This window comes from Streptomyces sp. KM273126, from assembly GCF_004337435.2.
GTDB classification, from domain to species: domain Bacteria; phylum Actinomycetota; class Actinomycetes; order Streptomycetales; family Streptomycetaceae; genus Streptomyces; species Streptomyces acidicola.
The window spans coordinates 1,204,229-1,261,366 of record NZ_SJXB02000002.1 but is presented as its reverse complement, the minus strand read 5'-3'; the positions used below and the strand labels follow the sequence as shown (position 1 = coordinate 1,261,366).

The window sequence follows — 57,138 nt, the reverse complement described above, 5'->3', positions numbered from 1 at the left end:
GCAGTCCTTGTCCTCGTGCGGGTGCGGGGCGTGGTCGGTGGCCACGATGTCGATCGTGCCGTCGGCGAGCGCCTCGCGCAGCGCGTGCACGTCGCGCTCGGTGCGCAGCGGCGGGTTGACCTTGTAGACCGGGTTGTACGTCCGCACCAGCTCGTCGGTGAGGAGGAGGTGGTGCGGGGTGACCTCGGCGGTGACGTCGATGCCGCGGGACTTGGCCCAGCGCACGATCTCGACGGAGCCGGCGGTCGACAGGTGGCAGATGTGCACCCGGGACCCGACGTGCTCGGCGAGCAGGACATCCCGGGCGATGATCGATTCTTCGGCCACCGCCGGCCAGCCGCCGAGGCCCAGCTCGGCGGAGACGACGCCCTCGTTCATCTGGGCGCCCTCAGTGAGCCGCGGCTCCTGCGCGTGCTGGGCGACGACTCCGCCGAAGGCCTTCACGTACTCCAGCGCCCGGCGCATGATCACGGCGTCGTCCACGCACTTGCCGTCGTCCGAGAACACGGTCACGCCCGCCGCCGACTCGTGCATGGCGCCCAGTTCGGCGAGCTTCCTGCCTTCCAGGCCGACGGTGACGGCGCCGATGGGCTGCACGTCGCAGTACCCGTGCTGCTGGCCGAGCCGGTAGACCTGCTCGACGACACCGGCGGTGTCGGCCACCGGGAAGGTGTTGGCCATGGCGAACACGGCCGTGTAACCGCCGCTCGCCGCCGCTCGCGTACCGGTCAGCACGGTCTCGGAGTCCTCGCGGCCGGGCTCGCGCAGATGGGTGTGCAGGTCGACCAGGCCCGGCAGCAGCACCTTGCCGTCGGCCTCGACGACCTCAGCGCCCTCGGCGGACAGCCCGGAACCGCTCCAGTCGATTTCGCCCTGCCGGGCGGTGGCGGCGATGGTCCGGCCGTCGATCAGCACGTCCTGCGGCTCGCCACCGAGCACCTTCGCACCACGGATCAGGATCTTGCTCATCTGTCTTACTTCTCCTCGGTACGGGTCTGGAGGGTGACGGGCGCGTTCTTGGACTCGAAGACGGCGCCGCCGAGCAGCAGGTACAGCACGGCCATGCGGATGGAGACCCCGTTGGCGACCTGCTCGATCGCGGTGCACCGGTCGGAGTCGGCGACCTCGGCGGTGATCTCCATGCCGCGCACCATCGGGCCGGGGTGCATCACGATGGCGTGCTCGGGCATCCGCGCCATGCGCTCGCCGTCGAGGCCGTAGCGCCGGGAGTACTCGCGCTCGGTCGGGAAGAACGCGGCGTTCATGCGCTCACTCTGCACGCGCAGCATCATCACCGCGTCCGACTTCGGCAGGGTGGCGTCGAGGTCGTAGGAGATCTCGCAGGGCCAGGACTCGATGCCGACCGGCAGCAGCGTGGGCGGCGCGACGAGCGTGACCTCGGCGCCGAGGGTGTGCAGCAGGTCGACGTTGGAGCGGGCGACGCGGCTGTGCAGGATGTCGCCGACGATCGTGATGCGCCGGCCGCCGAGGTCCTGGCCGAGCCCGGCGTCCCGGCCGACGAGGCGGCGGCGCATGGTGAAGGCGTCCAGCAGGGCCTGGGTGGGGTGCTGGTGGGTACCGTCGCCCGCGTTGACGACGGCGGCGTCGATCCAGCCGGAGTTCGCCAGGCGGTACGGGGCCCCCGAGGCGCCGTGCCGGATGACGACGGCGTCGACGCCCATGGCCTCCAGGGTCTGGGCGGTGTCCTTGAGGGACTCGCCCTTGGACACGCTCGATCCCTTGGCGGAGAAGTTGATCACGTCCGCGGAGAGGCGCTTCTCGGCGGCTTCGAAGGAGATCCGGGTCCGGGTGGAGTCCTCGAAGAAGAGGTTGACGATGGTACGGCCGCGCAGGGTCGGCAGTTTCTTGATCGGCCGGTCGGCGACGCGGGCCATCTCCTCGGCGGTGTCGAGGATGCGGATGGCGTCGTCGCGGGTGAGGTCGGCGGCCGAGATGAGATGGCGCTGCATCTTTCAGGCTCCGTAAGGCAGTTCAGGTCGGGAGGCGAGGCCCCGCCACAGTGGCGCGGCCGGGCAGGCGGGCGCGCACGAGCGCACTGTTCGGGCGTACGGCAGCGCCGTACGCCGCAGCGCTACTGCTGCGCGCCCGGGGCGGTCCGCTTCGCACCGAGCAGGACGGTGTCCCGACCGTCCTCCTCGGCAAGCTGGACCTTGACCGTCTCCCGCAGCGACGTGGGGAGGTTCTTGCCGACGTAGTCGGCGCGGATGGGCAGTTCGCGGTGGCCGCGGTCGACGAGGACCGCGAGTTGCACCGCGCGCGGGCGCCCGATGTCGTTCAGCGCGTCGAGCGCGGCGCGGATGGTGCGGCCGGAGAAGAGCACGTCGTCGACGAGGACGACCAGGCGGCCATCTACGCCGTCACCGGGGATCTCCGTACGGGCCAGCGCGCGCGGGGGCTGCATGCGCAGGTCGTCGCGGTACATGGTGATGTCGAGCGAGCCGACCGGGATCTTGCGGTCGGTGATCGCCCCGAGCTTGGCGGCGATCCGCTGGGCGAGGAAGACGCCCCGGGTCGGAATGCCGAGGAGCACCACGTCGTCGGCGCCCTTGGCGCGCTCGACGATCTCGTGGGCGATGCGGGTCAGTACCCGCGCGATGTCGGGGCCCTCGAGTACGGGCCTCGGATCTGGCGCTTGCGTGTCCATATGAAACGGACCTCCTTCTCCGCCTCACGGGACGGACCTTAAAGGACGTCGGATTTGCGCCATCAACGGTAGCAGGCCGGAATAACGGCCCTGATCACACCCCTGGAGTAACGGATGGGGGGTTACCACGGAAGAGTCGGTCCGGACCATTCGGCTTGACGGGGCAGAGTAACGCTGCGTAACCTCACAGTGAGTCACCAGCCGTGCGGCACCACCGCACGTCGACACAGCGTCCGGGAGCTATATGTCCAGCGAATACGCCAAACAGCTCGGGGCCAAGCTCCGGGCCATCCGCACCCAGCAGGGCCTTTCCCTCCACGGTGTCGAGGAGAAGTCCCAGGGACGCTGGAAGGCGGTCGTGGTCGGTTCGTACGAGCGCGGCGACCGCGCCGTCACCGTGCAGCGCCTTGCCGAACTGGCCGATTTCTACGGGGTTCCGGTGCAGGAGCTGCTGCCGGGCAGCACTCCCGGTGGGGCCGCCGAGCCGCCGCCGAAGCTCGTGCTGGACCTGGAGCGCCTGGCCCACGTGCCGGTCGAGAAAGCGGGCCCTCTCCAGCGCTACGCGGCGACGATCCAGTCCCAGCGCGGTGACTACAACGGCAAGGTGCTGTCGATCCGCCAGGACGACCTGCGCACACTCGCCGTCATCTACGACCAGTCGCCCTCGGTCCTCACCGAGCAGCTGATCAGCTGGGGCGTCCTCGACTCGGACGCGCGCCGCGCGGTGTCCCACGACGAGAGCTGAGAGCCTCGGGCTCCCAGCAGAAACGTGCCGCCGGGGTGGCCGGAACCTCATGGTTCCAGCCACCCCGGCGGCTTTTCCGTCCACGCGCTGAGTGGGGCGCGGGGAGCTGCACGAGCGATCACAGACGGCCGACAGCTGCCCCGCACAGGTCCCCTACGGCGCTACTCCCTGCGGAGCGACGGCTTCAGATCCTTCAGACGCCCCAGCAGACCGTTCACGAACGCGGGCGACTCGTCCGTCGAGAACTCCTTCGCCAGCTGCACCATTTCATCCAGCACAACAGCATCGGGAGTCTCGTCGACCCAGATCAGTTCGTACGCGCCAAGACGCAGGATGTTGCGGTCGACCACCGGCATCCGGTCCAGCGTCCAGCCCACCGAGTACTGCGCGATCAGCTCGTCGATCCGCTGCGCACGCTTCGCATACCCCTCGACCAGCTGCATGGTGTACTCACTCACCGGCGGCTGCCGGGTGTCGGACCGGGAGTGCCGGATCCAGTCCGCGAGGACCGTCAGGACGTCGGCCCCGCGCTGGTCGCCCTCGAAGAGGATCTGGAAGGCACGCTTACGGGCCGTGTTACGGGCAGCCACGGTTAGCTGTTCACCCGGCCGAGGTAGTCGCTCGTGCGGGTGTCGACCTTGATCTTCTCACCGGTGGTGATGAAGAGCGGGACCTGGATCTGGTGACCGGTCTCCAGCGTGGCAGGCTTGGTGCCGCCCGTGGAGCGGTCGCCCTGGACGCCCGGCTCGGTCTCCTGGACCACGAGCTCGACGGCGGCCGGCAGCTCGACGAAGAGCACCTCGCCCTCGTGCTGCGCGACGGTGGCGGTGAAGCCCTCGATGAGGAAGTTGGCGGCGTCGCCGACGGCCTTGCGGTCGACCATGAGCTGGTCGTAGGTCTCCATGTCCATGAAGACGAAGTACTCGCCGTCCATGTACGAGAACTGCATGTCGCGCTTGTCGACGGTGGCCGTTTCGACCTTGACGCCGGCGTTGAAGGTCTTGTCGACGACCTTGCCGGAGAGCACGTTCTTGAGCTTGGTGCGCACGAAGGCCGGGCCCTTGCCGGGCTTGACGTGCTGGAACTCGACGACGGACCAGAGCTGGCCGCCGTCGAGCTTGAGCACCAGGCCGTTCTTGAGGTCGTTCGTGGAAGCCACGGTTGCGGAATCTCCTGGACTGACGTGGACGACCCCGGGGCACGCGCTGAGCGGCGCCGGGGAGGTGCGGGTGCGTTCCCGTGCCCGCCGCGGCAGCGGCTTGTGTCAACAGCCGGTGTGTGCCGGGCGGCGTGGGGACGTGCCTGAACTTCCCTGGTGTCGCTAGAGCGCGAGCAGCTCCTTGGTCGTGATGGTGAGTAGCTCGGGTCCGCCGTCCGCCTCGGGGCGGACGACGAGCGTGTCATCGATCCGGACGCCGCCCCGGCCCGGGAGGTGGACCCCCGGTTCGACGGTGACCGGCACGCAAGCGTCCAGTTTACCCATGGCCGCGGGAGCCAACTGCGGGTCCTCGTCGATTTCGAGTCCGACACCGTGTCCCATCAGTGGTGGGATGCCTTCCGCATACCCGGCGGAGTCCAGCACCTGGCGGGCCACGCGGTCCACGTCACGGTATGCCGCGCCGGGTGCCAGCGACTCGCGGCCGGCGCGCTGGGCGGCGAAGACCAGGTCGTACAGGTCGATCTGCCAGTCGGCCGGGGAGGTGCCGATGACGAAGGTACGGCCGATCTCGCAGCGGTAGCCGCGGTACGCCGCGCCCAGGCAGACGGACAGGAAGTCGCCCTCCTCGACGCGGCGGTCGGTGGGGCGGTGCAGACGACGGCCGGCGTTGGGGCCGGTGGCGACGGAGGTCGCGAAGGCCGGGCCATCGGCGCCGTGGTCGACGAGCCGGCGCTCCAGTTCAAGGGCGAGATGACGTTCGGTACGGCCGACGAGGATCGACTCCAGCAGCTCGCTCAGCGCCTGGTCGGCGATCTCCGCGCCGATCCGCAGGCAGGAGATCTCCTCCTCGTCCTTGACGACGCGCAGCTGCTCGACCGTGCCGGCGAGGTCGTCGAGGCGCAGCCGGGGGGCCACCGAGGCGATGGCGCGGTGCCGGGTGACGGTGAGGTGGTGCTCCTCGACCGCGAGTGACTCGGCACCGTCGGCTGCGGCGAGGTCGGCGGCGGCGACCGCGGGATCACCGCCCGCGCCGGGCAGCGGGTGCACCCGCAGCGCCTCGTCGGGGCGTGCGTCGTGGTCACGCCCGCCACCTGGTGCGTCGCCGCACAGCAGCAGGTCGTCCTCCGGGCCCAGCAGCAGGACGGCGCCCTGTGGCGCGGCCCCCGCGAGATAGCGCACGTTGGCCGGGCGGGTGACGAGCGCGGTCGCGGTGCCGCCCGCGTTGCAGTGCTCCCGTAGCCGGGCCCGGCGGGCCGCGTACACCTCTGACATGTGCCGAGCCTACGAGCGGTTGCCGCATACCGCCGGTTCAGGAGGGCCGGTCGGGCGGCGACCCCACTGATGAGGGCACAGCACACGGCGCTCAGGCGTGCGCGTACCCACCAGGGGCGCACGCCCCGGCGATCACGCGCCCTCGGGCCGCTCGCCTACCACTTCGGCGGGCTCGCGATCGACCGGGCCAGTACGTCGTCCAGAAGCTGTGCCGTCGCGGGCACGTCAAGCTGGGAGTTGTCGATGATGGGCAGCCCGGAGCCGTACCAGCCGGCCATGCGGCCGTGGATGCGCGCGACCTCCTCGTCGGTGAGGCGGCGGTTGCCGGTGCGCTCGGCGTTGCGCTCCAGGACTATCTCCAGGCCGGGCAGCAGCACGACCGGCAGCAGCCCGGGCCCGACGTGCCGCTTCCAGCCGCCGAGCCCGACGACCGGGCGGTCCGGGAAGACGGCGTCGTCGAGGATGCAGGAGATGCCGTTCGCCAGGAAGTTACGGGCGGCGAAACCGCAGGTGCGGCGGGCGAGACGATACTGCGCCTCCGAGTGGTCGTTCCACCCCGACTGCGGGTCGGCGAAGCCCGAGCGCACCCATTCGCGGACGTCGTCGAGGCTGATGTGGGCCGTGGGCACCCGACGGTGGTCCGCCCAGTACTTGGCCACGCTCGTCTTGCCCGCGCCCGCCGGGCCGATGAGCAGGACCGCGAGCGTGGTGGCCGTGGGATCGGGCACGCCCGCGGCGGGCGGTGCGCTCGGTATGCCGACGGGGCCGCCCGGCGGCAGTTGCACATGTCCGGTCGTCTCCCGCGAGGGTGGGGCGGAGGCGGGTTGCGGCGGCGCGTGGTGCGGGACCTGCGGGGCACCCGGCGGGACCGGTGCTCCGGCGAACCCCGGCGGGGGCGGGGGCGACGGTACGGGCCCCGGGTGTCCCGGGTTGTGGTGTCCGGCCGACGACCAACCGGTCGACGGTCCCTGCCCCGGCTGGTGGGGCGGCGGCAGCGGAGCCCCCACTGCGTGCTGCATCCGGTGCCACTCCGTCTCGTACAGTCACATTGGCGCTGGCAGGCGGGGCGCTGGCACCCCGGTCCCTCCCGAACGGTACCGCCCCCGGCCGTCGTTTGGTGAACGGCCGGGGGCGGTCCGAAGTGCCCATGCTCACAAGGCGAATCGGGCCTACGGCGTCCGAGTGGGCGTTACTGCCCCACTTCGCCGTAGGCGGCGAGCAGGACGGCCGGGTCGGGGCCCTCCAGGACGGTGGGCTTGGCCAGTCCGTCGAGGACGATGAAGCGCAGCAGATCGCCGCGGGACTTCTTGTCGACCTTCATCGTCTCCAGCAGCTTGGGCCACTGGTCGTGACGGTAGTGCAGCGGCAGGCCCACCGACTCCAGGACGGTGCGGTGGCGGTCGGCGGTCGCATCGTCCAACCGGCCTGCCAGACGCCCGAGTTCGGCGGCGAAGTGCATACCCACGGAGACGGCCGCACCATGCCGCCACTTGTAGCGCTCGTTCTTCTCGATCGCGTGCCCGAGGGTGTGCCCGTAGTTGAGGATCTCGCGCAGCCCGGATTCCTTCAGGTCGGACGAGACGACCTCGGCCTTGACCTTGATGGACCGCTCGATCAGCTCGGCGGTGTGCGGACCGGCCGGGGTGCGGGCAGCCTGTGGGTCGGACTCGATCAGCTCCAGGATCACCGGATCGGCGATGAACCCGGCCTTGATGACCTCGGCGAGCCCGGACACGTAGTCGTTGACCGGCAGCGAGTCCAGCGCGGCCAGGTCGCACAGCACACCGGCCGGCGGGTGGAAGGCGCCGACGAGGTTCTTGCCCTCGGCCGTGTTGATACCGGTCTTGCCGCCGACGGCCGCGTCCACCATGGCCAGCACGGTGGTGGGGATGGCGATCCAGCGGACTCCGCGCAGCCAGGTCGCGGCCACGAACCCGGTCAGGTCCGTGGTGGCGCCACCGCCCACGCCCACGATGACGTCGGTACGGGTGAACCCGGACTGGCCCAGCGCCTTCCAGCAGTAGGCGGCGACCTCGGCGGTCTTGGCCTCCTCCGCGTTCGGCACCTGGATCGCGACGGCCTCGTAGCCCTGCTCGGCCAGGTCGGCTCGCAGCGCCTCCCCGGTGTCGGCCAGCGCCTCGGGGTGGATGACGGCCACCCGCTTGGCCGTGCTCCCGATCAACCCGCCCAGCTCGCCGAGGAGTTGCCGGCCGACCAGGACCTCGTACGGGTCGGTGCCCGCTGTGCCGCCGACCTGGATCCGGGTGACTGCCTCGCTCATGCTTCCTTCAACTCCGTTGCGTCCAGGACGGCTTGGGTGACTTCTTCGGGCGTGCGGTGGTCGGTGGGTACGACCGCGTGGGCGATCTCGGTGTACAGATGGCGGCGGGCCTCCATCAGCTCCCGCCACTGCCGGCGCGGGTTGACCGCGAGCAGCGGGCGGGCCGTGTTCAGGCCGGTGCGCCGGACCGCCTCCTCCACGTCCATCGACAGGTAGACCACCTGCAGGCCGGCCAGCGCCGCGCGGGTGTCGGCGTCGAGGATGGAGCCGCCGCCCAGCGCCAGGACACCGGCGTGCTCGGCGAGAGCGGTGCGCACCGCCCGCTTCTCGATGGCCCGGAAGGCGGGCTCGCCCTCGTCGACGAAGATGTCCGCGATCGTGCGGCCCTGCTCCGCGACGATGTCGTCGTCGGTGTCCCGGTAGCCCACGCCGAGCCGCTCGGCCAGCAGCTGCCCGACGGTGGACTTGCCCACGCCCATCGGACCGACCAGGACGATCAGTGGGGCGCTCATCGAATCGCCAGGTTCTCAAGGTACGAGCGCACGTTGCGGCGGGTCTCCACCACACTGTCGCCACCGAACTTCTCCGCCACCGCGTCCGCGAGCACCAGCGCGACCATGGCCTCGGCGACGATACCGGCGGCCGGGACCGCGCAGACGTCGGAGCGCTGGTGATGGGCCTTGGCCTCCTCGCCGGTGGCCACGTCGATCGTGGCCAGGGCCCGCGGCACGGTCGCGATCGGCTTCATCGCCGCCCGCACCCTCAGCAGCTCGCCCGTGGTCAGACCGCCCTCGGTGCCGCCCGAGCGGCCCGTGGCGCGCCGGACGCCTTCGTCCGTCTGCACGATCTCGTCATGAGCCTGCGAGCCGGGCACGCGGGCCAGCTCGAAGCCGTCTCCGACCTCGACGCCCTTGATGGCCTGGATGCCCATCAGCGCACCCGCGAGGCGTGCGTCCAGGCGCCGGTCCCAGTGCACGTGCGAGCCGAGACCGACCGGCACCCCGTACGCCAGCACCTCCACCACACCGCCGAGCGTGTCACCGTCCTTGTGGGCCTGGTCGATCTCCGCGACCATCGCCTTCGACGCGTCGGCGTCCAGGCAGCGCACCGGGTCGGCGTCCAGCTTCTCGACGTCCGAGGGCGTGGGGTAGACGCCGTAGGGCGCCTTCGCCGCCGCCAGCTCCACCACGTGCGAGAGGATCTCGATCCCGGCGGTCTCCTTCAGGTACGACCGCGCCACCGCACCCAGGGCCACCCGGGCGGCGGTCTCCCGCGCACTGGCCCGCTCCAGCACCGGACGCGCCTCGTCGAACCCGTACTTCTGCATGCCCGCGAGGTCCGCGTGGCCGGGCCGGGGACGGGTCAGGGGCGCGTTACGGGCCAGACCGGCGAGCACCTCCGGGTCCACCGGGTCGGCCGCCATCACCTGCTCCCACTTCGGCCACTCGGTGTTGCCCACCATGATCGCCACCGGGGAGCCCAGCGTCAGGCCGTGCCGTACACCGCCGATGAAGGTGATCTCGTCCCGCTCGAACTTCATGCGCGCACCGCGTCCGTAGCCGAGCCGCCGCCGAGCCAGGTGGTCCGCCACCATCTCCGTGGTGATCGGCACGCCGGCGGGAAGGCCCTCCAGCGTCGCGACGAGTGCGGGACCGTGGGACTCCCCCGCGGTCAGCCAGCGCAACCTGCTCAACGGTGCTCCTCAGTGCTCGCGCCCTGGTACTGCGTACTGCCCTTGCGTACGCGCGTCCTCGCGTACGGCGACGGCGCCACCGGGTGCGCGGCCCGGGCCCGCCACCTCCGATCCTCCCACGTCCGGTCCCGGGGCTGGTCGCAGGTCCATCAGGCGGACGCGAGGAGACCGCAGCCGCGGGCTCCGCCCCCGTCACGCCACCTCCCCTGTCACGCCCCCGGTCCGGTCACGCCATCCGGTCCGCCGCGCTCTTGATCGCCTCGCGGATGCGGAAGTACGTCCCGCAGCGGCAGACGTTCGCGATCTCGTCGATGTCGGCGTCGGTGGGGTTCCTCGTGCGCTTGAGGAGTGCGACGGCGGCCATGATCTGGCCGGGCTGGCAGTAGCCGCACTGGGCGACGTCCTGTTCCAGCCATGCCTCCTGGACGGGGTGGAGCCGGTCGCCGTCGGCGAGCCCTTCGATGGTGGTGACCTCGCGGCCCGCGGCCTCGGAGACCGGGACTACGCAGGGCCGGACGGCCTCACCGTCGAGATGGCTGGTGCACGCCTTGCAGACGTCGATGCCGCAGCCGTACTTGGGGCCGCGGACACCGAGCAGATCGCGCAGTGCCCACAGGAGGGGCAGGTCGTCCGGGGCGTCGACGGTGACGGTCTCCCCGTTGACGGTGAAGGTGTGGGACGGCATGGGTGCTCCTGGAACCAGGCGTGGGTGGTCCGCGGGTCAGCGCGGGAAGGGGGTGAAGTCGATGTCGAAGTTGACGGGAAAGCTGCGCGGCCTGATGCCGGTGGCCCGGGCGTAGGCGTTGGCGACGGCGCCGACGGCCGCGGGGACACCGAGTTCGCCCGCGCCGCCGGGTTCGTCGGCGCCCTCGATGACGAAGATCTTCACGTCCCTCGGGGAGTCCTTCTGGCGTGCGTAGTGGAACTGCGAGTAGCTGCCCTCCAGCGGGAGCCCCTTGTCGATGTGGAGCCCGGCCCGCAGGGTGGTGGAGATGGCGTCCGTGAGGCCGCCGAGCAGCTGCGCCTCCAGGCCGCGCGGGTTGATCACACGGCCCACGTCGGCGGCGATCACCGCCTTGGTCACCCGGGGCTTCTTCGGGTCGGTGGCGTCGATCTCGACCAGACACGCGGTACAGGACTTGTACTCCTCGTGGAAGCCGACGCCCTGGGCCCAGCCGCCGGGCAATCTCCGGCCCCAGTCTCCTGCCGCGGCAACCTGGTCGAGGACGGCTCGCTGCCGGGCGGTCTTGAGGAACGCGCGCCGGAAGGCGACGGGATCCTTGCCGAGCTTCGCCGCCAGCTCGTCCACGACGATCTCCTCGGCCCCGCGGGTGTTGGCCGAGTACACGGACCGCCACGATCCGGTGTGCATCCTGAACGGCACCTCGGTGAGCGCCTGTGTCGTCACGCCGAAGTTGTAGGGGGACTTCACGGTGGTGAGGAACAGGGTCTGCGCGAAGGTCGCGTTGCCGATGCCGGTGGGCAGATCGGCCGCTGCGGCGCTGACCGCGTCGCCGAGCCCGTGCCGGAAGTCGGTCTCCACCGCCGCCACCTGGTGCTGGAAGGTGAGCACCTGCCCGGCCGCGTAGGTGGCGCGGACGCGGTGGTGGGTGGCGGGCCGCATCCGCCCTTGCCGCATGTCGTCGATGCGCGACCACATCAGTCGTACGGGACGGCCGCTCTTCTTCGACACGACGGCGGCCTCCAGAGCCGCGTCGTGGAAGAGGCGCCGTCCGAAGGAGCCGCCCGACTGCACCACGTGCACCGTCACTTCGGAGACCGGCAGGCCGACGGCCTTCGCGATCGCCGCCTGGGCCGCGATCGGCGACTTCAGCCCGGACCAGATCTCCGCGCGGTCCGCCCGTACGTCCGCGACGGCCGAGTTGGTCTCCATCGGCGCGTGACTGGCGAACGCGAAGTCGAACTCGGCCTCCACCTTCTTCACCAGGACTCCGAGCACGTCCAGCGCCGGTGTCGCCGCCTTCAGTCCGGCCCTGATGTCGTCGTCCGAGAGCGCGTCGACGGTGCCGGTGCCCCAGGTGACGTCCAGTGCCTCCTTGGCGTCGAGGGCCTGCCCGAACGTCTCGGCGACCACGGCGACGCCCGTGTCGAGGGTGACCACGTCGAGGACGCCCGGCATGGCCCGTACGGCGGACTCGTTGTTGACGGCCTTCACGGTGCCGTTGACGGTCGGCGGGCGGCGCACCATGCAGGGCTTGGCGCCGGGGACATCGAGGTCGAGGGTGTACGCGTGCTTGCCGGTGACCAGGGCGCGGGCGTCGATGCGCGAGGTGGGGGTGCCGACGAGGGTGTGCTCGGACTCCTTCTTCGGCGTGACCGTCAGCGCGACCGGTTCGAGGGAGGCGGCGGCCGCCGACAGCGAGCCGTACGAGGCGGTTCGGCCGTCCGGTGCGACCACCACGCCCGCGCGTACCGTCAGTTCGCTCGCCTTCAGTCCCCATCTGTCCGCGGCGGCTCCGACCATCCGGGCCCGCGCGGCCGCCGCGGTGTGACGCACCGGGTCGTACAGCGAACGGATCGAGTTGGAGCTGCCGGTGAGCTGGTTGAAGAGCAACTCGGGCCGGGCGTCGTCCAGTTGGATGTGGACCCGGTCCAGCGGGGTGTCCAGTTCCTCGGCGACCAGCATGGCCACGGCGGTGGTGAGCCCCTGGCCCACCTCCTCGCGCGGCAGCCGGAAGTGGACGTCGCCGTCCTCGTCGATGCTCAGCACGAGCATGTTCGCGGTGGGCTTCCCGGCCAGGATCAGCAGGTCACCCAGGTCGACCAGATCGGCCGGTGCGGGTGGCGTGGGAATCGCCGCGTCGGCGTTGCCGGGCGCGTAGGCGTCCAGGCCGATCTTCGTCGCGACGGCGAGGGTGGGCGCGGCCACGAGATAGGTGAGAAACCTGCGCCGGGCGTGACGTGTCATGGTGGCTCCGTTCGGCGGCCCGCCGATGCGGCCCGGGCAGCCCGGAGATCATGACCTGCGGTTACTCCTCGGTACCGGAATTTCACAGGATCACCACGCGCCGCTCCCCCGGTTCCCCCCGGCGGAACTGAGCGGACCTACCGGCCGGCCAGAGCGTGTTCCCCGGCTTTTCGCATGATGTCCAGCGGGGCCGGGGCATGCCCCGTCATCTGCTCGACCTGGAGCACCGCCTGGTGCACGAGCAGGTCGAGTCCGCTGACGACAGCGCCGCCGTACGCGGACCAGCGCGCCGCGAGCGCGGTCGGCCACGGGTCGTACAGCACGTCGAAGAGGGTCGCGGGCCGTTCCGGGAGGGCCGCGGCCAGTGCGTCGGTCGTGCCGGCCGGGGTGGTGGCGATGACGAGCGGTGCGCGCAGCGCCTGTGCCGCGTCCGCCCAGTCCGCCGTACGCACGTCGACGTCGAGCCGCTCGCCCCACTGCCGCATCTCTGCGGCGCGCGCCTCGCTCCGTACGTACGCGACGACCTCGCCGGTGCAGATCCGGGCGAGTGCCGCCAGCGCGGAGGACGCGGTGGCGCCCGCGCCGAGGATCGCGGCCGAGTCGACCTGCTCGATGCCCCGCTCACGCAGGGCGGCGATCATGCCGGGGATGTCGGTGTTGTCACCGAGGCTCCGCCCGTCCTCGGTGAACACGACGGTGTTGACGGCCTCGACGGAGGCGGCCGTCTCGCTGATCTCGTCGAGCAGCGGGATGACGACCCGCTTCAGCGGCATGGTCAGCGACAGCCCGGCCCACTCGGGACCCAGCTTTCCGAAGAACTCCGCCAGCGTCTCCTCGTCGACCTCGAAGCGGTCGTACGACCAGTCGTCGAGCCCCAACGCCGTGTATGCGGCCCGGTGCAGCACCGGGGAGAGCGAGTGGGCGATCGGGGAGCCGAGGACGGCGGCTCGGCGCTTGGTGTCGCTGCGGGTCATTGTCCGTTCTTCTGTGCTTCGAGGTACTTTTCGCGATTGCGGTTCTGTTCTTCGTTGGTCTCGGCGAAGAGTGTCTCGTCCTCGCTGATCGAGACGAAGTAATACCAGTTGCCCTTGGCCGGCTTGAGGGCCGCCTGGATCGCCACCTCGCCCGGATTGCTGATCGGTCCGGGCGGCAGGCCCTTGATCTTGTAGGTGTTGTACGGGTCGTCGATCTGCCTCAGTTGGTCGACCGATCCCGTGGCCAGCTTGGACTCGCCGCGCAGGTAGTTCACCGTGGAGTCGAAGTCGAGCAGGCCGTATGTCTCGGTGTTGTCCGGCTTCAGCCGGTTGTACACGACCCTGGCGACCTTTTCGAAGTCGCTCTTGGACTTGCCCTCCGCCTGGACGAGACTCGCCACGGTGAGGACCTGGAGCGGGCTGTCGAGGTCGAGCGACTTCGCCTTCTGCTCCAGCCCGAGGTCGGCGTACTTCTGCTTGGAGAAATCGACCATTTCCTTCAGGACGTCCTTGGGCTTCATGCCCTTGGACACGGGATAACTGGACGGGTAGAGGAATCCCTCCAGCGGCTCCTTGATGTCCTCGTTGTCGTTGGCCCAGTCCGGAAGGCCGAGGGACTTCCATTCCTTCTTGGCGACTTCCTCGGTCGTGCCCGACTTGACTCCCAGACGTTTGTCGATCAGCTCGTAGATCTGGGTGTTGCGCCGTCCCTCGGCGATGACCAGGTTGTTGCGGCTCTCGTCGCTGAGCATCAGCGAGACGGCGCTCGCGGCGGACATCTCCTTCTTCAGTACGTAGACGCCCGCCTGGATCGTGGCGCCCTTGGCGTTGTTCGCCTGCGCGGTCACGAAGGCGTCGACGCTCTTGACGACGCCGGCCTTCTTCAGCTCCTGCCCGATCGCATAACCGCCCGCACCCTTCGGAATGGTGACGGTCACCGTCTCGGCCGTGCCGTCCCCCGCGTAGTCGGGAGCCGCGCCGAAACGATTTTGGTAGAACTGATAGCCGAAATAACCGACTCCGCCGACACCGCCGCCGAGTACGAGAACGACCACCAGGCAGGCACAGCCGCTGCGGCGTTTCTTGCCGCCCTTGCCGCCCTTGGCGCCTTTGCCCTTCCGGTCGCCACGTCCCCCGCGGCCGCCCGGCTCGTCGGAGTCGTCGTCATCGTCGTCGCCCGCGCCCGCGAAGAAGGCGTGCTCGCCCTGGTCCGGGCCGGGATCCCAGTCGGTCCCCGGCGGCTCGGGCTCGGTCCGGCGGCTCACCGGGGGCTCCGGCCCCTGCTGCGGGTACGCGTCGGGTGCGCCGTAGTGGTCGTGCTGTCCGCCGCCGTACGCGGCGTTCTGCCCCCCGTAGGAGTCCCCCGGGCCGGCGGGGTAGGCGGCTTGGGCGTGCTCGTGGGTGCCGGTGTCCCAGCCCCCGCCCTGGTACTGCTGCTGTCCCTGATCGGGGTACTGCTGGTGACCCTGGCCGGGGTGCTGCGGTTGGGCCTGGCCGGGATACTGCTGGTGACCTTGTCCCTCGTAGTACGGGTACTGATGCTGCGCCTGGCCGTAGCCGGGCTGCTGGCCGCTGCCCCAGTCGCCGTACTGCGGCTGCTGCGGCTGCTCCGGGTACTGCTGCGGCTGGCCGCCGTAGGGGGCCTGCTGACCCGCGTGGGCCTGCTGTCCTCCCCATCCGCCGTCCCCGTACAACGGGTCCTCGGGATGCCACGGTTCGGAGCCTGGGCTCCGGCCATACTCAGTCATCGATCCCCTAGAGCCGCGAGGCGGCGGTCGCGCGGCTCCGCTCCCGTCCCGCCTCGATCTGTGCGGCAGCTGTTCGAATACTGCCGCATCGCGCCGGAACGTTACCGTATCGCGATCAGATGACCACTTCGACGGGGTCGCCGGGTGCTGTACCTGACACCCGCTCCGATTCGAGCGCCTGTTGCAGGATGATCACGGCTGCCGCCTGGTCGATCACCGATCTGCCCTTCTTGGACTTCACACCGGAGGCGCGCAGCCCCTGGCTGGCCGTCACCGTGGTCATCCGCTCGTCCACGAGCCTCACCGGCACGGGGACGATGGTGCGGGCCAACTCCTGTGCGAAGCCCCTCACTTTGACCGCCGCCGGTCCCTCGCCGCCCTTCAGGGAGCGAGGGAGGCCGACGATCACCTCGATGGGCTCGTACTCCTCGACGAGCTGCTTCAACCGGCGCTGCGCAGCCGGGACATCACGTCCCGGAACCGTTTCGACGGGTGTCGCGAGGATCCCGTCGGGGTCGCACGAGGCGACCCCGATCCGGGCGTCCCCTACATCGATCGCGAGCCGACGTCCCTTGCGCATGTTCACCGTCGATTCCTGCGTGGTCCCATCGAGCGTTACTTGGCCGTCTCTCCGACCAGGCGCTCGACCGCGTCGACGGCCTCGCCGACGGCGGTCGGGTTCTGGCCGCCGCCCTGAGCGACGTCCGGCTTGCCGCCACCGCCGCCGCCGAGGGTCTTGGCGGCCGTACGGACCAGGTCGCCGGCCTTCAGACCGCGCTCGCGGGCGGCCTCGTTGGTGGCGATGACCGTCAGCGGCTTTCCGTTGTTCACCGTGAACAGGGCGACCACGGCGGCCCGGCCGCCCTGCATGCGGCCGCGCACATCGAGGACCAGCTTGCGCAGGTCGTCCGGAGTCGTGCCGTCCGGGACCTGGCCGGTGACCACGGCGACACCGCGGACGTCCTTGGCGGACTCGGCGAGCCCGGCGGCGGCCTGGAGGACCTTCTCGGCGCGGAACTTCTCGATCTCCTTCTCGGCGTCCTTCAGCTTGCCGAGCATGGCGGAGACCTTCTCCGGGAGCTCCTCGGGGCGCCCCTTGATCAGTTCCTGGAGCTGGGCCACGACCGTGTGCTCACGGGCCAGGAAGTTGTAGGCGTCGACGCCGACCAGGGCCTCGATACGGCGCACTCCGGAGCCGATCGAGGACTCACCGAGGAGCTTGACCAGGCCCAGCTGGGCGGTGTTGTGGACGTGCGTGCCGCCGCACAGCTCCTTGGAGAAGTCGCCGATGGTCACGACGCGGACGCTGTCGCCGTACTTCTCGCCGAACTCGGCGATGGCGCCCTGCTTCTTGGCCTCGTCGATGCCCATGATCTCGGCGTGCACGTCGAGATCGCGGGCGAGGACCTCGTTGATCTTCTGCTCGACATCGGTCATCACGGCCGTCGGCACGGCGGACGGCGAACCGAAGTCGAAGCGGAACCGGCCCGGCTGGTTCTCGGAACCGGCCTGGGCGGCCGTCGGGCCGAGGGCGTCGCGCAGGGCCTGGTGGGTGAGGTGGGTGGCCGAGTGGGCGCGGGCGATGGCCTTGCGGCGGCGGGAGTCGATCGAGGCGTGGGCCGTGGCGCCGACGGTGACCTCGCCGACCTGGACGACGCCCTTGTGAACGTACACACCCGGGACCGGCTTCTGGCAGTCGCGGACCTCGATGACGGCGCCGGAGTCCACCTTGATCCGGCCGGTGTCGCCGATCTGGCCGCCGCCCTCGGCGTAGAACGGGGTGCGGTCGAGGACGATCTCGACCTCGTCGCCCTCAGTGGCGGCGGGCGAGGACACCCCGTCGACGAGGATGCCGACGACCCTGGACTCGCCCTCGGTCTGCGAGTAGCCGATGAAGTCGGTCTCGCCGGAGGAGTCGGCGATCTCGCGGTAGGCGCCGAGGTCGGCGTGGCCGGTCTTCTTGGCCCGGGCGTCGGCCTTGGCGCGCTCCCGCTGCTCCTTCATCAGGCGGCGGAAGCCGTCCTCGTCCACGGACAGGCCCTGTTCGGCGGCCATTTCGAGGGTGAGGTCGATCGGGAAGCCCCAGGTGTCGTGGAGCAGGAAGGCCTTGTCGCCGGGCAGGACAGTGGAGCCGGCGGCCTTGGTCTCGGTCACGGCGGTGTCGAGGACGTTGGTGCCGGAGTTCAGCGTCTTGAGGAAGCGGGCCTCCTCGGCGAGGGCGACCTTCTCGATGCGCTCGCGGTCGGTGATGAGCTCGGGGTACTGCTGGCCCATCATCTCGATGACGGTGTCGATCAGGTCCTTCACGACCGGTCCCGTGGCCCCGAGGAGCCGCATGTTGCGGATGGCGCGGCGCATGATGCGGCGCAGGACGTAGCCGCGGCCCTCGTTGCCGGGGGTGACGCCGTCGCCGATGAGCATCACGGAGGTGCGCATGTGGTCGGTGACCACGCGCAGGGAGACGTCGGAGGTGTGGGCCTCGCCGTAGCGGACACCGGTGAGCTCCGTGGCCTTGTCGATGACGGCCATGGAGGTGTCGATCTCGTACATGTTCTGCACGCCCTGCAGAATCATGGCGAGACGCTCCAGGCCGAGGCCCGTGTCGATGTTCTTGGCGGGCAGTTCACCGAGGATCGGGAAGTCCTCCTTGCCGGTGCCCTCGCCGCGCTCGTACTGCATGAAGACCAGGTTCCAGATCTCCACGTACCGCTCGTCGTTGACGGCGGGGCCGCCCTCCTCACCGAACTCCGGACCGCGGTCGTAGTTGATCTCGGAACACGGACCGCAGGGGCCGGGGACGCCCATGGACCAGAAGTTGGGGCCCATGCCCAGGCGCTGGATGCGCTCGGCGGGGACGCCGACGACGTCGCGCCAGATGCGCTCGGCCTCGTCGTCCTCCTTGTAGACGGTGATCCAGAGCTTCTCCGGGTCCAGGCCGTAGCCGCCCTTGTCCTGGGAGGCGGTGAGCAGCTCCCAGGCGTAGGTGATGGCGCCTTCCTTGAAGTAGTCGCCGAAGGAGAAGTTGCCGCACATCTGGAAGAACGTGCCGTGCCGGGTGGTCTTGCCGACCTCCTCGATGTCCGGCGTGCGCACGCACTTCTGCACGCTGGTGGCGCGCGGGTACGGCGGCGTGGTCTCGCCCAGGAAGTAGGGCTTGAAGGGCACCATGCCGGCGTTGACGAGGAGCAGAGTCGGGTCGTCCGCGATGAGCGACGCCGAAGGGACGACGGTGTGACCGCGCTCCTCGAAGAAGCTCAACCAGCGGCGGCGGATTTCAGCCGACTCCATCAGTGGTCCTCATTCCGGTTGTACGAGTACGACGTCCCCTCGACGACGTACGTCTTCGGCTTGTTGCGGTTCTCGATCGCGGCGTGACGCCGGGGGGCCGGGAGTTCGTGGTCGACGGACGTGTTCAGGCCGAGCGCGTCGCCGAGTTCGGCCTCGCGCTGGGCCATGCCGTCGCGGACGTCGACTGCGAAGCCGACCGCGCGGTCCTTGAGTCGCTGGCCCGTCTCGATCGCCTTGTTCGCCGCCGTCGCGGCGAGGCTCTCGGGGGTCAGCTGCCTCAGCTTGCGGTTGACCTTGGTGGTGGCCCACACGCCCGCGGCTGCGCCGGCGGTGAACCAGAAGGTACGGCGGAACATCGGTCAGTCCTTCTTGTCCCGGGTGTTCCGCTTCGCCCGCCGCGCGGACGGGACGGTGCGGCCCACGATCACGGTGCGTCGGGGCGCCTTGCCGGCGGGCTCGTCCTCACGACGGCCCATGGCGCGGCGCACGCCGTAGCCGAACGCCGCCACCTTCACCAGGGGGCCGCCGAAGGTGGACGCGACGGTGGTGGAGAGTGCCGACGCGTTCGACGTGACCTCCTGGACGTCCGAGGCGATCGCGTCGACCCGGTCGATCTGGGTCTGCGCGGAGCGAACCGCCTCGGAGGCGTCGGCGAGGAGCGGGACGGCCTGGTCGGTCACGTCCGCGACGAGCTTGGTGGTCGCCTTGAGCGTCTGGGCCAGCCTCGCCAGTGCGACGGCGAGGAAGGAGACCAGGATCGCCCAGAAGACGGCCACCAGGATCCCGGCCACCTCTCCACCGGACACTTGTGCACCCGCTCCCTGCAACACGTCGGAACATGCCTGAACGTCGAAAAGTCGTGCCCCCGAGCCTATCGCGCCGGGGGTACCACTCCGTACCGCATTACCTGGCTCCGGAACCTCCAGATACGAGAGCCCGCCGTCCCGTCCGCCACGGTGGGCGGGGAGACGACGGGCTGACGCGCGGAAAGTACTACGTCCGCTCGCGCTGTGGGGCGATCAGCGGGCGTAGTACTCGACGACGAGCTGCTCGTCGCAGATCACCGGGATCTCCTTGCGGTTCGGCTCGCGGTCCAGGCGGAACGCCAGGGCCTTGAGGTTCACCTGGAGGTAGCGCGGGGTCTCGCCGTCGGCGGCGAAGCCACCCTCGCGGGCGACCTCGAACAGCGGCTTCTGGCGGCTGCGCTCACGGACCATGACGACGTCGTCCGGCTTGACGCGGAAGGACGGCTTGTCGACCTTGTGGCCGTTGACCTCGATGTGGCCGTGGGTGACCATCTGGCGGGCCTGGTAGATCGTGCGGGCGATGCCCGAACGCAGGACCAGGGCGTCAAGGCGACGCTCCAGCTCGATGATCAGGGCCTCACCGGTCTTGCCCTGGACCTTGGAGGCACGCTCGTAGGCGCGGACGAGCTGGCGCTCGGACACGTCGTACTGCGCACGCAGACGCTGCTTCTCCAGCAGACGGACCTTGTAGTCCGAGTTCTGCTTGCGGCCGCGACCGTGCTCGCCCGGCGGGTAGGGGCGGGCCTCGAAGTACTTGACGGCCTTCGGGGTCAGCGCGATGCCGAGGGCACGCGACTTCTTGACCTTGGGGCGGGACTGGTTCGCCATGAACCAAACACCTCGTGTTTCTCTTTTGAAATCGGCTTCACCAGGGTTAGGGGAGGTCGCATCCGCAGCCCGGGAAACCCGTGAGGCCGGTTGACGGGCCTGACGGGCAGCCGCTCCCAGGTCTGGGCACATACGTGCAGCACGCGAGTGGCCCACCGACCGTTCCCGGGATTCGGGAGGGTGGTGGGCTGCCCGCGACACCTTCGACGGTGCGCGACGCTCCTGGATCCTCGGGGCCTCGCGGCCTCGGGGTTCCGGCTGGATGTCCCGCTCTGGTGGTGCCGGCCCCTCTTGCGAGGTGCCGGACGCGGGACTCAGCGCTTCGACCAAGTCTACAGGGTGGTCAGGACCGCTTCCGACCGAGGTGTTTCCGGGTCCACTCGACGGCGTCCGCGTAGCGCGCCTCGGCTCCGTGCCTGGTCGGGGCGTAGTACTCGCGGTCCTGGAGGGCGTCAGGGGCGTACTGCTGGGCGGCGATCCCCTCGGGCAGGTCGTGTGGGTAGACGTACCCCTGCGCGTGCCCCAGCTTGGCGGCACCCTTGTAGTGCCCGTCCCGCAGGTGCGGGGGCACCGGACCGGCCAGCCCCTTGCGTACGTCCTCCATCGCGGCGCCGATCGCCATGGTCGCGGAGTTGGACTTGGGGGCGAGGGCCAGGGCGATAGTGGCGTGGCTGAGGGTGAGCGCGGCCTCGGGGAAGCCGATCATGGCGACCGCCTGGGCGGCGGCGACGGCTATGGGCAGTGCGTTCGGATCGGCGAGGCCGATGTCCTCGCTGGCGGAGATCATCAGGCGGCGGGCGATGAACCGGGGATCCTCGCCGGCCTCGATCATGCGGGCCAGGTAGTGCAGGGCCGCGTCGACGTCGGAGCCGCGGATGGACTTGATGAGGGCGCTCGCCACGTCGTAGTGCTGGTCGCCGGAGCGGTCGTACTTCACGGCGGCACGGTCGACGGTCTCCTCCAGGGTCGTGAGGCCGATCTCCGTCCCGCCCTTGTCGAGGGCGGCTCCGGCGGCGGCCTCGAGAGCGGTGAGCGCGCGGCGGGCGTCGCCGCCGGCGATCCGCAGCAGGTGCTCCTCGGTGTCCTCGGGGAGGGTGACGGCGCCTGACAGGCCGCGCTCGTCGGTGAGGGCGCGGCGCAGAAGCCCGCGCACGTCGTCGTCGGTGAGCGGTTCGAGGGTGAGGAGGAGGGAGCGGGACAGGAGGGGGGAGATCACCGAGAAGTACGGGTTCTCCGTTGTCGCCGCGATCAGGGTCACCCAGCGGTTCTCGACGGCCGGGAGCAGGGAGTCCTGCTGGGCCTTGCTGAAGCGGTGGATCTCGTCGAGGAAGAGGACGGTCTCCTTGCCGAAGCCGCCGGTGGCGCGGCGCGCGCCGTCGATGACCGCGCGGACCTCCTTCACACCGGCGGTGATCGCGGAGAGCTCGACGAAGCGCTTGTTGGTGGCCTTGGAGACGACGTACGCGAGGGTGGTCTTGCCGGTGCCGGGCGGGCCCCAGAGGATCACGGAGGACGGACCGGCCGGGCCGCCTCCGGACTCGCCGACCAGTCTGCGCAGGGGTGAGCCGGGCTTGAGCAGGTGCTGCTGGCCCACGACCTCGTCGAGGGTGCGCGGGCGCATGCGCACGGCCAGGGGACTGCCGGACGGGTCCTTCTCCTGGCGTTCTTCGGCGGCTGCGGTGAACAGGTCGGGCTCCACGTCCGAAACCCTATGTCACCCCACTGACAACGCCCTCGGGTGCCCGATCGCCGTCAGCTGGTCCAGAAGTCCCACCAGCGGGTCAGGATCAGCATGCCGATGATGCCGACGTGCATCACGGGCAGGACCCAGGTGAACTCGCCGAAGAAGCCCTTCAGCCAGTTCGGCGCGGGCAGGAAGCCGTGGCGGACGTTGAACGACGTCACATACCAGAACATGACGATCGTGGCGACCCAGGCCAGGGAGCACCACAGGCACAGCGAGTTGATGTTGTACAGCGACTGGTACTGCAGCCAGGTGCAGAAGCCGACGCCGAAGACGGTGCCGGCGTTGAAGGTGAGCCAGTACCAGCGCGGGAACGTGGCGCGGGCGAGGAGGCTCATGCCGACGCAGATCACGATGCCGTACGCGACGAGGCCGAGCATCGGGTTGGGGAACCCGAAGGCCGACGCCTGCTCGCTCTTCATGATGTTGCCGCAGGAGACGACGGGGTTCAGGCTGCACCCGGGCGTGAAGCCGGGGTCCTCCAGGAGCTTGAACTTGTCGATCGTGATGACCCAGGAGGCCAGCAGCCCGGCCGCGCCGGTGATCAGCAGGAGGACCGCGAAGGCGCGGCTGCCGCCCACGCCGTGCGAGGCGTCGGCTCGTTCCCGCTCGATGGAGACGTCCTTGACTGTCGTCTTGCTCATCTCGTCGTATCCGTAGCTTCCGTAGCGTCGATGGAGGGCTTCCGGGCATGGTCATTGTGCCGCACACGCGCGCGTGTCCACCGTTCGATGGACATAAGGAAGTACGCCCGGTCGTCCCGGAGCGTTCGGTTCAAGGCGACGCTCGACGGCATGACAGCACACGCGAACGATCTCGCGGTGGACGTACGGGGGCTGCGCAAGCAGTACGGGGACGTGACCGCGGTCGACGGTATCCATCTCGGCATCCGCCGGGGTGAGGTGTTCGGCCTGCTCGGCCCCAACGGCGCGGGCAAGAGCACCACGGTGGAGATCCTCCAGGGCAATCGGGCACGGGACGCGGGCGAGGTGTCCGTGCTCGGGGCGGACCCGGAACACGGCACGCGCGCGTGGCGCTCGCGCGTCGGAATCGTCTGGCAGGACGAATCCGCGCCCGCCGAGTTGACGGTGCGAGAAACCGTTCGACATTTCGCCCGATACTACCCAAAACCGAGAAACCCAGATGAGGTCCTCGCTCTGGTGGGTCTCCGGGAGAAGGCGGGCAGTCGTGTCAAGGCCCTCTCCGGCGGCCAGCGGCGGCGGCTCGACGTGGCACTCGGGGTGATCGGCGGGCCGGAGCTGCTGCTTCTGGATGAGCCGACGACCGGGTTCGACCCGGCCGCCCGCCGCCAGTTCTGGGAGCTGATCCGTACGCTGGCCGACGAGGGCACGACGATCCTGCTGACCACGCACTATCTGGAGGAGGCCGAGGCGCTGGCCGACCGGCTCGCCGTCGTCACCAACGGCCGCGTGGTCGCCGAGGGCGAACCGGCCGCGCTGCGCGACCGCCACGGTACCGAGGCCACCGTCGAGTGGACGGAACCGGACGGCACCCCGCGCGCCGAGCGCACCGGGACGCCCACGCGCACGGTCGCCGAGCTCATGCGCCGCTTCGACGGGGAGATCCCGGGGCTTCGGGTGAGCCGCCCGACCCTGGAGGACGTCTATCTCCAGCTGACGGAACAGAGCGACCATGCCGGACAGGTCACGGAGGAGGACGAACGATGACAACGACTGCTGTACGGCCCCCGGAAGAGGCGCTCACCGAACGGCTGCCCGGCGCGTGGAGCATCGGCCTCAGCCGGGGCGCGCTGGAGATCAAGCAGTTCTTCCGGATGCGCGAACAGGTGGTCTTCACGTTCGCCTTCCCCGTGGTCTTCCTGTTCCTGTTCGCGTCGATCTTCAGCGACGACGTGGAGGGAGCGGGCGTCACCGCCTCACAGCTGTACGTGCCCGCGATGATCGCCGCCGGGATCATGTCCACCAGCTTCCAGTCCCTCGGGGTCTCCATCGCCGTCGAGCGGGACGAGCGGGTGCTGCGCCGGCTGCGTGGCACTCCCATGCCCCCGGCCTCGTACTTCCTCGGGAAGATCTGGCTGGTCTTCGTCACCGGGCTGTTGGAGACGGCGATCCTCCTCCTGGTCGGCACGACGCTGTATGACGTGGACCTGCCCACGTCCGCCGGCAAGTGGTTCGACCTCGGCTGGATCTTCGTCCTCGGGCTGACGGCCTGCGCGCTGCTCGGGATCGCGATCAGCTCGGTGCCGAAGTCCGGCAAGAGCGCCACCTCCGTGGTCGTCCTGCCCTTCCTGGTCCTGCAGTTCATCTCCGGGGTCTACATCTCCGTCGACACGATCCCGGAGTGGATGCTGAACATCGGTGCGTTGTTCCCACTGAAGTGGATGTGCCAGGGACTGCGCGGGGTGTTCCTGCCGGAGTCGGCACGCGTCCTGGAGCAGACGGGTGACTGGGAGTTCGGCCGCGTCGCCCTGGTCCTCGCCGCCTGGTGCGTCGGAGGATTGGTGCTGTGTCTGCTGACCTTCCGCTGGAAGAGCCGGCGCGACGGATGACGACGATGTCCGGCGCGTACACCTGGGACCGCACGTTCCGGCTCTGGGACTCGTACTTCGCCGTCGTGTGGGTGGCCACCCTGGTGTTCGTGCTCGGCGCGGGGCACACGGGGTGGCCGCTGCGCGCGCTCTCGGCCGGACTCCTCGTCCCGCTGGTTCCCTGGTACGTGGCGCTCGGGCGCCCGGTCCTGCGGGAGAACGCGACCGACGAGCACCGGGCCCTGGTCTACCTCGCCGGAACGGTCGCGCTGTTCCTGCCGTCGGCCGTCCTCGTCGGCGAGACGCGCCTGATGACCTTCGCGCTGGTCCCTCAGTGCTTCCTGGCGCTGCGCCTGCGGTGGGCGCTGATCGCCGTCGGCTTCATCAACATCGTGCCGGTGGCGGGCTGGGCGCTGCTGTGGCGGCCCGGTGGCGAGGCCGTCTTCTTCAACTCCGTCTTCGCGGTCGTCACGCTCGCCTTCTCGGTGGCCCTCGGCAGCTGGATCATCCGCGTCGTGGAGCAGAGCCAGGAGAGGGCCGAACTGATCGCCGAGTTGGACGCCAGCCGCCATGAGGTCTCCCGTCTCTCAGCGGCGCACGGCGCGCTGGCCGAGCGGGAGCGGCTCTCCCGGGAGATCCACGACACGCTCGCGCAGGGGTTCACCAGCCTCCTGATGCTGGTCCAGGCCGTGGACGCCGAACTGGAGGACGACCCGCCCGCCGCCCGGCGTCACCTGGCGCTGATGGAGGAGACGGCCCGGCAGAACCTGGCCGAGGCGCGGGCACTGGTCGCGGGTGGCGCGCCCGCCGACCTGCATGGCGCTTCCCTGCCGGACGCGTTGCGCCGGCTGGCCGCCCGGCACTGCGCCGAGGTGGACGTCACGGGTCCGGTGCGCCCGCTGTCCGCCGGGCCCGAGGTGGTGGCCCTGCGCTCCTGCCAGGAGGCGCTGGCCAACGTCCGCAAGCACGCGGGGAGTTCGACCGTGGTCGGCATCACCCTGGCGTACGCCGACGAGACGCTCACCGTGTCCGTCCGGGACGACGGCTGCGGCTTCGAGCCGTCCGCTGTGACGGACGGCTACGGCCTGGCCGGCCTGCGCGCCAGGGCCGCCGAAGTGGGCGGCACGGCATGTGTGGACAGCGCGCCCGGCACCGGTACTACTGTGACGGTGCGGCTGCCCGTCCCGCCTCCGAGGAGCACCCCGTGATCCGGATCATCCTCGCCGACGACCACCCCGTCGTGCGCGAGGGCCTGCGCGCCATGCTGAGCGCCGAGCCCGACCTCGATGTGGTCGCCGACGCGTCGAACGGCCCACAGGCGGAGGCGCTGGCGGCCGAGTTGCGCCCCGACATCGTGCTGATGGATCTGCGGATGCCCGGTGGCGGAGGCGTTGACTCGATCGTGCGGATGACGGAGGCCGGGATGTCGTGCCGCGTCATCGTGCTGACGACGTACGAGACGGACGGCGACATCCTGCGTGCCGTGGAGGCCGGTGCCGCCGGTTATCTGCTCAAGGATCTGCCGCGTGGTGAGCTGGCGGAGGCCGTACGGGCCGCCGCGCGGGGCGAGACCGTGCTCGCGCCGTCGGTCGCCGCGCGGCTGGTCGACCAGTTGCGTACGAAGCCGGAGCGGCCTCGGTTGTCCGATCGGGAGACGGCGGTGCTGCGGCTGGTGGCGGAGGGCTGCACCAACGCGGAGATCGGCCGTCGGCTGTTCATCGGTGAGTCGACGGTCAAGACCCATCTCCTGCGTGCGTTCGGCAAGTTGGGGGTGGACGATCGGACGGCTGCGGTGACGAGTGCGATGCGGTTCGGGTTGCTGGACTGAGGGTTCCTCTCCCCCGCCGCCCCTACCCGTCCCATCCCCAGGGGCTCCGCCCCTTCGACCCCGGCCAAGGGGCTGCGCCCCCTGGACCCCCGGGCTCCGGGGCTCCGCCCCGGACCCCGTTTCGGGGGCCGGCCCCGGACCCCGCTCCTCAAACGCCGGAGAGGCTGAAATGTGCGGGCCGGGCTGGGACCTTGCCCGGCCGGGCAAGGTCCTTCCGGCTGGGCTGGGATCTTCCGGCTGGGGCCTTTCAGCCGAGGCCAGGCACCACCCAGCCCGTCCGGTGTTTGAGGACGAGGCCGTTCAGGCCGATGCGGGGGTCTGGGGGCGGCAGCCCCAGGGAAGGATGGGACGGGTAGGGGCGGCGGGGGCGAGGAAAGCCCGGCCGTAACCCGGTCCGCCCTCAGCAACCCCGCCCGCCCTCAGCCCAACCGGGCCTCCAGTTCCGCCACGACCTCGTTCACGCCGATCGCCCTCTGCTCGCCGGACTCCATGTCCTTGAGCTGCACCACACCCTCGGCGAGATCACGCTCACCCGCGACGATCGTGTACCGCGCACCGCTGCGGTTCGCGTTCTTCATCGCGCCCTTCAACCCCTTCCCACCGAAGGAGAAGTCGGCCGCGACACCCGCCTTGCGCAGCTCGGTGACCTTGCCGAACAGAACGCGGCGGGCCTCCTCTCCCAGCGGGACGGCGAACACGCTCGTGGACGCGGGGAGCGAGAGCTGCACACCCTCCGCCTCCAGGGCGAGAACGGTGCGGTCGACCCCGAGCGCCCAGCCGACCGACGGCAGCGCCGGGCCGCCGATCATCTCCGACAGACCGTCGTAGCGGCCGCCGCCGCCCACCGCGGACTGGGAGCCGAGGCCGTCGTGGACGAACTCGAAGGTCGTACGGGTGTAGTAGTCGAGGCCGCGCACCAGCTTGGGGTCGTCCTCGAAGGACACGCCCGCCGCCGTGATCAGCTCGCGGACCTCCTCGTGGTACGTCTTGCACGCGTCGCACAGGTAGTCCCGCAGCAGCGGAGCGCCCACGAGCTGCTTCTGGACCGCGTCCCGCTTGTCGTCGAGCACCCGGAGAGGGTTGATCTCGGAGCGGCGCAGGGTGTCCTCGTCGAGGTCGAGGCCGCGCAGGAAGTCCTGAAGGGCCGCCCTGTACACCGGGCGGCACTCCTGGTCGCCCAGGGAGTTGAGCAGGATACGGAAGTTCCTGAGGCCCAACGAGCGGTACGCCTGGTCCGCCAGGATGATCAACTCGGCGTCCAGCGCCGGGTCCTCGGCCCCGATCGCCTCGGCACCGACCTGTGAGAAGTGGCGGTAGCGGCCCTTCTGCGGGCGCTCGTAGCGGTAGTACGAGCCGGAGTACCAGAGCTTGACCGGGAGGTTGCCCGCCTTGTGCAGGTTGGCCTCCAGCGCGGCCCGCAGGACCGAGGCCGTGCCCTCGGGGCGCAGGGCCAGCCTGTCGCCACCCTTCGTCTCGAAGGCGTACATCTCCTTCGTCACGATGTCCGTCGACTCGCCGACGCCACGGGCGAAGAGTTCCACGTTCTCGAAGCCGGGCGTCTCGATGTAGCCGTAGCCGGAGTTGCGCAGCGGAGCGGCGATCGCCTCACGGACGGCCAGGTACGTGGCGCTGTCCGGCGGGATCAGGTCGTACGTGCCCTTGGGGGCCTTGAAGGTGCTCACGGAAGGTCTCGTCACATTCCTCGTCGGGGAGGGGTGCTCCCACCCGTACTGGGTTCCTGGCGGCCGGCGGCCACCTGCCGCAGGTACGGGTTGGTGGCGCGCTCCTGGCCGATGGTCGTCTGGGGGCCGTGGCCCGACAGCACCACGGTCGAGTCGTCGAGCGGCAGGCACACGCGGGCCAGCGAGTCGAGTATCTCGGCCATGTCACCGCCGGGCAGGTCGGTGCGTCCGATGGAGCCGGCGAAGAGCAGATCGCCCGAGAAGAACACGGAGGGAATGTCCGCGGTCTCGGGCATCCGGAAGGTCACCGACCCCTTGGTATGGCCGGGCGCGTGCGCGACGGACAACTCCAGACCGGCCAGTTCCAGCGTCGAACCGTCCGTCAGCTCCTTGACGTCGTCGGGCTCCCCCACGGTCAGCTCGCCCATCAGCGGCATCCCGATGGACTGGCCGAAGGCCTTCGCCGGGTCACTCATCATGTAGCGGTCGGCAGGGTGGATCCACGCCGGTACACCGTGCGCGCCGCACACCGGGACGACCGAGGCCACGTGGTCGATGTGGCCGTGGGTGAGGACGACGGCGACGGGTTTGAGCCGGTGCTTCTTCAGCGCCTCCTCGACTCCCGCGGCGGCCCGGTGGCCCGGGTCGATGATCACGCACTCCTCGCCTGCGGCCGGGGCAACCAGGTAACAGTTGGTCCCCCAGGCCCCGGCGGGGAACCCGGCAATGAGCACGATCGTCCTTCGGATTGTGGAGTACGGGCTGGATTGCTGCGCATCAGAGCCTACCGGCGCTGCCGTTTCCTCAGCGAACCCATATACGGTACGGGGCACACACAAGCGGTCGGCTCACCAGTCGCACGCGTACCGGTCGACGTACGAAGACGCATGAGGAGAGAACCCGGTGGTCAGCCAGGAACAGCGGCGGCGTCAGCTCGCCCGGGAGAAGTTCTTGCGGCAGCAGCAGCGGCGCACGTCCGCGCGGCGCAAGGCACGTGCCCGCAATGCCGTGATCGCGTCGGTCCTCGGCGTCATCCTGATAGGCAGTGTGGCGCTGTACACGACCGGAGTGCTCAAGGACGACGGCAAGAAGGAGAACGCGAGCGCCGAGGTGACCCCGAGCGCCTCACCGAGCAAGGCCCCGGACCCGTGCGAGAAGCCCGCCGAGGGCAAGGTCAAGAAGCTCTCGTACAAGAAGGAGCCCGAGGTCGCCATCGACGAGAGCGCGAAGTACACGATGGATCTGCAGACCACCTGCGGTGACATCTCCATCGCCATGGACGCGGCGAAGACCCCGCGCACGGTGAACTCGTTCGACTTCCTGGTCAACAAGGGGTACCTGGACCACACGAAGTGCCATCGGCTCACCACCGCGGGCATCTACGTGCTCCAGTGCGGGGACCCGCAGGGCACCGGCATGGGCGGACCGGGCTACACCATCCCGGACGAGAACCTGAAGGACAAGAGCCTGAAGGGCGGGGTGTACCCGGCGGGCACCGTGGCCATGGCGAACCAGTACAACGCCCAGACGAAGGAGGGCCGCGACAGCGGCGGCAGCCAGTTCTTCCTCGTCTTCCAGGACAGTCAGCTCCCGCCCGACTACACACCGTTCGGCACGATCTCCGAATCGGGGATGAAGGTCCTGGAGAAGATCGCCAAGGCGGGCGAGAACACGGGGCAGGGCGACGGCACGCCGAACGCGACGGTCGTGATCAACAAGGCGACTGTCAAGGAAAACTGACCGCCAACTGCGCAATTTCGGTCGCGCGGGATGCGGACAGCCGCCCCGCCGGTCGCCTATGTTGGCCGTGACGAAACTGTGGACGATGCCCGGGGGTGCTTCAGCCCTTCGCAGGCATCATGTGGAGGAGGCGCTGTGAGCAGCGACCCGTGGGGCCGCGTCGACGAGACGGGGACCGTGTACGTGCGTACGGCCGACGGCGAGCAGGTCGTCGGTTCCTGGCAGGCCGGCTCTCCCGAGGAGGCGCTGGCCTACTTCGAACGCAAGTACGAGGGCCTGGTTGTCGAGATCGGCCTCCTCGAAAAGCGAGTGAAGACCACCGACCTGTCGGCGAAGGACGCCCAGACCGCGATCGAGCATCTGCGGGAGCAGGTCGACGCGCACCACGCGGTCGGCGACCTGGGCGCCCTGCGGACGCGGTTGGACAAGCTGGTCGAGTCCGTCGAGGCGCGCCGTGAGGAGCGCAAGGCGCAGCGGGCCAAGCAGTCCGACGAGGCACGGCACTCCAAGGAGGCCCTGGTCGCCGAGGCGGAGGAGCTGGCCCAGTCCGACCAGTGGCGGGCGGCCGGTGAGCGGCTGCGCGCGCTGGTGGACACCTGGAAGGGGCTGCCGAGGCTCGACCGCAAGTCGGACGACGAACTGTGGCACCGCTTCTCGCACGCGCGGTCCGCGTTCTCCAAGCGGCGCAAGGCGCATTTCGCGCAGCTGGACGCGCAGCGGGAGGACGCCCGCAAGACGAAGGAGCGGCTGGTCGCGGAGGCCGAGTCCCTGTCGGGCTCGACCGACTGGGGGCCGACGGCGGCCCGCTACCGCGAGCTGATGTCCGAGTGGAAGGCCGCGGGCCGCGCCCAGCGCGAGCACGAGGACGACCTGTGGAACCGTTTCCGCGGTGCCCAGGACATCTTCTTCGCGGCGCGCAGCTCGGTGTTCGCGGAGCGTGACGCCGAGCAGGCGGAGAACCTCAAGCTCAAGGAGGAGCTGGCCGGCGAGGCGGAGAAGCTGCTGCCGATCACGGACCTGAAGTCGGCCCGTGCCGCGTTCCGCTCCATCAACGAGCGCTGGGAGGCCATCGGCCACGTCCCGCGGGACGCCCGCCCGAAGGTGGAGGGCCGGATGCACGCCGTGGAGCGGGCCCTCCAGGACTCCGAGGAAGCGGAGTGGCGCCGTACGAACCCGGAGGCCCGCGCCCGGGCCGAGGGGCTCACGGGCCAGCTCCAGGCGGCCGTGGACAAGCTGAAGGGCCAGATCGAGCAGGCGCGGGCCCAGGGCAACAACGCCAGGGCCGACAAGCTCGAAAGGGAGCTGGAGGGCCGCCAGGCGCTGCTGGACCAGGCGCTGAAGGGCCTGCAGGAGTTCGGCGGCTGACACGCCAGGCACACGGAAAGGGGCTCCCGTACACCACGTACGGGAGCCCCTTTCCGTGTGAGCCGCAGGGCCGCGACGTTACGGCCTGCGCGCCGACGTCACCCGGTACACGTCGTACACGCCCTCGACGCCCCGTACGGCCTTCAGGACGTGTCCCAGGTGCTTCGGGTCGCCCATCTCGAAGGTGAAACGGGACGTGGCCACACGGTCACGGGATGTCTGGACCGCGGCCGAGAGGATGTTGACGTGCTGGTCGGAGAGCACGCGCGTGACGTCGGAGAGCAGCCGGGAGCGGTCCAGGGCCTCGACCTGGATGGCGACCAGGAAGACCGAGGACTGGGTGGGCGCCCACTCGACGTCGAGGATGCGCTCGGGCTCGCGGGACAGGGACTCGACGTTGACGCAGTCGCTGCGGTGAACCGACACACCGCTGCCGCGGGTCACGAAACCGATGATCGGGTCGCCGGGGACGGGCGTACAACAGCGGGCCAGCTTCACCCAGACGTCCTCGACGCCCTTGACCACGACACCCGGGTCGTTGGTGCTGCGGCGCTTGCGTCCGCGACCGCGCGCCGGTGGTACCGCCTCGTCGATCTCCTCGGTGGCCGCCTCCTCGCCGCCGAGGGCCTGCACCAGCTTCTGTACGACGTTCTGCGCGGCCACATGGCCCTCGCCGATCGCCGCGTACAGGGACGAGATGTCCGGGTAGCGCATCTCGTGGGCGAGGGTCACCAGGGAGTCGCCGGTCAGGATGCGCTGGATCGGCAGGTTCTGCTTGCGCATCGCGCGGGCGATGGCGTCCTTGCCCTGCTCGATGGCCTCGTCGCGGCGTTCCTTGGAGAACCAGGCACGGATCTTGTTGCGGGCGCGCGGCGACTTCACGAAGCCGAGCCAGTCGCGGGACGGGCCCGCTCCGGTCGCCTTGGAGGTGAAGACCTCCACCAGGTCGCCGTTGTCCAGGGTGGATTCGAGCGGGACCAGGCGGCCGTTGACCCGGGCGCCTATCGTTCGGTGGCCGACCTCGGTGTGGACCGCGTAGGCGAAGTCGACGGGTGTCGCGCCGGCCGGCAGCGCTATCACGTCGCCCTTCGGTGTGAAGACGAAGACCTCGTTGCGGGACAGGTCGAAGCGCAGCGACTCCAGGAACTCGCTGGGGTCCTCGGTCTCCTTCTGCCAGTCCAGCAGCTGCCGCAGCCACGCCATGTCGTTGATCGCGGCCGCGTCCTTGCCGGCCTTGCCGGACGGCGCCTTCGGTACGTCCGTACGGACCTTGGAGGCGCCCGCGACGGCCTCCTGCTTGTACTTCCAGTGCGCGGCGATGCCGTACTCGGCGCGGCGGTGCATGTCGAACGTACGGATCTGGAGTTCGACCGGTTTGCCGTTGGGGCCGATGACCGTCGTGTGGAGCGACTGGTACATGTTGAACTTGGGCATCGCGATGTAGTCCTTGAACCGGCCGGGGACCGGGTTCCATCGCGCGTGCACGGTGCCGAGAGCGGCGTAGCAGTCCCTGACCGTGTCGACGAGGACGCGGATGCCCACCAGGTCGTAGATCTCCGCGAAGTCCCGGCCGCGGACGATCATCTTCTGGTAGACGCTGTAGTAGTGCTTCGGGCGGCCGGTGACGGTCGCCTTGATACGGGCCGCGCGCAGATCGGACTGCACCTCGTCGGTCACTATCGCGAGGTACTCGTCGCGTTTGGGGGCGCGCTCGGCGACGAGGCGGACGATCTCGTCGTACATCTTGGGGTAGAGGATCGCGAAGGCGAGGTCCTCCAGCTCCCACTTGATGGTGTTCATGCCCAGGCGGTGGGCGAGTGGCGCGTAGATCTCCAGGGTCTCGCGCGCCTTCTTCTCCTGCTTCTCGCGCTTGAGGTAGCGCATGGTGCGCATGTTGTGCAGGCGGTCGGCGAGCTTGATGACCAGGACGCGCGGGTCCTTGGCCATGGCGACGACCATCTTGCGCACGGTCTCGGCCTGGGCGGCCTCGCCGAACTTGACCTTGTCCAGCTTGGTGACGCCGTCGACGAGCAGCGCCACCTGGTCGCCGAAGTCGCGGCGGAGCTGGTCCAGGCCGTACTCGGTGTCCTCGACCGTGTCGTGCAGGAGGCCGGCCATGAGTGTGGCCGGGTCCATGCCGAGCTCGGCGAGGATCGTGGTCACCGCGAGGGGGTGCGTGATGTACGGGTCGCCGCTCTTGCGCTTCTGGCCGCGGTGCCAGCGCTCGGCGACCTGGTAGGCACGCTCGATCTGGCGGAGCGTCGACGTCTCGATCTTCGGGTCGTTGCTGCGCACTATCCGCAGCAGCGGCTCCAGCACCGGGTTGTACGGATTGGACCGCTGCACACCGAGACGGGCCAGGCGGGCGCGTACGCGGTTGGAGGAGCCGGAGCGCGCGGGCTGGCCCGTGGCCGGGCGAGCCGGTGCGGGCGCCGGGCGCCCGGAAGGTGGGGGTCCCCCCGCTCGAGCGGAGTCGAGAGTGGGGGAAGGCTTGGGGCGCGGCTGCTCGACGGCCCTGTCGCCGGGCGCGGACTGGGCGCGCTCGACCGGGCCCTGCGCGGCGTTCTTCGCGCTCTGCGCGGGCTTGGCCGCGGCTCCCGAGGCGGACTCGGGCTTGGCGGCGGTCAGTGGCTGGGCCTCGTCTGGCAAGAGGACTCCTCGTGCGCGATCCGGGTCCTCCGGCAGGCTCCGGAGACCCCATGGTAGCGATCCTCGGCTCCCGGCTCGCCTTCGGCTGGTGAGACGGTCCGCTACCCGAGCAACGCATGAGGCGGGCGCCGGATTCCTCCGGTGCCCGCCTCAGCGGTGTCGTACGGGTGGCGCAGGGCTTTCGTCCGCCTGTCGTGGCGGTGCTCAGACCCGGAGCAGGGCCTCCAGCGGGGCGCCTTCCAGGGCCGGCTCCAGGCGGGCGCGGCCGCCCAGGAAGCCGAGCTCCATCAGCACCGAGACGCCCGCGATCTCGGCTCCCGCCCGGCGGATGAGCTGGACGGAGGCCTCGGCGGTGCCGCCGGTGGCGAGGACGTCGTCGATGACCATGACGCGGTCGTCCCGCGACAGGTCCTCGGCGTGCACCTCGATCTCCGCGGAGCCGTACTCCAGGTCGTAGGCCTGGCCGAGGGTCGCTCCGGGGAGCTTGCCCGCCTTGCGTACGGGGACGAAGCCGACTCCCGAGCGGACCGCGACAGGCGCGCCGAGGATGAAGCCGCGGGCCTCCAGGCCGACGATCTTCGTGGCGCCATGGCGGACGACGAGGTCCGCGAGCGCGTCGGTGAGCGCGGTGAACGCCACCGGGTCGGCCAGCAGCGGCGTGATGTCCTTGAACATCACGCCCGGCTCGGGGTGATCGGGGATGTCACGGATGCGGCTGAGCAGCAGCGTCGTGACCTCTGCGAGCTCGGTCATCGGCGCTTCCCCGACGGCCGGCCACGACCCCGGTTGCGGGACGCGGGCTGGTGGCGCGGGCCGACGACCGCGGGGGCCGCGTCCTCCGGCTCGTCGCCGTACTCCTCGTCGTCGTCCTGCGCCTGGGCGGGCTCGTCCTGAGCGCCCTGGGCGCGCTTGGCCAGGACGCGCTTCTTCAGGGCCTTCATCTGCGGCTCGCGCTCCTTGAGGTCGGCGACGAGCGGGGTGGCGATGAAGATCGAGGAGTACGCACCGGCGGCGAGGCCGACGAACAGCGACAGCGAGATGTCGTTGAGCATGCCCGCGCCGAGGAATCCACCGCCGATGAACAGCAGGCCCGCCACCGGCAGCAGCGCGACCACCGTGGTGTTGATCGAGCGCACCAGGGTGCTGTTGATCGAGCGGTTGGCGATCTCGCTGTAGGTCCAGCGGTTCTGCTTGGTGATGTCCTTCGTCTGTTCCTTGAGGCTGTCGAAGACGACGACCGTGTCGTAGAGCGAGTAGCCGAGGATGGTCAGCAGACCGATGACCGTTCCCGTCATCACCTCGAAGCCGACGAGGGCGTAGATGCCGACCGTGATCGTGATGTCGTGGACCAGGGCGACGAACGCGGCGACCGCCATGCGCCACTCGAACGCGATCGCCAGGTAGATCACCACGAGAACCATGAAGATCCCGAGGCCCTGCCAGGCCTTGTTGGCGATCTGGTCACCCCAGCTGGGGCCGACCAGGTCGGCGTTGATCTTCTCCGAGTCGACCTTCAGGTCCTTGGCCAGCTCTGTCTTGATCGCGTCGGACTTGCCGGTGTCGACGCCGGAGATCTGGATGCGCAGACCGCCCGTGCCGAGTTCCTGCACGACCGCGTCGTGCCCGGCGGCCTCTTCGGCGTACGTCTGGGCCTGGGCGACCGAGACGCTCGTCTTCGGGGTGGTGAAGACGGCGCCGCCCTGGAACTCGATGCCCATGTTCAGGCCGCGCACCGCCAGGCCGACGATGGCCGTGATGGTGATCAGGATCGAGATGCCGTACCAGAGCTTGCGGTTGCGGACGAAGTCGTAGCCGACCTCGCCGTGGTGGAGCCGGGCGCCGAGGTTGCCGAGTTTCGACATCTCACGCCTCCTTCGGGTCGACGGGGGCAGCGGGACGGCTGGTGCGGCGCAGGGGCGGCCGGGCACCCAGTCGTTTCGGGTCGAGGCCGGACCAGCTGTGGCCGTTCGCGAAGAACTTCCTGCGGGCGAGGATCGTCAGCAGCGGCTTGGTGAAGAGGAACACCACCACCACGTCGAGCAGAGTGGTCAGACCGAGCGTGAACGCGAAGCCCTGGACCTTGCCGACGGTGACGACGAAAAGCACCGCGGCGGCGAGGAACGACACGAAGTCGGAGACCAGGACGGTGCGCCGGGCGCGCGGCCAGGCGCGCTCGACAGCGGGGCGCAGCGAGCGGCCCTCGCGGATCTCGTCCCGGACGCGTTCGAAGTACACGATGAACGAGTCCGCCGTGATGCCGATCGCGACGATGGCGCCGCAGACCGCAGGCAGGTTCAGCGCGAAGCCGATGGCCGGGCCCAGCAGCGACATGATCACGTAGGTCAGGGCCGCGGAGACCAGCAGCGAGGCGATGGCGATGAGCGACAGACCGCGGTAGTAGGCGACCAGGTAGATCACGACCAGTGCGAGGCCGATCGCGCCGGCGATCAGACCGGCGTCCAGTTGCTCGCCACCCAGGGCGGCGGTGACGGTCGTGACGCTCGCCTCCTTGAAGGTGAGCGGGAGCGCGCCGTACGACAGCATGTTCGCGAGGCCCTGGGCCTCCTCCTGGGTGAAGCTGCCGGAGATCTCGGCGTTGCCACCGGTGATCGACTGGTTGACGTACGGGTCGGAGACGACGTCACCGTCGAGGACGATCGCGAACTGGTTCTGCGGGGACTGGTTCTTGGCCAGCTGGCCGGTGATGTCGGCGAACTTCTTGCCACCCTGGGACGTGAAGTCCATGGTGACCTTCCAGCCCGAGGAGCCCTGGGTGTCGAAGATCGCCTGGGCCTTGTCGACGTCCGTGCCGTCGACCGCGGCCGGGCCGAGAATGTACTTCTGCCACTGCTTCTGGGAATTCTGGCCGCAGGCGAGGATGGGGTCGCTGGCCTTGGCTCCCTCACCGACCTTGGCGCGCTGTGCCGCCTTGGTGCAGTCGAGCGTGGTGTACTCGGCCTGGAGCTTGGCCGTCGCGTCGTCGGCGCCGCCGCCGGCGCTCTCGGACGGGGAGGCACTGGCGTTCGAGGAGGCCGAGCCGCTCGGCGTGGGGTCGGCCTTCAGCGCGTCGCTGACCGCGCGGCCCTGCGACGTGGGGGTGGAGGACGGCGTGGCGGAGGAGGACGAGGTCGCCTTCTCCTTGTCGCTGCCCTTGTCGGAGGGCGACGCGCTCGGGGAGCCGCTGGGGCTGGCGCTCGGGCTGGGCGTCGCGTCGGCGCCGGACACCTCGGTGGTCAGGACCGGGCGGAAGTAGAGCTTGGCGGTGGTGCCGACCTGTTCCCGGGCCTGCTCGGAGTTGGTGCCCTTGGGGATGTTGACGATGATGTTGCGATCGCCCTGCGTCTGGACCTCCGCCTCGGAGACACCCAGACCATTGACGCGGCGCTCCATGATGGAGACCGCGGTGTCCATGTTGGTCTTGTTGATCGCGTTAGGCTGACCAGGCTCGTTCTCGGCCTCCAGCGTGATGCTGGTGCCGCCGGCGAGGTCGATGCCGAGACGCGGAGTGGTGTGTCCGGAGAGGAACATTCCCCCGGTGAGCGCCACGATGGCGATCAGGATGAGGGCGAGTGCGCGGCCTGGTTTGCTCTGGGCGCTCGCGCTCCGGCCCTTCTTCGGTGCTGCCACCTTCTCGTAACTCCCTCTCGGGCCGCCTCAGCGCCGGTCGAGCGGGCGGGCGGCCATGACATGGTCTCGGGACTCCGTGCCGGAACGGCACGACCCGGGTGGCGCGGCACGAACTGGTCGCGTCGCGCACCCGGGAACGTGACTACTTCGCGTCGGACTCGCCGTCGGTCTTCTTCGGCTCCGCGTCGTCGGCCTTCTTCGGCTCCGCGTCGTCGGCCTTCGCCTCGTCGGCCGCGTCGGCCGGCGTGTCCTTCTTGCCGAGGTCGATGGGCTTGTCGTCGGAAGCGTCGGAGGCGTCGGTGGCTGGCTCGTCGACCTCGGTGAGAGAGGAGGCGTCGTCCGGCACGATGTCGGACTTCAGGTCGTGCTCGATGCCGTGGACGATGCGGTTGTACTCGTCGTCGGTGAGGACGGCGCCGATCGCGTTCTTCGCGAAGAGCAGTTCCACGCCCGGTCCGGCGTCGACGAGGACCGTGTCGTCGTTGACCTCCTTCACCGTCGCGTACATGCCCCCGATGGTGCGGACGCCGCTGCCGGGCTGCATTTGGTTCCGCATGTCGACGGCCTGTTGCTGCTTCTTCTTGGCCGACCGGGTCATCAGGAACATGGCCCCGATGAGCACGATGAACGGGAGGAGGGTCACGAGACTCACGGGTGGGAACTTCCTTCACACGACCGCGTAGGTGAGCGGCCTGATGGATGGGGGTATGGGGTGCCGCCGACAAAGGCGGCATCGGCGGAGTCTAAGCGAGTCCGCGCGCAAGGAACAACGCTCAGCATCGCACCCGGGTTCCTGACCCGGCCAATGCCCGCGCCGTCACGCCCCGAACAAGTCCTGTTGTCCGTTTCCCCCGGTAGTCCCGCGGGGCGGGGTGAGGCCGAGATGGGCCCATGCCGCGGGGGTCCCGACCCGGCCGCGCGGGGTACGGGCGAGCAGGCCCTCACGGACGAGGAAGGGCTCGGCGACCTCTTCGACCGTCTCGCGCTCCTCCCCCACCGCGACGGCGAGCGTGGACAAGCCTACGGGACCGCCGCCGAACAGCTTCAGCAGCGCCTCCAGCACGGCGCGGTCGAGGCGGTCGAGTCCGCGGGCGTCGACCTCGTAGACGGCGAGGGCGGCCCCGGCGATGTCCCGGGTGATGACTCCGTCGGCCTTGACCTGCGCGTAGTCCCGCACCCGGCGCAGCAGGCGGTTGGCGATACGGGGCGTACCCCGGGAGCGGCCCGCGATCTCGGCGGCGCCCTCGGCCTCGATCCCGACGTCCAGCAGGTGCGCGGAGCGGTGGATGACGCGCTCCAGCTCGGCGGGCTCGTAGAACTCCATGTGCGCGGTGAAGCCGAAGCGGTCGCGCAGCGGGGGCGGCAGCAGGCCCGCGCGCGTGGTGGCCCCGACCAGGGTGAACGGCGGCAGTTCGAGAGGGATGGCGGTGGCGCCCGGGCCCTTGCCGACGATGACGTCGACGCGGAAGTCCTCCATCGCCATGTAGAGCATCTCCTCGGCGGGGCGGGACATGCGGTGGATCTCGTCGAGGAACAGGACCTCGCCCTCCTGGAGCGAGGACAGGATCGCGGCCAGGTCGCCCGCGTGCTGGATGGCGGGGCCGCTGGTGATGCGGATGGGGGCGCCCATCTCGGCCGCGATGATCATGGAGAGGGTGGTCTTGCCGAGGCCCGGCGCACCGGAGAGGAGGACGTGGTCGGCGGTCGCCCCACGCGCGCGTGCCGCCCGCAGCACGAGGTCGAGCTGCTCGCGGACCTTCTCCTGGCCGATGAACTCGTCCAGGTCCTTGGGGCGCAGGGCGGCCTCGACCGCCTGGTCCTCACGGTCGGCGACAGAGCCCACCAGCCGCTCGGGGGCGGTGTCGTCGGTCGTGTCGTCCCAGTTCATTGCTGTGCCTCGCGGGTCGGTCGCGGTCGGATGGGTCGTGCGGCGCCTGGTCGCCGTACGGGCGCTTCTTCAGGGCGCGGGCTTCCGCGGCCTGCGGAGCCGGTCAGCGTGCTCTGTTGAGGGTCTGCAGGGCGGCCTTCAGCAGGTGGCCCACCTGGGGTGTGCCCTCGGTGGCCTCGGCCTGGGGGGTGACCGCGGCCACGGCCTCGTCGGCCTCGCGGGTCGCGTACCCGAGGCCGATCAGGGCCGCGTGCAGCTGGTCGCGCCAGCCGACGCTCACCGGCGCGCCCATGCCCGTGCCGGTGCCGATCGGCTCGCCCAGGCGGTCCTTAAGCTCCAGAAGGAGCTTCTGGGCGCCCTTCTTGCCGATCCCGGGGACGGCGGTGAGCGCCTTCTCGTCGCCGGTCGACACCGCGCGGCGCAGGGCGTCCGGGGTGTGCACCGCCAGCATCGCCTGGGCCAGGCGGGGGCCCACACCGCTCGCGGTCTGCAGCAGTTCGAAGACCTGGCGCTCGTCGTCGTCCGCGAAGCCGTACAGGGTCAGCGAGTCCTCCCGTACGACGAGGGAGGTGGCGAGTTTGGCCTGCCGGCCCATGCGCAGACCGGACAGTGTGCCCGGTGTGCACTGGACGGCGATGCCGATGCCGCCCACCTCGACCACGGCGGAGTCGGGAGCGAGAGCGGCGACCGGGCCGCTGACGAAGGCGATCATGGGGTGCGGCCTTTCGATGCGTGCAGGGCGACGGCTTGCTGGAGTCGGTTCTGGGCGGGGGCGCGCCAGATGTGGCAGATGGCGAGCGCGAGGGCGTCGGCGGCGTCGGCGGGTTTCGGGGGCGCGTCGAGCCGCAGCAGCCGGGTGACCATGGCGCCGACCTGGGCCTTGTCGGCGCGACCGCTGCCGGTGACGGCGGCCTTGACCTCGCTGGGGGTGTGCAGGGCGACGGGTATGCCACGGCGGGCGGCGCAGAGCGTGGCGATGGCGCTGGCCTGGGCGGTGCCCATGACCGTCCGTACGTTGTGCTGGCTGAACACCCGCTCCACGGCGACGCATTCGGGCTTGTGCTCGTCCAGCCACTGCTCGATGCCCTGCTCGATGGCGACGAGACGGTACCCCAACTCGGCGTCCGCGGGCGTCCGTACGACTCCGACGCCGAGCATGGTCAACGGCCGCCCGGCGACGCCCTCCACGACCCCGACACCGCATCGGGTCAGTCCTGGGTCCACCCCCAGTACGCGCACCCGCCCTTCCCCTCCTCGCGGCTGAACCGCCGCCGCTCCCGCGGACCTGGCCGAGCACCGCCGGGTTTCCTCAACTGCCGGTTGCGGTCCGCGGACGGTGATCTTTGACTGCTCGCCAGGCTATCCGCTGCCACTGACAACGGCGGCGGGCCGGTAGGACGTGTCCCACCGGCCCGCCGATACCGCGGCTCAGCTCGCGGCAGCGTTACGCGTCGACCTTCGCCATGACGTCGTCGCTCACGTCGAAGTTGGCGAAGACGTTCTGCACGTCGTCGCTGTCCTCCAGGGCGTCGATCAGCTTGAAGATCTTCTTGGCGCCCTCCTCGTCCAGCTCGATCTGCATGGTCGGGACGAAGTTGGCCTCGGCCGAGTCGTAGTCGATCCCGGCCTCCTGGAGGGCGGTACGGACCGCGACCATGTCGGTGGCCTCGCTGAGCACCTCGAAGGACTCGCCGAGGTCGTTGACCTCCTCGGCGCCCGCGTCGAGCACGGCACCGAGGACGTCGTCCTCGGTCAGCTCGCCCTTGGGGACGATCACGACGCCCTTGCGGTTGAAGAGGTATGAGACGGAACCCGGGTCGGCCATCGAGCCGCCGTTGCGGGTCATGGCGACGCGGACGTCGGAGGCGGCGCGGTTGCGGTTGTCGGTGAGGCACTCGATGAGCACCGCGACACCGTTCGGGCCGTAGCCCTCGTACATGATCGTCTCGTAGTCGGCGCCACCGGCCTCAAGACCGCCGCCGCGCTTGATCGCGGAGTCGATGTTCTTGTTCGGAACCGACTGCTTCTTCGCCTTCTGTACGGCGTCGTACAGCGTCGGATTACCCTCCAGGTCCACGCCGCCCATGCGCGCCGCGACCTCGATGTTCTTGATCAGCTTCGCGAAGAGCTTGCCGCGCTTGGCGTCGATCACGGCCTTCTTGTGCTTCGTCGTGGCCCATTTAGAGTGGCCGGACATCTGCCTGTCTCCTTCGCGTAACCCATCCTGAACGAACGCCCCCAGGCCTGAGGACCCAGGGGGACCCTTCGAGATCCTACAAGGCGTCCGCTGTCCGGTTCGCGCGCACCATCTCGACGAACAGGGCGTGAAGACGGTGATCGCCGGTCAGTTCCGGGTGGAACGACGTGGCGAGCGCGTTGCCCTGGCGTACCGCGACGATATGGCCGTCGTGCTCGGCGAGCACCTCGGTCCCGGCGCCGACGGACTCGACCCAGGGGGCCCGGATGAAGACTCCCTCTACAGGATCGCCCTCGACGCCCCGTACGTCGACCGCCGCTTCGAAGGACTCGTTCTGCCGTCCGAAGGCATTGCGGCGCACGATCATGTCGATGCCGCCGATGGTCTCCTGGCCGGAGCGCGGGTCGAGGATCTTGTCGGCGAGCATGATCATGCCGGCGCACGTGCCGTAGACCGGCATGCCGTCGCGGACGCGCGCGCGGAGGGGCTCCATCACGCCGAAGAGGATGGCCAGCTTGGAGATCGTGGTGGACTCTCCTCCGGGGAGGACAAGGCCGTCCACCTCGGCGAGCTCTTCGGGGCGCCGCACCGGCCTGGCCACGGCGTCGGCCGCGGCCAGGGCGATGAGGTGCTCCCGTACGTCGCCCTGGAGTGCCAGGACGCCTATGACGGGTGCGTCGGTCATGTGCGTGGTGTCCTAGGGGGTTGCGGCTGGGGGCGGTCTGCCGGTGGCGTGGCTTCGGGTTCGCCTACCAGCCGCGGTTGGCGTAGCGCTCGGCCTCGGGGAGGGTGTCGCAGTTGATGCCGACCATGGCCTCGCCCAGGTTGCGGGAGGCGTCCGCGATGATCTTCGGGTCGTCGTAGAAGGTGGTGGCCTTCACGATGGCGGCGGCGCGCTTGGCCGGGTCGCCGGACTTGAAGATGCCGGAGCCGACGAAGACGCCCTCGGCGCCGAGCTGGCGCATGAGCGCGGCGTCGGCGGGGGTGGCGACACCGCCGGCGGAGAAGAGGACCACCGGCAGCTTGCCGAGCTCGGCGACCTCCTTGACCAGCTCGTACGGGGCGCGCAGCTCCTTGGCGGCGGCGTACAGCTCGTGGTTGTCGAAGCCCCTGAGGCGGGCGATCTCGTTCTTGATCTGGCGCAGGTGGCGGACGGCCTCGACGACGTTGCCCGTGCCGGCCTCGCCCTTGGAGCGGATCATGGCGGCGCCCTCGGCGATGCGGCGCAGGGCCTCGCCGAGGTTGGTGGCTCCGCAGACGAAGGGGGTCGTGAACACCCACTTGTCCGAGTGGTTGACCTCGTCGGCCGGGGTGAGGACCTCCGACTCGTCGATGTAGTCGACGCCGAGGGACTGGAGCACCTGGGCCTCGACGAAGTGGCCGATCCGCGACTTGGCCATCACGGGGATGGAGACCGCACTGATGATGCCCTCGATCATGTCCGGGTCGGACATGCGGGCCACGCCGCCGTCCTTGCGGATGTCCGCGGGGACCCGCTCCAAGGCCATGACCGCGACGGCGCCCGCGTCCTCGGCGATCTTCGCCTGCTCCGGGGTGACGACGTCCATGATCACGCCGCCCTTGAGCTGCTCGGCCATGCCGCGCTTCACGCGTGCGGTGCCGGTCGCGGTGTTCTCTTCGGGCTGGGCGGAGTTGGAGAGCGTGCTGGACACGGGTTCGACCTCACTCGGGGGAGAAGGAGGGGGTTTTTCTGCAGCACCGAGGAAACGTGAGGAGTGCAGGCCACTGCAAGGGCCAATGGGGAGGCGGTGGATCGTTTTAGCCCCCGCCGCCTCTACCCGTCCCATCCCTGGGAGCTACGCCCGCAGCCCCCGTCGCCGGCTTGAGAGGCCGAGGCGCAGCGCCGGCCTCGGCTCACGCGCCCGCGCGGTCCGCCAGCGCTGCGGGGGGCTCGTCGTCCATTTCGAAGGCCATCGGGAACGGGGCATGGCCGGCCAGGCGGAACCAGCGGACCTTACGGTGACGGCGGAGAGCGCGGGCGGCACGTACGGTGTCGTTGTGGAAGCGGCGGGCCATGGGGACGCGCCGTACCGCCTGGGCCAGTTCCCTTGCCGCGTCCTCGCCGCCCGGCGCCGACCGTACCGCCTCCACCTGCTGCGCCTCGGCGAACACCGCGCGCAACGCCTGGCTCAACTCGCTCTCGGCGACCTCCCGTTGCTCCTCCTGCGCCTGCCGCGCCGCGTGGGCCGCCTCGTACAGCACGATCGAGGCGGCCGGATCGAGAACCCCTGAGGTGGCCAGTTCCTGGGCGACCGAGGCGCGGCGCAACAGCTGCGCGTCCAGGGCGGCACGGGCGGCGTCGATGCGCGCGTGCAGCCGGTCGAGGCGGCCGGCGGTCCAGCTCAGGTAGAGGCCGATCACGACCAGGCCGACGAGGATCCAGATCAGGGTTGCCGTCACGGGCGGCAAGGCTACCGTTCCTAGCGTTGTTGGCCGGTGTTGGCCGAATCAACGTATTCCGGGCCAGGTGTGAGGTGTCTGGCGCCGGGTGCACCCCGAACGGTCCTGGGTGCGGGGAACAGTACGAGCTGGTCACTTCGGCTCCAGCAGGTCTTGCCGCCCTCGTGGGGCGTGCCTGTGGTCCTGGTTGGGCTCGCGTTCCCACGCGCCCTGAGGACGGATACGGCCTGGCCGGTAGCTCTCCGCTCTGCGATCCTCCGGTCGCGAGCGGTCACACCTGGCCGACGCCGGATCCGATACCCAAGAGCGCGTCTGCTAGCCGCCCTTGTTGTTCACCGGGTCGTACGGCTTGGGCCTGTACTTGGTCTGAGGCACGCCCTCCTTGGAGAACGCGGCCCAGGTCTTGCCGGCCTCGTCGTACAGGCCGAACCCCCGCCGTTCTGGCAGTAGATGCGCGCCATGTGCCATGCGTGCCTCCGCCCGGGGCCCCCGAACGGTGAGTTGGGATACCGAACTCGCTTCCCCGCGCGCGGGGGCGCAGCACGAGTCCTTGCGGGCGTTGGCCCTCGCCCCGTCCTTCAGTCCCGTATCAGCCCGAACCGCGCGCGCAGACCTGAGCGTTCGTCGGCGGCGACGGCGGCCGCGCCGTCGGTCACCGTCTCGTACACGGACAGGATGTCCGCGCCGACGGTCGACCAGTCGAAGCGCCGGACGTGCGCGCTGCCCCGCGTGCGCAGTTCCTCACGCCGTTTCGAGTCGCCGAGCAGCCGCACGGCGGCGACGGCCAGCGCGTCGGCGTCCTCGTTGGCGAACAGCTCCCCCGCCGCCCCCTGGTCCAGGACCTGGGCGAAGGCGTCCAGGTCGGACGCGAGGACGGGTGCGCCCGCCGACATGGCCTCGACCAGGATGATGCCGAAGCTCTCGCCGCCGGTGTTCGGTGCGACGTACACGTCCACGCTGCGCAGGAAGCGCGCCTTGTCCTCGTCGCTGATCATGCCGAGGAACTCGACCCGGGAGCGCATCTCCTTGGGCAGGCTCGCCACGGCCTCCTCCTCGTCCCCGCGTCCGGCGACCAGAAGCCGTGTCCCCGGGCGTTCGGCGAGGATCTTCGGCAGGGCCCTCATGAGCACGGGCAGGCCCTTGCGGGGCTCGTCGATGCGCCCCATGAACCCGATCGTCTCCCCCTGCCACTCGGGCCTGGGCTCTGCGCCGGCGAAGAAGTCGACGTCCACGCCGTTCGGGATGACGACGGCGTCGCCGCCCAGATGCTCCACCAGCGTGCGCCGGGCGTACTCGCTCACCGCGATCCGGGCGCTGATCTTCTCCAGGGCGGCCTGGAGGATCGAGTACGCGGCGACCATCGCCCGGGAGCGCGGGTTCGACGTGTGGAAGGTGGCCACGATCGGGCCCTGCGCGGCCCAGCACGCCAGCAGGCCCAGCGACGGCGACGCCGGCTCGTGGATGTGGATCACGTCGAACGTGCCGTCGTGCAGCCAGCGCCGTACGCGGGCCGCCGACAGGAAGCCGAAGTTGAGGCGGGCCACCGAACCGTTGTACGGCACGGGGACCGCGCGGCCCGCCGAGACGACGTACGGCGGCAACGGTGTGTCGTCGTCCGCGGGGGCGAGCACCGACACCTCGTGGCCGAGGCGGATGAGGTGCTCGGCCAGGTCGCGGATGTGGAACTGGACGCCGCCGGGCACGTCCCAGGAGTACGGGCAGACGATGCCGATCCTCACGGTGTCTCCTTCCCGGAAGCCCGTGCGGGGTCCCGGTTCTCGGGAGCCCTGGCGGGATCCAGGTCGGCGAGCCACAGGCGCTGCAGCATGTGCCAGTCCTCCGGATGGTCGGCGATCCCCGTGGCGAAGGCATCGGCCAGCGCCTGTGTCATGACAGACGTCTTCTCCTCGCGCGTACCTGACTCGGGTACCGCGATCGAGGGGTGGATTCTGCCTTTCATCACGGGAGACTCGTCGTACCAGAGCGTCACGGGGAGCAACAGCGCGCCGGTCTGCTGGGCGAGGAGGGCCGGTCCGGCGGGCATCCGGGTCTTCTCGCCGAAGAAGTCGACCTCCACGCCGGACGCGGACAGATCGCGGTCGGCGACCAGGCAGACCAGGCCGCCGTCGCGCAGCCGCCGGGCCAGTGTGCCGAACGCGGAGCCGCCGCTGTGGGGCAGGACCTCCATGCCGAGGCCCTCGCGGTAGGCGACGAAGCGGTCGTAGAGCGTCTCGGGCTTCAAACGTTCGGCGACGGTCGTGAAGGGCATCTCCAGCTTGGTGGTGACCCAGGCTCCCGCGAGGTCCCAGTTGCCCAGGTGCGGCAGCGCTATGACGACGCCCCTGCCGGCGGCGAGACCGTCGGTGAGGTGGTGCAGATCCTGTGCTTCGAAGCCGTGCCTGATCCGTTCCGCGCTCCACGCGGGGAGACGGAACGACTCCATCCAGTAGCGCAGGTACGAGCGCATGCCCGCCCGGGAGAGCTCGGCGAGCCGCTCCGGGGACGCGTTCGGCACCACGCGCGCGTAGTTGCTCTCCAGCCGCTGTACGCCCTTGCCGCGCTGTTTCCAGGCGAGGTCGGCGATGGTGCGGCCGAGGCGTACCGCGACGGACTCGGGGAGTTTCCTGACCGTGCTCCAGCCGAGACCGTACAGGGCGTCCGTCAGCCGCTCCCGCACGTTGCTCACGACGTCGCCCCACTCCCCCGCGAGGCGTTCTCGTTGTCACGGGCCGCGGCCTCGGCGGCCTCCGCCTCGGCGGATTCGCGACGCACCGTGACGACGCGCTGGATCAGTGTGACGAGGCTGCCGACGGCGACGATCCACAGGGCGACGGGCAGCAGGTACTGGATGCCGGGCACGCCGAACGCGTGCAGGCCCGCGAGGCCGGCCGCGACCAGGGAGACCACGAGCCGCTCGGCGCGCTCCACCAGCCCGTTCACGGCGACCGGCAGGCCGATCGATTCCCCGCGTGCCTTGGTGTACGACACCACCTGTCCGCTCGCCAGGCAGAAGATCGAGACCGCGCACAGCACGTTGTCGTCGCCCTGCCCGGCGTACCAGAGGGCGAAGCCGCCGAAGATCGCGCCGTCGGCGACGCGGTCGAGCGTGGAGTCCAGGAAGGCTCCCCAGCGGCTGGAACGGCCCATCTGACGGGCCATGTTGCCGTCGACCAGGTCGGAGAACACGAACAGCGTGATGACGACCGTGCCCCAGAAGAACTCGCCCCGGGGGTAGAAGACCAACGCGCCCGCGACCACTCCGGCGGTGCCGAGGAGGGTGACCGTGTCGGGGCTGACCCCGCGGCGGATGAGAAACGCGGCGAACGGTGTGAGGACACGCGTGAAGAAAGCACGCGCGTACTTGTTCAGCATGGCCTTCCCGAGGGTCGGTGCGCCGCGCGGCCCCTGCTGGCCACCGGCGGGCCCATCGTAGTCACGCGCGAGTGTGCGCGTCGGCCGGGCGCCCGCGGCCCCGTGTCACGTCCTGGCAGCGGCCTGGTCACGCGACGGTAGCGCCCGGTTCACCGAACCCCGAGCGGCACGATCACGTCCGCCGTATGGACGCACCGTGACGGGAGTGGAAAGCTCGAAGAACCGCGGGCGTCATCGGAGCCGCCACCGCACGCGGATCCGCACGTCCGCGCCCACAGTGACCTCACCGTGCACGGGAGGCAGGATCATGGGCGACAAGGCGAACGCGCACCCCGGAGCCGCCGGCAGGGCTACGGCGGCCGACCACCCCGCGTCCGTACGGAATGTGGTGCTGGTCGGCCACAGCGGATCGGGCAAGACGACTCTGGTGGAGGCTCTCGCGCTGACGGCGGGAGCGGTGAACCGGGCGGGCCGCGTGGAGGACGGCGGCACCGTCTCCGACTACGACGAGATCGAGCACCGGCAGCAGCGCTCGGTGCAGCTCTCCCTGGTGCCCGTCGAATGGGACGGGATCAAGATCAACCTTCTGGACACTCCCGGATACGCCGACTTCGTCGGGGAACTCAGGGCCGGTCTGCGAGCGGCGGACGCGGCCCTCTTCGTCGTCTCGGCCGCGGACGGGGTGGACGGCTCGACGCGGATGGTGTGGGAGGAGTGCGCGGCGGTCGGCATGCCGCGCGCCATCGTGATCACCCACCTCGAAGCGGCGCGGGCCGACTTCGACGAGATGACCCGGACCTGCGCGGAGGCCTTCGGCGCGGACGACCCCGACGCCGTACTGCCGCTCTACCTGCCGCTGCACGGCCCGCAGGGGCCGGACGGGCACGCGCCGGTGACGGGCCTGATCGGGTTGCTCTCGCAGAAGCTGTTCGACTACGCGTCCGGTGAGCGCAAGGAGTCCGAGCCGGGTTCCGGCGAGCTGCCGGTCATCGAGGAGGCCCGCAACCGGCTGATCGAGGGGATCATCGCCGAGAGCGAGGACGAGACCCTCATGGACCGCTACCTCGGCGGCGAGACGGTCGACTTCAAGACACTCGTGGAGGATCTGGAGCGGGCCGTCGCGCGCGGGGTCTTCTTCCCCGTGCTGGCCGCCGCCCCCGCGGCCGACGGCTCCCGGCAGGGCCTCGGCACCGTGGAGCTCCTGGAACTCGTCACCCGCGGCTTCCCGACCCCACTGGAGCACGAGGCGCCGACGGTCACCACTCCGGACGGCAAGCCCCGCGAGGTCAGGACCTGCGACCCGGACGGGCCGCTGGTCGCCGAGGTCGTGAAGACGGCCAGCGACCCCTACGTGGGCCGGCTGTCGCTGGTGCGGGTCTTCTCGGGCACCCTGCGTGCCGACGAGACGGTGCACGTCTCCGGGCACGGGCTCACGGACCGCGGCCACGAGGATCACGATGTGGACGAGCGGATCGGCGCCCTGTCCCGGCCGTTCGGCAAACAGCAGCACTCCCTGACGCACTGCATCGCGGGCGACCTGGCGTGCGTGGCGAAACTGAACCGCGCGGAGACCGGCGACACGCTCTCCGCGAAGGACGACCCGCTGCTCATGGAGCCGTGGGAGATGCCGGACCCCCTGTTGCCGCTGGCCATCCAGGCACACAGCAAGTCGGACGAGGACAAGCTCTCCCAGGGTCTCGGCCGACTGGTCGCCGAGGATCCCACCATGCGCCTGGAGCAGAACCAGGACACCCACCAGGTGGTGCTCTGGTGCCTGGGCGAGGCGCACGCCGACGTGGCGCTGGAACGGCTGCGCAGCCGGTACGGCGTCCAGGTCGACGTGGTCCCGCACAGGGTCTCCCTACGGGAGACGTTCGCGAACAGGTCGGGTGGCCGGGGCCGTCATGTGAAACAGTCCGGCGGGCACGGGCAGTACGCGATCTGCGAGATCGAGGTGGAGCCGCTGCCGGGCGGCTCGGGCATCGAGTTCGTGGACAAGGTCGTCGGCGGCGCCGTGCCGCGGCAGTTCATCCCCTCCGTCGAGAAGGGCGTACGGGCCCAGGCCGCCAGGGGCGTCGCGGCCGGTTACCCGCTCATCGACGTACGGGTCACCCTGCTCGACGGCAAGGCGCACTCCGTGGACTCCTCGGACGCGGCCTTCCAGACGGCCGGTGCGCTGGCGCTGCGCGAGGCGGCGGCCGACGCGCAGATCCACCTCCTGGAGCCGGTCGCCGAGGTGGCTGTCCTGGTCGGCGACGACTATGTGGGGCCCGTCATGAGCGACCTGTCCGGGCGGCGCGGCCGCGTCGTCGGCACCGAGCAGGCCGGTGGCGGGCGGACGCTCGTACGGGCCGAGGTGCCGGAGATCGAGATCGGGCGGTACTCCGTCGATCTGCGCTCGATCTCCCACGGCACCGCGCGCTTCAACCGCAGCTACGCCCGGCACGAGCCGATGCCGCCCCAGATCGCCGAGAAGGTCCGTGAACAGGCGAAGGAGGGCTGACAGTTCGACCAGTTCGACCGACGGGCCGCCGGAGCCCCCGACCGGGGCCGCCCGGCGGCCGGGGCTCGGGGCGCCTGGAGGGGCAGGGTCGGCGTGGTTCGGGGTGAAGTGGTTCGGGACGGCGTGACTCGTGATTCGGGCGGATGGCGGACCGGTCGCTCAACTGCCCTGCGATGCGCGGCTTTCGGAGTCCGGTGACGGATGTCGGTGCGTGCGGATACGCTGATCACCTGATCGAGTTGTGGCCCGATCATGCTGCGATCCTGGCGATGACCTGATCAACAGGTGTGCGGAGCACAGAAGTCGGGAAGTCCGCAGAAGCGGAGCTGTGGCGATGGGGGCGGCGGTGGCGGACGACGGATTTGATTTCTCTCCCGGTGCACAGGTGCCGCTCACGGGCACCGCGGGGCAGACGGCGGCGACGTTCGCGCTGGCGTCCGCCGCCTACCGGGACAACGAGGTCGCGGAGATCCTCAAAGCGAACAACGAGTGGCACAAGTCCAAGGTCAGTGAAGGCCGCAAGTGGGCGACGATCTTCAGGCCCAACCTCGGCGAGGCCTTCTCGATGGCGGTGCGGGACCGCATGCTCGGCGCCGGCCGCAAGGCACTCGTCCAGTCCTTCGGCATGGAGCCACAGGTCGTCGTCGAGCACAGCCTCGCGGCGATCCGCATCCGGCGCGAGCGGGACAACTGGCTCACGGCGGTGATGGTGCTGTGCGGCCTGCTGTTCCTGCCGGGGCTGCTGCTCTGGCTGTTGGTCTTCCAGCTCCGGACGATGGTCGCCAAGCGCGAGGACAAGCGGGCGGGCACCCTTGCCACCGCGCTGCTCGTGGCCGTGGGCGTCCTCGCCGTGATCGTCATGATCCAGATGCCGGTGAACGGCTTCTGGGCCTGGTACGCGCGCGCGTGCCTCGTGCTGCCCGTCGTCGGCTGGTTCTGGGCCAAGCAGATCTGCGAGCGCACGGCCAAGGACCTGCGCGAGCGCTGGGAGGGCCTGCTGTCGGGCGGCGGCATCGGGGCCAAGATCCCCGAGGCGGTGCCCGGCAGTCCGGGTGAGAGCAAGGCCGAGCAGCTGCGCAAGGAGCTCGCCCGGCTCAGCGCCGAGCAGCGGTCCAACCTCGTCTTCTACGCCGGTCCCAAGGGCATCCTCGGCATGGGTACCCGCTGGGGCAGCTGGCAGCTCGCCGAGGATCTGCTACCGGCCGACCCCGACAAGGAGATCCACCCGTTCCGCAGCTGGGACGTCATCCGGTCCATCCATGACCAACTGCGCATGCTGGAGCGCGGGCCGCTGAACACCGGCGGCTTCCCGGCCCCGTCGATCAAGCACTGGATCGTCAGTCCGATCGCGGAGGGCGCGGGCGATGTGTCGCGGCCCGAGGGCGAGGACGTCGACGCGTACCAGTTCAAGACCCACGCCATACAGGAGATCTGCAACAAGCAGCAGTTCGGCAAGGGGAACCGGCACTACCTGGGTGTGCAGTGGACGCTCTGGGACGGTCAGTTGATCATCACGATGATGATCAACGTGACCGTGCTGCACCACACGCTGCGCATCGAGGTGACCGGACATGCGCTGGGGCCGGTGCACGGGCTGTTCAACAACAAGCCTGCCGCGAAGGAGAAGTCGGTCCAGAAGTCGATCAGGTTCTGGGAGACCCGGAAGGTGAAGCTCCCGCTGGTCGACACGGACGAGGTCGTGCGGCTCGCCGCGCGGGCACCGCTGACCTGGTATCCGCCTCTGCTGAACTGGCTCGGCGGGTCCATGTCGCTGCCCGAGCCGTTCGGGATGCGGCACGCGTGGGCCGACCAGCCGTGGCGGCACCGGTTCATGGCGGACGACGCGTTGCGCGCGGCGACGCCCGTGCTGCGAGTGGTGCACTCGGCGGCGATCAAGGTCCTTGCGGAGAACGGCGTGGACACCGAGAAGTTCGGTGCCCGGTCCTCGTTCCTCAGCACGGCCGTCCAGGACCCGACACCGCGGAAGGCGGACGTGTACGACGCGTAGTGCCGTCGGTCTTCAGGCTCGGGTGCCTGGGCGCGCCTACGGCCCGCGGTTGTGCCGCGGGCCGTAGGCGCGCCCTTCGAAGTCGCGGGGCAGGCGGGACTTTCGAAACACGCCCTGGGACCCGGCAGATCAGTTCGCCGGCCAGGCCTGCGCCAGCATGTCGCGGGTGTCGGCCAGGAGCTGCGGCAGCACCTTCGTGTGGCCGACCACCGGCATGAAGTTGGTGTCGCCGCCCCAGCGGGGTACGACGTGCTGGTGGAGGTGCGCGGCGATGCCGGCACCGGCGACCTCGCCCTGGTTCATACCGATGTTGAAGCCGTGGGCGCCGGAGGCGGTGCGCAGGGCGGTCATGGCCTGCTTGGTCAGCTCGGCGAGTTCGGCGGTCTCCGCCGTGGTGAGGTCCGTGTAGTCGGCGACGTGGCGGTAGGGCACGACCATCAGGTGGCCGCCGTTGTACGGGTACAGGTTGAGCACCGCGTACACGTGCTCCCCGCGCCTGATGATCAGGCCGTCCTCGTCGGACTTGGCCGGGATCGAGCAGAACGGGCAGCCGTCGTCGGCCCCCGGACCGGTGGGCTTGTTCTCGCCCTGGATGTACGCCATCCGGTGGGGCGTCCACAGGCGCTGGAACGCGTCCTGCGTCCCCACTCCGATCTGCTGCTCCGGCTCACTCGTCATGCTGTGCAGCATATGGCTTCACCCGCACGGAGCGTGTGGCCGGGGCGGGGAGGACCGTGGGACGCGAACCACGACGGAAGGCCCCCGGAGCGGTGAGCTCCGGGGGCCTTCCGTACGGGTGTGCTCAAGGGTCAGACCTGGACGCGGTCCTCCACGACCTGCACGATCTTGGCGATCGCCTCGTCCACCGGGATGCCGTTCTCCTGCGAGCCGTCGCGGTAGCGGAAGGAGACGGCGCCGTGGGTCATGTCCTCGTCGCCGGCGATGACCATGAAGGGCACCTTCGCCTTCTGGGCGTTGCGGATCTTCTTCTGCATACGGTCGGAGGAGGAGTCGACCTCGACGCGCAGACCCTTGCGCTTCGCGGCGGCGGCGAACTTCTCCAGGTACTCCACGTGCGCGTCGCCGATCGGGATGCCGACGGCCTGGACGGGCGCCAGCCAGGCCGGGAACGCGCCCGCGTAGTGCTCAAGGAGCACCGCGAAGAACCGCTCGATCGAGCCGAAGAGCGCGCGGTGGATCATGACCGGGCGCTGCTTGGAACCGTCCGGGCCGGTGTACTCCAGGTCGAAGCGCTCCGGCAGGTTGAAGTCGAGCTGGACCGTCGACATCTGCCAGGTGCGGCCGATGGCGTCCTTGGCCTGGACGGAGATCTTCGGACCGTAGAAGGCGGCGCCGCCCGGGTCCGGGACCAGCGGGAGGCCCTGCTTCTCGGCGACCTGGCGGAGGGTCTCGGTGGCCTCTTCCCAGGCCTCGTCCGAGCCGACGAACTTCTCCGGGTCCTTGGTGGACAGCTCCAGGTAGAAGTCCGTGAGGCCGTAGTCGCGCAGCAGGTTCAGGACGAAGGTGAGCGTCTTTTCGAGCTCGTCCGCCATCTGCTCCTTGGTGCAGTAGATGTGCGCGTCGTCCTGGGTGAAGCCGCGGGCACGGGTGAGACCGTGCACGACACCCGACTTCTCGTACCGGTACACGGTCCCGAACTCGAAGAGGCGCAGCGGCAGTTCACGGTACGAGCGGCCGCGCGCGTCGAAGATCAGGTTGTGCATCGGGCAGTTCATGGGCTTGAGGTAGTAGTCCACGCCCTCGTCGAGCTGCATGGGCGGGTACATGCCGTCGGCGTACCAGTCCAGGTGGCCCGAGACCTCGAAGAGCTTTCCCTTCGTGGCGTGCGGGGTGTAGACGAACTCGTAGCCCTCCTCCTCGTGCCGACGGCGCGAGTAGTCCTCCATGACCCGGCGGATGATGCCGCCCTTGGGGTGGAAGACGGCGAGGCCGGAGCCGATCTCGTCCGGGATGGAGAACAGGTCCAGCTCGTTGCCCAGCTTGCGGTGGTCGCGCTTCTCGGCCTCGGCGAGGAAGTCGAGGTGCGCCTTCAGTTCGTCCTTGGAGGGCCAGGCGGTGCCGTAGATGCGCTGGAGCATGGGGTTCTTCTCGCTGCCGCGCCAGTACGCGGCGGCGTTGCGCATCAGCTTGAACGCCGGGATGGTGCGGGTGGTGGGCAGGTGGGGACCCCGGCAGAGGTCCTTCCAGCACAGCTCGCCGGTCTTGGCGTCCAGGTTGTCGTAGATGGTCAGCTCGCCTGCGCCCACCTCGACGTCCGCGCCGTCGTCGGAGGACGCGGAGCCCTTGAGGCCGATCAGCTCCAGCTTGTACGGCTCGTCCGCCAGCTCCTCACGGGCGGCCTCATCGGTGACGACGCGCCGCGAGAAGCGCTGGCCGCGCTTCTGGATCTCCTGCATCTTCTTCTCGACGGCCTTGAGATCCTCGGGCGTGAACGGCGTCTCGACATCGAAGTCGTAGTAGAAGCCGTCCTTGACGGGCGGGCCGATGCCCAGCTTGGCCTCGGGGAACAGCTCCTGCACGGCCTGCGCCATCACGTGCGCCGTCGAGTGCCGCAGGATGTTCAGGCCGTCCTCGGAGGAGATCTCCACCCCTTCGACGGTCTCGCCGTCCCTCACCACGTACGCGAGGTCCTTGAGCTCGCCGGCCACGCGGGCCGCGACGATGGTGCGCTCGCCGGCGAAGAGGTCGGCGGCCGTAGTGCCCGTCGTCACCACGCGCTCTTCCCGCTCGGAATCGCGTTGGATGATCACACGGACGTCTGACACCGGTCTCTCCTGCCTGATGGGTGAGCGCGCACGCGTCCGCGTACGCAGACAGGAATCGTACCGAGCCCGGGGTGCCCTCTGCGAAACGGTTATCACCGACCCGCTTCACTCCCCGCTGCACGCCTCCTCGAAGAAGGCCATCGTCTCCGCGGTCTCCTGCAGCGACTTCATCAGCCGGTCCCGCTCCGCCTCGTCGACCTGCACGGGGACGACCCCCGAAGCGCCGGTGAGGCGCCGGAACCCGCCCCGGCGCTCCAGCCTGCCGTGTACGCGGACGGGCAGCCCGACGAGATGGGCGTGGCCCGCGATCCGGTACGACTCCTCGTCCAGTGTCATGCGGACGTGCGGCACCTCGGCCCCGGCGAGCACGCGCAGGCGTACGGTGCCCTCTCCGCGTGGCCCCGAGCGGCGCATCCGTACCACGGCTCCGGTGAGGCGCACGGACACCGAGGGTTCCTCGCGCAGATAGCGGGACGCGGCCTCGCGCAGCGCGGGCAGGTCACCCGGGGAGAACTCGACGGGCTCGGGATGCGGGGCGCAGCCCTCGGGAACCCCGGCGGCGGGTGCCCATTCGACGGCGATGCGCGCACCCTCGGTGCCCCGGACGAGGGCGGCCAGGGACTCGGTGAGTTCGTGGCTGACGCCTGCCTCGACGGCGCTGTCGAAGGCGTCCATGCCACCGGTGGCGCGCCGGTAGTCGGCGGCCTCGCGGGCCGCGTACAGCGCCTGGTGGAGGCGTACGGCGAGGGGGCGGCCGGTGGCGACGGGGACGAAGGCGGTGATGCGGCGCCCGTCGGGAGCGGTGCCGACGAGGACGTCCTCCAGGGACACGGCCGCCGGGCGGCGGTGCCGGGCACCGTAGTAGCCCGCACGCGCGTGTGTGGCGAGCGCGCCCGCGAGCAGCATCTGGCGGGCGGCGCTGCGCAACCGGTCCTCGACGGTCCAGGGCGCGGCGCCGACGGGGCCGGTCGGGATGTCCCGCCACCAGCGGATCTCGTCGCTGGGTACGGAGAGGGCGAGGAGGATGTCGCGGGCGGACGGGGATCCGCTGCGGGAGAGCGCGTCGAGTGCCTCGCCGAGCAGGTCGTCGCTGTCGGGGAAGGCGCGGTTCTCGGGCACGAGCAGGCTGGTACCGGCGCCGCCCGGTCCGGGTGGGGTCCAGCGGCCGTAGCGTCCGGCGGCTCCGCCGCGTCGCTGCCAGCCGTGCCGGTGGAGGAGGGTGCTGAGGACCGCCGGGTCGACCCGGCCGGGTTCGGGTGGCAGGGGCCGGGCGGCGCCGACGGGATGGGGCCGGACCGGCCTCAGGGGTTCGTCGATGGGGCGGTGCGTCACGGTCTGCCTCCCGTTCCGACCCGCGTCATGATCTCGCAGAGCGCACGGTCGTCGAAGATGCGCGAGGTCGGTATGCGCACGTTGGTCCTGTGCCGTCCGGTGATCGGGTGCCCGGCGAGGTTGATCCAGTAGCAGCAGTGCCGCAGGTCCAGGCGGTCGTGGCTGGCGCGCAGCCAGTCGTCCTGGGAGCGGGGCACGAGCATCACCACGAGGATCTTGTGCACCGAGACCGGGGTGCGGGCGAGCTTCGCCAGGTGCTCGTTGTCGAGCGTGAAGGAGAAGGCGGGGCCAATTCTGCGGGGCGGGGGCGCAGCCTCGGTTGAGGTGGTGGTGGGAGACGGGCGGGCGGGTTGGGTGGGATCTGGTAGGTGCGCTTGAGCTGCACCTTGATGGTGACTTCGTCATCGACGGTGTGCCCTGGGGCGCTGTGGCTGACGTGCCAGTCGATGCCGTTGTCCGGAAAGGGCTGGGAGAGCGAACAGCCCGCGGCCGCCGCCACGGCGTGCAGATAGCCCACCTGAAGTGTCTCCATGCACGCGGTGGTGGCGAGTGTGCCTCGATGGGGGACGGTCCGCTGCGGCCGCAGCCCGCCTTGTTCCGGCTGCGCGATCGCCATGGCGACAGCCTTCCAGAGCAATGTGAATGTCTGACACAGGCCGCTGAACTGCAAAGACCCGTACTTCTGTTGTCTCCTTCCGGCGTATGGCGCAAACAGCCCGGGTATCACCGGATCGGGCAGGAGACGGTGCGTCAACTGCCGAAGGTGAACGAGGAGTTGTGTGCGTATGGCGTACTGGTACGAGGGACCCCTGGCCGCGTTCGACACGGAGACCACGGGCGTGGACGTCGAGACCGACCGGATCGTGTCGGCGGCCGTCGTCGTCCAGGACGCGCCCGGCACCCGGCCGAGGGTGACGCGATGGCTGGTGAACCCGGGTGTGCCGGTGCCCGCCGCGGCGACGGCGGTACACGGACTGACGGAGGATCACCTGCAGCGCAACGGCCGCTGGCCGTCACCGGTGATGGAGGAGATAGCCAAGGAGCTGGCGGAGCAGGCCGTGCGGGGCCGGCCGCTCGTCGTGATGAACGCTCCCTTCGA

At 70.1% G+C, this 57,138-nt stretch carries 52 protein-coding genes and 1 pseudogene (2 of these 53 only partly in view); 10 read left to right on the top strand and 43 right to left on the bottom strand.

Annotated elements, in window-relative coordinates:
• The 3 genes from E0500_RS36165 to pyrR all read right to left on the bottom strand — a co-directional run.
• Positions 1–969: the 5' portion of a dihydroorotase gene (locus E0500_RS36165; protein ID WP_131563064.1), read on the bottom strand. It extends 345 nt beyond the left edge of the window; only the first 969 of its 1,314 coding nucleotides appear in the window; its start codon is at positions 967–969; the stop codon falls past the left edge of the window.
• Positions 970–974: 5 nt separating this feature from the next.
• Entirely contained in the window at positions 975–1,970 is a 996-nt protein-coding gene (locus E0500_RS36160; protein WP_131563063.1) for an aspartate carbamoyltransferase catalytic subunit, read from the bottom strand.
• 122 nt (positions 1,971–2,092) lie between these two features.
• Positions 2,093–2,665, bottom strand: coding sequence for a bifunctional pyr operon transcriptional regulator/uracil phosphoribosyltransferase PyrR (pyrR, locus tag E0500_RS36155; RefSeq protein WP_131563061.1), 573 nt, complete (start codon positions 2,663–2,665; stop codon positions 2,093–2,095).
• 244 nt (positions 2,666–2,909) lie between these two features.
• On the opposite strand from pyrR, the gene bldD reads away from it, so the two are divergent.
• A complete protein-coding gene (bldD, locus tag E0500_RS36150) occupies positions 2,910–3,410 on the top strand; it encodes a transcriptional regulator BldD (RefSeq protein ID WP_131563059.1) in 501 nt (166 codons plus the stop codon).
• A gap of 161 nt (positions 3,411–3,571) precedes the next feature.
• On the opposite strand, the gene nusB is transcribed toward bldD, so the two are convergent.
• The 18 genes from nusB to E0500_RS36060 form a co-directional block, all read right to left on the bottom strand.
• The gene (gene nusB, locus E0500_RS36145; protein ID WP_131563057.1) at positions 3,572–4,000 is read right to left on the bottom strand and encodes a transcription antitermination factor NusB; all 429 of its coding nucleotides are present in this window, start codon (positions 3,998–4,000) and stop codon (positions 3,572–3,574) included.
• A 2-nt stretch (positions 4,001–4,002) separates the two neighbouring features.
• Positions 4,003–4,569 carry an elongation factor P gene (efp, locus tag E0500_RS36140; RefSeq protein ID WP_093831276.1) on the bottom strand — a complete coding sequence of 189 codons (567 nt, stop codon included), beginning with the start codon at positions 4,567–4,569 and terminating at the stop codon, positions 4,003–4,005.
• Between the two features lie 162 nt (positions 4,570–4,731).
• On the bottom strand, positions 4,732–5,841 hold the full coding sequence (locus E0500_RS36135) for an aminopeptidase P family protein (RefSeq protein WP_131563055.1): 1,110 nt from the start codon (positions 5,839–5,841) through the stop codon (positions 4,732–4,734).
• Positions 5,842–5,996: 155 nt separating this feature from the next.
• Positions 5,997–6,860: a Pro-rich N-terminal domain-containing protein gene (locus E0500_RS36130; RefSeq protein WP_131563053.1), complete on the bottom strand. Its 864-nt coding sequence runs from the start codon at positions 6,858–6,860 to the stop codon at positions 5,997–5,999.
• 170 nt (positions 6,861–7,030) lie between these two features.
• Positions 7,031–8,122, bottom strand: a complete 1,092-nt coding sequence (gene aroB / locus E0500_RS36125; protein WP_131563051.1) for a 3-dehydroquinate synthase — start codon at positions 8,120–8,122, stop codon at positions 7,031–7,033.
• A complete protein-coding gene (locus E0500_RS36120; protein ID WP_131563049.1) occupies positions 8,119–8,634 on the bottom strand; it encodes a shikimate kinase in 516 nt (171 codons plus the stop codon). The genes aroB and E0500_RS36120 overlap by 4 nt, the downstream gene beginning before the upstream one ends.
• The gene (gene aroC / locus E0500_RS36115) at positions 8,631–9,815 is read right to left on the bottom strand and encodes a chorismate synthase (RefSeq protein WP_131563047.1); all 1,185 of its coding nucleotides are present in this window, start codon (positions 9,813–9,815) and stop codon (positions 8,631–8,633) included. The genes E0500_RS36120 and aroC overlap by 4 nt, the downstream gene beginning before the upstream one ends.
• A gap of 226 nt (positions 9,816–10,041) precedes the next feature.
• Positions 10,042–10,500 (bottom strand): (2Fe-2S)-binding protein, encoded by a 459-nt coding sequence (locus tag E0500_RS36110; RefSeq protein ID WP_131563044.1) that lies wholly within the window; start codon positions 10,498–10,500, stop codon positions 10,042–10,044.
• Positions 10,501–10,536: 36 nt separating this feature from the next.
• Positions 10,537–12,744, bottom strand: coding sequence for a xanthine dehydrogenase family protein molybdopterin-binding subunit (locus E0500_RS36105; protein WP_131563042.1), 2,208 nt, complete (start codon positions 12,742–12,744; stop codon positions 10,537–10,539).
• A 137-nt stretch (positions 12,745–12,881) separates the two neighbouring features.
• Positions 12,882–13,718 carry a shikimate dehydrogenase gene (locus tag E0500_RS36100; protein ID WP_131563040.1) on the bottom strand — a complete coding sequence of 279 codons (837 nt, stop codon included), beginning with the start codon at positions 13,716–13,718 and terminating at the stop codon, positions 12,882–12,884.
• A complete protein-coding gene (mltG, locus tag E0500_RS36095) occupies positions 13,715–15,466 on the bottom strand; it encodes an endolytic transglycosylase MltG (RefSeq protein WP_131563038.1) in 1,752 nt (583 codons plus the stop codon). The genes E0500_RS36100 and mltG overlap by 4 nt, the downstream gene beginning before the upstream one ends.
• A gap of 115 nt (positions 15,467–15,581) precedes the next feature.
• Positions 15,582–16,046 carry a Holliday junction resolvase RuvX gene (ruvX, locus tag E0500_RS36090; protein WP_131563035.1) on the bottom strand — a complete coding sequence of 155 codons (465 nt, stop codon included), beginning with the start codon at positions 16,044–16,046 and terminating at the stop codon, positions 15,582–15,584.
• 35 nt (positions 16,047–16,081) lie between these two features.
• Positions 16,082–18,754 carry an alanine--tRNA ligase gene (alaS, locus tag E0500_RS36085; protein ID WP_131563033.1) on the bottom strand — a complete coding sequence of 891 codons (2,673 nt, stop codon included), beginning with the start codon at positions 18,752–18,754 and terminating at the stop codon, positions 16,082–16,084.
• The gene (locus E0500_RS36080; protein WP_131563031.1) at positions 18,754–19,110 is read right to left on the bottom strand and encodes a DUF6167 family protein; all 357 of its coding nucleotides are present in this window, start codon (positions 19,108–19,110) and stop codon (positions 18,754–18,756) included. Before E0500_RS36080 ends, alaS begins: the two co-directional genes overlap by 1 nt.
• 3 nt (positions 19,111–19,113) lie before the next feature.
• The gene (locus E0500_RS36075; RefSeq protein ID WP_131563029.1) at positions 19,114–19,560 is read right to left on the bottom strand and encodes a DUF948 domain-containing protein; all 447 of its coding nucleotides are present in this window, start codon (positions 19,558–19,560) and stop codon (positions 19,114–19,116) included.
• A gap of 213 nt (positions 19,561–19,773) precedes the next feature.
• Positions 19,774–20,388, bottom strand: coding sequence for a 30S ribosomal protein S4 (gene rpsD / locus E0500_RS36070; RefSeq protein ID WP_131563026.1), 615 nt, complete (start codon positions 20,386–20,388; stop codon positions 19,774–19,776).
• 343 nt (positions 20,389–20,731) lie between these two features.
• On the bottom strand, positions 20,732–22,087 hold the full coding sequence (locus E0500_RS36065; protein ID WP_131563024.1) for a replication-associated recombination protein A: 1,356 nt from the start codon (positions 22,085–22,087) through the stop codon (positions 20,732–20,734).
• 53 nt (positions 22,088–22,140) lie between these two features.
• Complete coding sequence (locus tag E0500_RS36060; protein WP_131563022.1) at positions 22,141–22,776, bottom strand: vitamin K epoxide reductase family protein; 636 nt, start codon at positions 22,774–22,776, stop codon at positions 22,141–22,143.
• Between the two features lie 150 nt (positions 22,777–22,926).
• Here E0500_RS36060 and E0500_RS36055 point away from each other — a divergent pair, with 150 nt between their 5' ends.
• Genes E0500_RS36055 through E0500_RS36040 form a run of 4 tightly spaced genes read left to right on the top strand, consistent with a single transcriptional unit; the run spans position 22,927 to position 26,469 of the window.
• Positions 22,927–23,820 carry an ABC transporter ATP-binding protein gene (locus E0500_RS36055; RefSeq protein WP_131563020.1) on the top strand — a complete coding sequence of 298 codons (894 nt, stop codon included), beginning with the start codon at positions 22,927–22,929 and terminating at the stop codon, positions 23,818–23,820.
• Positions 23,817–24,662 (top strand): ABC transporter permease, encoded by an 846-nt coding sequence (locus E0500_RS36050; protein WP_131563017.1) that lies wholly within the window; start codon positions 23,817–23,819, stop codon positions 24,660–24,662. Before E0500_RS36055 ends, E0500_RS36050 begins: the two co-directional genes overlap by 4 nt.
• On the top strand, positions 24,659–25,849 hold the full coding sequence (locus tag E0500_RS36045) for a sensor histidine kinase (RefSeq protein ID WP_131563015.1): 1,191 nt from the start codon (positions 24,659–24,661) through the stop codon (positions 25,847–25,849). Before E0500_RS36050 ends, E0500_RS36045 begins: the two co-directional genes overlap by 4 nt.
• Positions 25,846–26,469, top strand: a complete 624-nt coding sequence (locus tag E0500_RS36040; RefSeq protein WP_131563013.1) for a response regulator transcription factor — start codon at positions 25,846–25,848, stop codon at positions 26,467–26,469. Before E0500_RS36045 ends, E0500_RS36040 begins: the two co-directional genes overlap by 4 nt.
• Before the next feature lie 419 nt (positions 26,470–26,888).
• On the opposite strand, the gene hisS is transcribed toward E0500_RS36040, so the two are convergent.
• Together hisS and E0500_RS36030 are read right to left on the bottom strand one after the other, a co-directional pair.
• Positions 26,889–28,151, bottom strand: a complete 1,263-nt coding sequence (gene hisS, locus E0500_RS36035; RefSeq protein ID WP_131564680.1) for a histidine--tRNA ligase — start codon at positions 28,149–28,151, stop codon at positions 26,889–26,891.
• Positions 28,152–28,162: 11 nt separating this feature from the next.
• Positions 28,163–28,885: an MBL fold metallo-hydrolase gene (locus E0500_RS36030; RefSeq protein WP_131564682.1), complete on the bottom strand. Its 723-nt coding sequence runs from the start codon at positions 28,883–28,885 to the stop codon at positions 28,163–28,165.
• Positions 28,886–29,054: 169 nt separating this feature from the next.
• On the opposite strand from E0500_RS36030, the gene E0500_RS36025 reads away from it, so the two are divergent.
• On the top strand, positions 29,055–29,891 hold the full coding sequence (locus E0500_RS36025) for a peptidylprolyl isomerase (RefSeq protein WP_131564684.1): 837 nt from the start codon (positions 29,055–29,057) through the stop codon (positions 29,889–29,891).
• A gap of 135 nt (positions 29,892–30,026) precedes the next feature.
• Positions 30,027–31,256, top strand: a complete 1,230-nt coding sequence (locus E0500_RS36020; protein WP_131564686.1) for a DUF349 domain-containing protein — start codon at positions 30,027–30,029, stop codon at positions 31,254–31,256.
• A gap of 78 nt (positions 31,257–31,334) precedes the next feature.
• On the opposite strand, the gene E0500_RS36015 is transcribed toward E0500_RS36020, so the two are convergent.
• From E0500_RS36015 to pgsA, 16 genes are all read right to left on the bottom strand, one after another.
• Complete coding sequence (locus E0500_RS36015) at positions 31,335–33,905, bottom strand: bifunctional (p)ppGpp synthetase/guanosine-3',5'-bis(diphosphate) 3'-pyrophosphohydrolase (RefSeq protein WP_131564688.1); 2,571 nt, start codon at positions 33,903–33,905, stop codon at positions 31,335–31,337.
• Between the two features lie 204 nt (positions 33,906–34,109).
• Complete coding sequence (locus tag E0500_RS36010; protein ID WP_131564690.1) at positions 34,110–34,658, bottom strand: adenine phosphoribosyltransferase; 549 nt, start codon at positions 34,656–34,658, stop codon at positions 34,110–34,112.
• A complete protein-coding gene (gene secF / locus E0500_RS36005) occupies positions 34,655–35,767 on the bottom strand; it encodes a protein translocase subunit SecF (RefSeq protein ID WP_131564692.1) in 1,113 nt (370 codons plus the stop codon). The genes E0500_RS36010 and secF overlap by 4 nt, the downstream gene beginning before the upstream one ends.
• Position 35,768: 1 nt before the next feature.
• Positions 35,769–37,532: a protein translocase subunit SecD gene (gene secD / locus E0500_RS36000; RefSeq protein ID WP_131564694.1), complete on the bottom strand. Its 1,764-nt coding sequence runs from the start codon at positions 37,530–37,532 to the stop codon at positions 35,769–35,771.
• A 142-nt stretch (positions 37,533–37,674) separates the two neighbouring features.
• Positions 37,675–38,184, bottom strand: coding sequence for a preprotein translocase subunit YajC (yajC, locus tag E0500_RS35995; RefSeq protein ID WP_131564696.1), 510 nt, complete (start codon positions 38,182–38,184; stop codon positions 37,675–37,677).
• A gap of 165 nt (positions 38,185–38,349) precedes the next feature.
• Positions 38,350–39,420, bottom strand: a complete 1,071-nt coding sequence (gene ruvB / locus E0500_RS35990; protein WP_131564698.1) for a Holliday junction branch migration DNA helicase RuvB — start codon at positions 39,418–39,420, stop codon at positions 38,350–38,352.
• 103 nt (positions 39,421–39,523) lie between these two features.
• Positions 39,524–40,132 (bottom strand): Holliday junction branch migration protein RuvA, encoded by a 609-nt coding sequence (gene ruvA, locus E0500_RS35985; RefSeq protein WP_131564700.1) that lies wholly within the window; start codon positions 40,130–40,132, stop codon positions 39,524–39,526.
• The gene (ruvC, locus tag E0500_RS35980; protein WP_131564702.1) at positions 40,129–40,659 is read right to left on the bottom strand and encodes a crossover junction endodeoxyribonuclease RuvC; all 531 of its coding nucleotides are present in this window, start codon (positions 40,657–40,659) and stop codon (positions 40,129–40,131) included. Before ruvC ends, ruvA begins: the two co-directional genes overlap by 4 nt.
• A gap of 205 nt (positions 40,660–40,864) precedes the next feature.
• Complete coding sequence (locus tag E0500_RS35975) at positions 40,865–41,617, bottom strand: YebC/PmpR family DNA-binding transcriptional regulator (protein ID WP_131564704.1); 753 nt, start codon at positions 41,615–41,617, stop codon at positions 40,865–40,867.
• Between the two features lie 76 nt (positions 41,618–41,693).
• Positions 41,694–42,302, bottom strand: a complete 609-nt coding sequence (gene pdxT / locus E0500_RS35970) for a pyridoxal 5'-phosphate synthase glutaminase subunit PdxT (protein WP_131564715.1) — start codon at positions 42,300–42,302, stop codon at positions 41,694–41,696.
• Positions 42,303–42,366: 64 nt separating this feature from the next.
• Entirely contained in the window at positions 42,367–43,215 is an 849-nt protein-coding gene (gene pdxS, locus E0500_RS35965; protein WP_399121043.1) for a pyridoxal 5'-phosphate synthase lyase subunit PdxS, read from the bottom strand.
• Between the two features lie 277 nt (positions 43,216–43,492).
• Complete coding sequence (locus E0500_RS35960) at positions 43,493–44,038, bottom strand: hypothetical protein (RefSeq protein ID WP_131564719.1); 546 nt, start codon at positions 44,036–44,038, stop codon at positions 43,493–43,495.
• A gap of 315 nt (positions 44,039–44,353) precedes the next feature.
• Positions 44,354–44,506: a hypothetical protein gene (locus tag E0500_RS35955; protein ID WP_165935039.1), complete on the bottom strand. Its 153-nt coding sequence runs from the start codon at positions 44,504–44,506 to the stop codon at positions 44,354–44,356.
• Between the two features lie 110 nt (positions 44,507–44,616).
• Complete coding sequence (locus E0500_RS35950) at positions 44,617–45,777, bottom strand: glycosyltransferase family 4 protein (RefSeq protein ID WP_131564721.1); 1,161 nt, start codon at positions 45,775–45,777, stop codon at positions 44,617–44,619.
• On the bottom strand, positions 45,774–46,724 hold the full coding sequence (locus E0500_RS35945) for a phosphatidylinositol mannoside acyltransferase (protein ID WP_131564723.1): 951 nt from the start codon (positions 46,722–46,724) through the stop codon (positions 45,774–45,776). Before E0500_RS35945 ends, E0500_RS35950 begins: the two co-directional genes overlap by 4 nt.
• Positions 46,721–47,410, bottom strand: coding sequence for a phosphatidylinositol phosphate synthase (gene pgsA / locus E0500_RS35940; RefSeq protein WP_131564724.1), 690 nt, complete (start codon positions 47,408–47,410; stop codon positions 46,721–46,723). The genes E0500_RS35945 and pgsA overlap by 4 nt, the downstream gene beginning before the upstream one ends.
• 307 nt (positions 47,411–47,717) lie before the next feature.
• Between pgsA and E0500_RS35935 the strand changes: the two genes are divergently transcribed.
• Together E0500_RS35935 and E0500_RS35930 are read left to right on the top strand one after the other, a co-directional pair.
• Complete coding sequence (locus tag E0500_RS35935) at positions 47,718–49,913, top strand: elongation factor G-like protein EF-G2 (protein WP_131564726.1); 2,196 nt, start codon at positions 47,718–47,720, stop codon at positions 49,911–49,913.
• 334 nt (positions 49,914–50,247) lie between these two features.
• Complete coding sequence (locus E0500_RS35930; RefSeq protein WP_131564728.1) at positions 50,248–51,921, top strand: hypothetical protein; 1,674 nt, start codon at positions 50,248–50,250, stop codon at positions 51,919–51,921.
• A gap of 129 nt (positions 51,922–52,050) precedes the next feature.
• On the opposite strand, the gene E0500_RS35925 is transcribed toward E0500_RS35930, so the two are convergent.
• The 4 genes and pseudogenes from E0500_RS35925 to E0500_RS35910 form a co-directional block, all read right to left on the bottom strand.
• On the bottom strand, positions 52,051–52,611 hold the full coding sequence (locus E0500_RS35925; RefSeq protein ID WP_131564730.1) for an HIT domain-containing protein: 561 nt from the start codon (positions 52,609–52,611) through the stop codon (positions 52,051–52,053).
• A 119-nt stretch (positions 52,612–52,730) separates the two neighbouring features.
• Entirely contained in the window at positions 52,731–54,707 is a 1,977-nt protein-coding gene (thrS, locus tag E0500_RS35920) for a threonine--tRNA ligase (RefSeq protein WP_131564732.1), read from the bottom strand.
• Positions 54,708–54,812: 105 nt separating this feature from the next.
• A complete protein-coding gene (locus E0500_RS35915) occupies positions 54,813–56,039 on the bottom strand; it encodes a hypothetical protein (RefSeq protein WP_131564734.1) in 1,227 nt (408 codons plus the stop codon).
• Positions 56,036–56,655 (bottom strand): annotated as a pseudogene (locus tag E0500_RS35910) (DUF4365 domain-containing protein). The gene E0500_RS35915 and the pseudogene E0500_RS35910 overlap by 4 nt, the downstream one beginning before the upstream one ends.
• 169 nt (positions 56,656–56,824) lie before the next feature.
• Here E0500_RS35910 and E0500_RS35905 point away from each other — a divergent pair.
• On the top strand, positions 56,825–57,138 hold the start of the coding sequence (locus E0500_RS35905) for a 3'-5' exonuclease (protein WP_131570462.1). It continues 412 nt past the right edge of the window; 314 of the gene's 726 nt are visible here — the first part of the coding sequence; it begins with the start codon at positions 56,825–56,827; its stop codon lies off the right edge, out of view.

Coding starts and splice junctions, on each gene's coding strand:
- E0500_RS36135 (WP_131563055.1), bottom strand. CDS start 5,841: ATGTCAGAGGTGTACGCGGCCCGCCGGGCCCGGCTACGGGAGCACTGC.
- E0500_RS35935 (WP_131564726.1), top strand. CDS start 47,718: ATGGGCGACAAGGCGAACGCGCACCCCGGAGCCGCCGGCAGGGCTACG.
- pdxT (WP_131564715.1), bottom strand. CDS start 42,302: ATGACCGACGCACCCGTCATAGGCGTCCTGGCACTCCAGGGCGACGTA.
- E0500_RS35930 (WP_131564728.1), top strand. CDS start 50,248: ATGGGGGCGGCGGTGGCGGACGACGGATTTGATTTCTCTCCCGGTGCA.
- rpsD (WP_131563026.1), bottom strand. CDS start 20,388: ATGGCGAACCAGTCCCGCCCCAAGGTCAAGAAGTCGCGTGCCCTCGGC.
- ruvX (WP_131563035.1), bottom strand. CDS start 16,046: ATGCGCAAGGGACGTCGGCTCGCGATCGATGTAGGGGACGCCCGGATC.
- E0500_RS36050 (WP_131563017.1), top strand. CDS start 23,817: ATGACAACGACTGCTGTACGGCCCCCGGAAGAGGCGCTCACCGAACGG.
- pgsA (WP_131564724.1), bottom strand. CDS start 47,410: ATGCTGAACAAGTACGCGCGTGCTTTCTTCACGCGTGTCCTCACACCG.
- E0500_RS36060 (WP_131563022.1), bottom strand. CDS start 22,776: ATGAGCAAGACGACAGTCAAGGACGTCTCCATCGAGCGGGAACGAGCC.
- E0500_RS36045 (WP_131563015.1), top strand. CDS start 24,659: ATGACGACGATGTCCGGCGCGTACACCTGGGACCGCACGTTCCGGCTC.
- bldD (WP_131563059.1), top strand. CDS start 2,910: ATGTCCAGCGAATACGCCAAACAGCTCGGGGCCAAGCTCCGGGCCATC.
- E0500_RS36120 (WP_131563049.1), bottom strand. CDS start 8,634: ATGAGCGCCCCACTGATCGTCCTGGTCGGTCCGATGGGCGTGGGCAAG.
- secF (WP_131564692.1), bottom strand. CDS start 35,767: ATGTCGAAACTCGGCAACCTCGGCGCCCGGCTCCACCACGGCGAGGTC.
- E0500_RS35975 (WP_131564704.1), bottom strand. CDS start 41,617: ATGTCCGGCCACTCTAAATGGGCCACGACGAAGCACAAGAAGGCCGTG.
- ruvA (WP_131564700.1), bottom strand. CDS start 40,132: ATGATCGCCTTCGTCAGCGGCCCGGTCGCCGCTCTCGCTCCCGACTCC.
- E0500_RS36160 (WP_131563063.1), bottom strand. CDS start 1,970: ATGCAGCGCCATCTCATCTCGGCCGCCGACCTCACCCGCGACGACGCC.
- aroB (WP_131563051.1), bottom strand. CDS start 8,122: ATGAGCGAGGCAGTCACCCGGATCCAGGTCGGCGGCACAGCGGGCACC.
- mltG (WP_131563038.1), bottom strand. CDS start 15,466: ATGACTGAGTATGGCCGGAGCCCAGGCTCCGAACCGTGGCATCCCGAG.
- E0500_RS36100 (WP_131563040.1), bottom strand. CDS start 13,718: ATGACCCGCAGCGACACCAAGCGCCGAGCCGCCGTCCTCGGCTCCCCG.
- pyrR (WP_131563061.1), bottom strand. CDS start 2,665: ATGGACACGCAAGCGCCAGATCCGAGGCCCGTACTCGAGGGCCCCGAC.
- E0500_RS36105 (WP_131563042.1), bottom strand. CDS start 12,744: ATGACACGTCACGCCCGGCGCAGGTTTCTCACCTATCTCGTGGCCGCG.
- ruvB (WP_131564698.1), bottom strand. CDS start 39,420: ATGAACTGGGACGACACGACCGACGACACCGCCCCCGAGCGGCTGGTG.
- pdxS (WP_399121043.1), bottom strand. CDS start 43,215: ATGGCCGAGCAGCTCAAGGGCGGCGTGATCATGGACGTCGTCACCCCG.
- E0500_RS36110 (WP_131563044.1), bottom strand. CDS start 10,500: ATGCCGTCCCACACCTTCACCGTCAACGGGGAGACCGTCACCGTCGAC.
- E0500_RS35925 (WP_131564730.1), bottom strand. CDS start 52,611: ATGCTGCACAGCATGACGAGTGAGCCGGAGCAGCAGATCGGAGTGGGG.
- E0500_RS36010 (WP_131564690.1), bottom strand. CDS start 34,658: ATGACCGAGCTCGCAGAGGTCACGACGCTGCTGCTCAGCCGCATCCGT.
- E0500_RS36055 (WP_131563020.1), top strand. CDS start 22,927: ATGACAGCACACGCGAACGATCTCGCGGTGGACGTACGGGGGCTGCGC.
- E0500_RS36080 (WP_131563031.1), bottom strand. CDS start 19,110: ATGTTCCGCCGTACCTTCTGGTTCACCGCCGGCGCAGCCGCGGGCGTG.
- alaS (WP_131563033.1), bottom strand. CDS start 18,754: ATGGAGTCGGCTGAAATCCGCCGCCGCTGGTTGAGCTTCTTCGAGGAG.
- E0500_RS35955 (WP_165935039.1), bottom strand. CDS start 44,506: ATGGCACATGGCGCGCATCTACTGCCAGAACGGCGGGGGTTCGGCCTG.
- E0500_RS36130 (WP_131563053.1), bottom strand. CDS start 6,860: ATGCAGCACGCAGTGGGGGCTCCGCTGCCGCCGCCCCACCAGCCGGGG.